Source organism: Candidatus Pelagibacter communis (assembly GCF_001180185.1).
GTDB lineage: Bacteria > Pseudomonadota > Alphaproteobacteria > Pelagibacterales > Pelagibacteraceae > Pelagibacter > Pelagibacter ubique_F.
Window position 1 is genome coordinate 113,543 of record NZ_CVSS01000051.1, and the last position, 43,669, is coordinate 157,211.

Sequence of the window (43,669 nt, forward strand, 5' to 3'; positions counted from 1 at the left end):
AGTCTTATTTTAGACACACCTAATTTTGAAAAAACTTTAGCTAAACGTTTTATTTCATCTAAATGAAGAAATTTTCTATTATCACTTTTGTCAACTTGATAACCGTCGGGCAAACAATATCCACACTTAAAATTACAGACATCGGTTATTGACAACCTTATATAAGGAAAGGTTCTTCCAAAAGAGTCTTTTAGTTTTTGCATTATCAAAAGATAACACATTAAACTTTAACAATCATCAACTATGAATTACCTCCAGTCCGCAGCTGGAAGTTTTCACATAAACTCTTTAATTATTGACCTGGTGCTTTATAACCGATTTTACTTGCTTTAGACGTAGCTTTACTAAAATCAATTGCCTCTAAAATTGTTAGGTTTTCAACAGCACCTGATGCTTCCACAACTAATTTAATTGCAGCAAAGTCATCAAAACTTGGTACGTCAGTAACAACTATAAAATCATAAGACCCTCTTACAATATCCATGCTGTGCATTGTACCACCCATAGCTTTTGTTAGTTGTTCTACTACAGCTTTTCTGTCACTCGTAGGATCTTTAAGAAATCCTTGAAAAGCTTTTGCAGTATAATTTCCCATTATATATGCTTTCATAATTAATCTCTCCTTTTTTAAAAAAAAATTATAACAAATTTAATTGTGACGAGATATGTATTTTGGGAATTCCTAGTATGATTAATAAATTAATTACTAGCAATTCTATCCATTTCTTTTAATTCAACTTCTAGTTTATTTAATTCTTCACCACCAGCCATCATACTTAGAAGTTTTTCTCTTGAAATATCATCTTTTTTAAATGTACCCATGCTTCTACCTCTATTTAAAACCGTAAAACTATTTCCAACTGGATAAGCATGATGAACATTATGTGTAATTAATATTACAGCTAAACCTTGAGATGCTGCTTTAACTATATATTTTAAAACCATAGAGGCTTGATGAACTCCTAGTGCAGAAGTTGGTTCATCTAAAACTAAAACTTTTGCGCCAAAATATATTGCTCTTGAAATTGCCAAGCATTGTCTTTCACCGCCAGACATTGTCCCAACTGCTTGAGAAGGATCTCTAACATCAATACCAATTTGACCCATTCTTTCAGCAGCAATTTTATTAGCTTTTTCAATATCAAATGTTTTAAAGAATGGTAAACCTTTTTGAGGTTCTCTTCCCATAAAAAAATTTCTAGTAACACTCATCAATGAAACTAAAGCTAAATCTTGATACACTGTACCTATACCAATATCCAATGCATCTCTTGGTGAGTCAAAAATAATTTTTTTATCTTCAAAAATAATCTCACCTTCATCAGGTTTATGAACACCAGCTAATGTTTTGATTAGAGTTGATTTTCCAGCACCATTATCTCCTAAAAGACACATGATTTCTCCTTTTTTTAATTTCATAGTAACGTCTTTTAAAGCGATTACTTTTCCAAAAAATTTACTGATATTATTAAATTGGACTAAATACTCGGACATTATTTAGTCTCCGTAACTTTTTTTCTGATATAATTGTTAAATACAACAGCAATTAACATCATTGCTCCTAAAAATACTTTAAACCAATCTGTGTCTACATCTGTATAGAATATACCCATAGAAACTGTACCAAAAATTATTGCGCCTAATGCAGCTCCTATAGCTGACCCATACCCTCCAGTTAATAAACATCCACCTACCACTGCAGCAGCTATTGCTTCCAATTCTTTTAATGTCCCTCTCATAGTGTCGGCAGAGCCAGCATCTAGAACTTGAATACACGCAAATATAGTTGAAGCAACTGCAGTTCCTATAAATAAACTTATTTTAACTCTTCCAACAGGCACTCCAACATTTGTTGCACCTACTTTGTCTCCGCCTGAAGCAAAGATCCAATTTCCATATCTTGTTTTCATAAGTATCCAAGTTGCAAATAAAGTTAGAGCTATAAACCATATTACCGATGGTGGGATACCAGTTGCTAAAGGAGTTCCATCAGTTCTTAATTCAATTAGCTTCATTGATCCAAGCCAGGTGAAGAGCCATTGAAAAGTATCAGTGGCAAATATCCATGCTATTGGATCATCTTCAATTAATACTCGTAATCCTGGGACTTGAGTTCTACCTGTTATCAATCTTGTAATTGCTAAAGTAGCACCTCTTAAGATAAACAACATTGCAAGCGTAACTATAAAAGATGGAAGTCCAGACTTTACAACCATTATTCCATTAAAATATCCAATCAATACTGCCATCGCAAAAGCAAAAATAATACTAGTCCACAATGGCCAACCCCAATAAATTGCTGGAATAGCTATACATATCCCAGCGAACCCAATCATAGATCCGATTGAAAGATCAAATTCTCCTCCAATCATTAACATAGCAGCTGCAATCGCAATGATACCTAAGTTTGCTGACACATCTAAAAAATTTAGTGTACCATAAGCACTAAACATTCCTGTGTCACCAGCAACTATCCCAAAAAATATAAATACTAATATTGCTCCACCTAAAGCTCCAAGCTCAGGTCTATTCAATAATACTCTTAGTGGAGAAATTTTTTTAAGTCTTTCATCTTTTCCAGTTTCTTTCTTAGATTCGATACTTTGAGATTTTACAGACATAAAAAACTATAATTTAAAAAACGCCAAAAAAAAAGGCCTGACTGATATTCAGTCAGGCCTTTAAATTATCTTTTATCTATAACCTTGAGCTGCCCACTTTATAACTTTAGACGCATTGTCAGGAGTTACAAATCCAGGTCCAGTCATTACTATACCAGCTGGCATTGTTCCCCATCTCATGTATTGTCCAAAGATAGCAATAGGTAGGTAACCTTGTAGGTATTGTTGTTGGTCAATTAAAAACTCTACTTTTCCTGCAGCAGCAGCCTTTAACATATTTGGAGACATATCAAATGTTCCAAGTCTTACTTTACCAACTTTTCCAGAAGCTTCTAAAGCTTTTAGAGCTGCTTCACCAGATAAACCAGCACCTAAAGTTAGGATAGTGTCATATCCACCACCTAATTTAGCAGCAACGGCTTTTTGAATTTCTGTTGGGTCATTTGATGTACCTAAAATATCTACTGATCCACCAAATCCTTTTTTGAAACCTGCACATCTTCTATCTAGTGCAACGTTACCAACTTCATGGTTAACACATAATGCTTTTTTTCCACCGGCAGCTTTCATTTTTTGTCCACCACCTACACCAGCTTCAAACTCAGTTTGACCAACATGTGCACTTATTCCTAAAGATGCATAGTCATCAGAACCAGAGTTCATTGAAATAACTGGGATACCAGCAGCAATTGCAGCTTTAACAGATTTTCCTAAAGCAGCAGCATCTGGTAATGTAATCACGATACCTTTCGGTTTTTGCGATACAGCATTGTCAATTAGTTTTGCCATTTCCACCATGTCAAAAGTAGCAGGTGCAGTATATTTACAAGATACTCCCATATCTTTACATCCAGCATCTACTCCGTTTTTAGCAACAGACCAAAAAGGGTCATTAGCTTGACCGTGAGAAACTACAATTATATCTACAGCTAAAGCAGACACAGACATCATAGCCCATGCAACTAAAGCTAAAATAAAGTTTTTAATTGTTTTCATTGTTCCCCTTTAATTAAAGTTAAGTTTTAAAAACAAAATCTAATCAAAATATTATTTGGTTGTAAAGATGATAGGTTGTGTTCTAGTGTTAGTTGATTCAATTAGAAAGTAAGTTTTTCAAACTTTTTAGAACCGAGAGATTTTTTCGCAGCATTTGCCATTATTAAAGCACGTCTACCCTCCTCAAATTCTGCAAGTGGGCGAATATTTTTATTAATAAATTTTGAAAAATCATTCAATTGTTTTTTATATGCATCTTTATATCTCTCAATAAAAAAATTTAGCAAAGGAGATTTGTTTGAAGTTGAATTTGATGAATAAAATGATGTTTCGTTCTCTCTTATGTTTTCGGATATAATCATTCCTTTAGATCCAAATATTTCAACACGCTGATCATATCCGAAACTACAATGCCTTGAGTTTGTAATTATGCACTGAACACCATTTTTAGATTGAATCATACACGATGCCAACTCAAAGTCTCTGATTTTATCAAATCTTTTATCTGAGATGTTGCTACCTGATGCAATTAATTTTAAGGGTTCATCTTTTCCAAGATAGAAACGTACTAAATCAAAATCATGTATCATCATATCTCTAAATATTCCACCTGACTCTTTTAAATATCTAATTGAAGGTGGTGCAGGATCTCTACTTGTAATAATAATTTTTTCTAATTTTCCGATCTTACCATTCAATAATTGTTTTTTAAGGTTGTTATGACCTGGATCATATCTTCTGTTGAAACCAAGCTGAATCTTTGGATTTAAGTTTTTAATTTTTTTTTTACATTCATTTATTTTTTCTATACTTAAATCTAATGGTTTTTCACAAAAGATTATTTTTTTATTTTTAACTCCCTCTAAAATAAATTTAATATGAGTATTTGTTGTTGATGCTATAAAGACAGCCCTAATTTTTTTATCTTTAAATATTATATTTGGATTATCAACACTCTCTGCTTTGAGTATTTTTGAATACTTGTTTGTTAAATTTTTATCGATATCATAAACATATTTTAGATTAAAATCTTTATTACGCATCAAATTCTTGCCATGCATAATACCAATTCTTCCAAGACCAAATAAAGCTATATCAATCATTTAAAATTTGTATTAAAAGATATTTTAACTAAAAACAATTATTATGTCAGTAAAATTAGGAGTAGCACCAATTGCATGGAGTAACGATGACATGCCAGAACTAGGTGGCGACACATCATTAGAACAATGTTTAGATGAAGCAAGTCAAGCAGGATACATTGGAATTGAGTCTGGTGGAAAATTTCCGAAAAAATCATCAGAATTACTTCCAAAATTAAGTCAATTTAATCTTCAACTTTGCTCAGGTTGGTATGGAGCAAATTTAAGAAAAAATACAGTAGAGGAAGAAAAAAAACTAATCCAAGAACAATTAAAATTATTTAAAGAGTGTAATTCACCCTGCATAGTATTTGCAGAAGTATCTGGATCAATTCAAGGAGATCCTAATCGAAAATTATCAACAAGACCTCAAATGGAAAAAGATGAATGGGACGGATTTTGCAATAAAATTTCAGAAATGGGAAAATATCTTGAAGATCAAGGAATGCCATTAGCATATCATCATCACATGGGCACCATTATTGAGACACAAAGAGATACAGAAAGACTTTTAGATAATACACATGATAGCGTTAAATTAACTCTGGATACAGGTCATATGCTCTTTGCAAAAGGGGACTCTAAATCGATATTAGAGAATTATAATGAGAGACTTTTTCATGTTCATTGTAAAGATATAAGAAAAGATGTTCTTGAAAAATCTTTAAAAGAAAATTTGAGTTTTAGAGCAGCTTTTCTTGAAGGTGCATTTACTGTTCCAGGTGATGGTTGTATCGATTACGAACCATTATTTGAAGTTTTAAAAAAGAATAATTATTCAGGTTGGTTGGTAGTAGAAGCTGAACAAGATCCAGCAAAAGCTAATCCATTTGAGTATGCAAAGATAGGTTATAAATATTTAACTGAGACTTTGAGTAAATCTAAAATTGAAGTTTTCAAAAATTAATTATCTATAAAGCGAAGTTAATTCGTTGTTACCTGCTGCAACACATGGGGATTTAAAACATGTTCCCACAACCCATTCAGAACCAGGTTCAGATAAAAAATTTGATGACATAACAAAAATTACTCCCATCTCTACTGATTGTCCTGCTTTTCCTTCGGCTTTAATTCTTGGATCTGGATCAGTTTTTACTTTTGAGTCTGTTGAAAAAGGATTTTCAATATTTAAATTATTATTTATATAGTTTACTATTTTTGATGAAATCCATTCTTCATTGCAGGCATCACCCCAAATAGTTTTCTTATCCTCATCATTATTTCCACAATTATTTATTTCGCCATTTATAAAATCTACTACTTTTTGATGATTTTCTTTTACCAGATTTGCTTTTGCCTCAACCGCAGGTCTGGTACTTGCTGTCCATATAAGCATTCCAACAACATAGATGACTGACATAGTTACTAAAGCTTCCAAAAGACCAAAATTTTTAAAATTTATTCGCATAATTAAAGTTTAATTATTTTAGATTTGTCTAATTTTTTTTCAAAAAAATCAATAATATTTTGTATTGTTTCTTTTCCCATTCTTATCATGCATTCTTCAGTGAATGCTGCAGTGTGAGGACTTAAAAAAACTTTATCATTTTTAAGTAATGGGTTATCAGACTTAGGTGGTTCTGTCTCAAATACATCTAAACCTGCACCGAAGATTAGATTTTCTCTTAATGCTTTATCTAAATCAACTTCATTAATAATTCCACCTCTAGCTGCATTAACAACAATACAATTTGTTTTCATAGATCTTAAAAGATCATAGTTTACAATATTTTTTGTCTCATCGTTAAGAGGCATATGTAAAGAGATAGCATCCATCTCTTTAACTGCTTCTTTTAAATCATTTACTTTTTTTCCACCCAAAGATTTTATTTTTTCATCATTTATATAAGGGTCATAAACAAAAACATTCATTTCAAAACCCAAACATCTTTTTATCAATGCTTGTCCAATTCTACCAAAACCAGCAATTAAAATATTTTTTCCCCAGAGTTCAATTGTTTTTGGTAATTTATTTCTGTCATTAAATTTTCCTAATTTTACTGATTGATCGTACATATCTTTTCTTTTTGAAATATTTAAAAGCATAAACATCACATGCTCTGCTACCGCAACAGCATTAGCAGTTGCTGTTATAGTTAAGGTTGCTCCAATTTCCTTTGTGCTTTTAAGATCAATATTATCGTAACCAACGCCGTGTCTTGAAATAACCTGAAGTTTTTTAGCAGAGCTAATTATTTCATTGGGTAATTTTGCTGTTCTTATTGAGATTGCATCGCAATCAACTATTTTTTGTTTCAAGTCCTCATTAATTTCATCAAAGATCTCAAATTCATAACTGGAATTACCTTTGAGCAAATTTATACCTTCTTGATGAATGTTTTGAATTACAAGAATTTTCTTTTTTTCTGGCACTTTTTAATATGCTTTTGACTCTTCTTTTTTATTTGATGAGCCTTTCATTTTATCAACTATTGCTTTAGCACCAGTACTCATAGCTCTTTGATCTGCTCCAATAGTTACAAAATTAAATCCTTTATCAATCATTTTTAAAGCATATTCAGGTGTACCATTATGAATACCCGCAAAAATTTTATTTTTTTTAGCATGCTCTAAAATTTTTAGAATTTGAGAATATGCTTTTGAATTTTCCGGTTTATCAAATCCTGGTTCTTCACCAATAGCTAAACTTAGGTCCGCTGGCCCAATATAAATACCGTCTAAACCTTTTACAGACATTATTTCATCAAGCTTGTCTAAAGATTCTTTAGTTTCTATCATTGCAAACTTAAGCATTTCTTGATCTGCATGTTTAGCATAATCAGATCCCCCGTAAATAAGCCCTCTTACTGGTCCAAAACTTCTATATCCATTAGGTGGATACATACAAGCTTGTACAAATTTTTCAGCCTCTTCTTTGTTACTGACCATTGGACAAATAATTCCATAACAACCTGCATCTAATATTTTCATTATTTGACCTGGTTCATTCCAATTAACTCTTGCTAATGGAGTTACATTTGTAGATGAAATAGTTTGCAACATTGGAAGAGCATTTGAATAATCAACTAAACCATGTTGCATATCTATAGTTAAAGAGTCCCAACCCTGATGAGCCATTGCCTCTGCAGACACGGTGCTTGGTATTTGAAGCCAACCATTGATGACTGGTTTACCCTCATTCATCATCTTTTTTATTTTATTTTCTCTCATTTAATTTTTAAGACCGAGATGAGTATATTTAATATTTAAATAATCTTTAATTGCCATTGATCCACCTTCACGACCATAACCAGTCTGTTTAATTCCTCCAAAAGGTGCTTCAGCAACTGCTACAGCGGCTGTATTAACTGCAACACATCCAGTTTCCATTAACTCAGAAGCCTTGTGAGCTTGCTCCATTGAGTTTGTATAAACATAACTACATAAACCTAAATCATTATCATTAGCTCTCTCAATTACCTCATCGAAAGTTTTGAATGACAGCATAGGAACTAGTGGTCCAAAAGGCTCTTGTTTCATGATTGTAAAATCATCTTTTACATTATCAAACACAGTAGGCTCATAAAAATAACCTTTATTAAAACCAGATGGTCTTTTTCCACCTAGTAAAACTTTAGCACCTTCTTTTTTTGTTTTTTCAACAAGCTCCTCAATTTCACTAAGTCTTTTTGCTGTTGTCATTGGTCCAAGCTGAACACCTTCATCTAAACCATTTCCTATTTTAAGCTTTTTAGTTTTTTCTATAAATTTATTTATAAACTCATCTTTTTTACTCTCTTGAATATAAAATCGATTAGGAGATATACAAACTTGACCATTATTTCTAAATTTTGCTGTAATCGCCATGTCAGCTACAGTATCTATATTTGAGTCCTCAAAAACAATAAAAGGCGAATGACCACTTAATTCCATGGTAACTCTTTGAACTTTATCTGCAGCTTTTTTCAAAATTAGTTTTCCAACTCTAGTAGAACCAGTAATAGAAACTTTTTTAACAATATCCGAATCTATAAGTTGTTCCGAAACAGATGCTGGATCACCAGAAAGCAAGTTTACGACCCCTTCAGGTACTCCACTTTCCTTACAAATATCAACCAATTCCATTACGGTTCCAGGTGTAATTACATCTGGTTTACAAATCACTGAACAACCTGCAGCAAGAGCAGTTGATATTTTTCTTGATGCTAATATTAATGGAAAATTCCATGGTACTAATGCAGCAACTACACCAACTGGTTGATAATAAACATGGACTCTAGTATTTGGAAATCGACTTTCTACAGTTTGGCCATATATTCTTTTTGTTTCTTCAGCATTCCATTCAAATATATCAGCAGCTCCTCCAGCTTCACCTACACCCTCTGCTAAAGGCTTTCCAACTTCTAAAGTTAACCATTTTGCGAGAACGTTTTGCTTTTCCCTTATCTTGTCTGCTATTTTTCTTATTATATAAGATCTTTGCCATGGGGCTGTGTTTCTCCAAACTTTTAATCCTTTTTCTGCAGATTTAAGAGCCTTTTCAACATCAGATCTTCCAGCTTTAGACGCTTTACCAATTATTTCCTCAGTTGCAGGGTTGATTACTTCGTAACTTTCATTTTTCTCAGATTTTTGCCACTTCCCATCAATGAATTGCCCAAATTTTTCGTACATAAAAATATTTCTAAGTTTTTTAGTGAAATTAATTTATAATTTTGTTTTATATACTCAATTATGAGAAAATTAAAGCTTACATGTGCTCATGCAATAGTTAAGCACTTGATTGCTCAAAAAATATTAATTGATGGTAAAAAACAACCACTTTTTCCTGGAGTGTTTGGTATCTTTGGTCATGGAAATGTTGCTTGTCTAGGTCAAGCTTTAGAGGAAAATAAAGATAAACTTCCGACTTATAGAGGCCATCACGAGCAGAATATGGCTTTGACTGGAGTAGCATACTCAAGAGCCAAAAGAAGAAAACAAATTTTTATCGCTACAAGTTCAGTTGGACCGGGATCTACAAATTTGCTTACAGCAGCAGCCGTTGCTATGAGTAATAGAATACCAATATTATTTTTACCTGGTGATACATATGCAAATAGAATGCCGGATCCTGTTCTTCAACAAGTTGAACATTTTAATAATCCAGGAATAACTGCAAATGATGCTTTTAAATCAGTTACGAGATATTTTGATAGAATTACAAGACCAGAACAAATTTTGCAATCTTTACCACAAGCTATTCAATTAATGATAGATCCTGCTGATGCTGGTCCAGCTTGTTTATCTTTATGTCAAGATACTCAAGGTGAAACGTTTGATTATCCAGAAGAGTTTTTTAAAGAGAGAGTTCACAACATTAGAAGACCAAAACCAGATGATTTTGAAATTAAGAAAGCAGCAGAGAAAATTAAAAGTTGCAAAAATCCAATAATAATTTCTGGTGGGGGCGTTTTTTATTCAGATGCTATGGAAGAATTAGGAAACTTTGCAATTAAACATAATATACCTGTTACTCAAACAGTGATGGGGTATTCTACTATGAAAAGAGATCATTCACATTTTCTTGGACCTATTGGAGGTTTAGGCGGTAAAGCGGCAAATAATTTTGCAAAAAAAACTGATCTTGCAATAGCCGTTGGAACTAAATTAGCTGATTTTACAACAGGCTCGTGGGCAAATTTTGAAAATCCGGATTTTGGATTAGTTTCATTAAATATAACAAGACATGATGCAAATAAACATTTAGCTCAAGCCGTGGTTGGAGATGCAAAAGTTTCATTAATCGAACTTTCAAATGCTTTAGGAAGTTGGAAAGCAAATGATGATTGGTATAAAAAGTCTAGAGATGAATTAAAATCCTGGAATGAATACGTTGATAAAGAAAGTGGTCCAACAAATCAAAAATTACCAAGCTATGCCCATGCAGTTGGTGCAATTTATAGAAATTCAGATCCCTCGGATATTGCTGTGACAGCAGCAGGTGGTTTGGTTGGAGAAGTGGTTCAAGTTTGGAGACCAAGAGAATTAAATACTCATGAAACCGAGTGGGGATTTAGTTGTATGAGTTATGAAATTTCTGGAGCTCTCGGGATTAAAATGGCCAATCCAAATAAAGATGTAATTGCATTCGTTGGAGACGGTTCATACTTATTATATAATTCTGATATTTATTCATCGGTTATAACAAATAATAAATTAATCATCATCGTCTGTGACAATGGTGGTCACGCTGTAATTAATAGACTTCAACTCTTTAAAGGTGGAAAAGAATATAATTGTTTACTAGAAAGTTCTAATACACCAAATCTAGTTGGTGTTGATTTTGCTAAACATGCAGAAAGCATGGGAGCTAAATCTGAGCAAGTAAACTCTATTTCTGAATTAGAAGAAGCATTTAAAAGAGCAAAAAAATCTGATGTGACCTATGTTATTTCAATTAAAACTCATTCATATCAATGGCTAGAGGGATCAGCTTACTGGGAAAGTCCAACATTAGAAATTCCAAACACCAAAGAAAATGAAGAGGCTTTAAAATTACATAAAGAGGGAAAAGCTAAACAAAGACAAGGTGTATAAATCAACTAAATGAATAAAGTTTTTAAAGTTGGATTGATAGGTTGTGGTCATATAGCTGAAACTTATTTTAGAGCCCATAAGTATTTTAATAACTTCAAAATTATCAAATGTGCAGATGTAAAGAGTGAAGCAGCAAAAAAGTGTGCTAAGACCTATAGAATCCAAGCTGTGCCTGTAAATGAATTATTAAAGGATAAAAGAGTAGAGATCATTTTAAATTTAACACCACCAAAAGTTCATTATCAAATTGCAAAAAAATCTTTATTAAATGGAAAACATGTTTATTCGGAAAAACCTTTGGCTATTAATCTCAAAGATGGAAAAGAATTACTAAAAATTTCAAAAAGAAAAAAATTATATTTAGGAAATGCTCCAGATACATTTTTAGGTGGTGGTAATCAAAAATCTAAAGAATTGTTAGAAAATAAGAACATTGGAAAGGTAAATTTAGGAAATGCAATTTTTGCCTTTCCCGGTGTTCAATCTTATCACCCTAATCCTGAGCCATGGTTTGCTAAAAAAGAAGGGGGACCAGTTATTGATATGGGTCCATATTATCTTACTGCTTTAGTAAATTTACTTGGACCAGCTAAAGAAGTTAAAGCCGCAAGTTTAATGAGAGGAGCTAGTTTTAGAACAATTGGCATTGGACCAAAAAAAGGAAAAAAAATTAAAGTAGAGTGTCCGACAACATATTTCACAACTATAATCTTTAAAAATGGAAGTATTATTAGATTAACTCTTTCTTTTGACGTTATTGCCCATCAAAGAAATCATATAGAACTTTATGGCACTAAAGGATCAATGATCGTCCCTGATCCAAATATGTTTGGTGGATCAGTTTTTGTTTGTAAAAAATTAGGTAATCCTTGGAAAGAATTTAAAACAAATCATATGAAATTAGGAAGAATAAATATCAGAACTCAAAGTTCTAGAGCAAATGAGTCTCCAACTAACGCTAATTATAGAGGAGTAGGGCTAGCAGAAATGGCTTATTGTATTGATAAAAAAAAAATTCACCGATGTAACGGTGAAGTATCTTTACATGTTCTTGATTTAATTCAATCAACTATGAACTCTGCAAAAACTAATAAGGCAGTTAAATTAACTACTTCATGCAAAATACCAAAATTGTTTACCTATAAAGAAATTCAAAAAATAATGAGATAATTTATGCAAATAGGGATTGATCTTGGAGCCAGTAAAATAGAATATGTTTTGTTAGACGATAGCGGTAATGAACATCACAGAGAAAGAATAGAGGTTCCTAAAGATTATAAAAATACTTTAGCAATTATAAAAAAAATAGTAATTGATTTAGAAAAAAAAGCTGGAAAAGAGTTACCTGTAGGTGTTTGTCATCCAGGTATTCATTCTATTCAAACTGGATTAGTTAAAAATGCGCCAAACTCTTTTTGGATTAACGGTAAACCTCTACAGAGAGATTTAAGAGCAGAAATTGGTAAAGAAATTTATTGTGAAAATGACGCTAATTGTTTTGCTCTATCTGAGGCAATCGATGGATCTGGAAAACATTATAAGATTGTTTTTGGAGTAATTTTAGGCTCTGGCGTTGGTGGTGGATTAGTTATTGATAAAAGAATAGTAAATGGACCAAATGGGATAACTGGAGAGTGGGGACATAATCAAATTCCAAGTGTTTGTATTGATGGAATTCAAATAAAAAAAACAAACTTAAGAGCTGGGGAAATTGAAAATTATGTTGCTGGTTTAGGAATTTCTAGAGCATTTAAAGATAAATTTAAAAAAGATTTACCTGCTCAGAAAATTTTTGAAATGCACAGAAAACTTGATTTAGATGCAGAAAAACTAATTGATAATTATAAAGATCAACTAGCGATGTCGTTAGCAACTGTTGTAAATATCATAGACCCAGATGTATTTGTTTTTGGAGGTGGTGTTTCAAATGAAATTGATTTTTTAGATGAGATTAAACAAAAAATGAAAAAATTTGTCGCTGGAAGCGAATTCGAGGGAACATTTTTAAAACCAAAATTTGGAGATGCTAGTGGTGTCAGAGGTGCAGCGAGATTAGCAAGAACAACAAATTACTAAATAAGTTTATTATTTGTATATCATCAAGTTGAAATAATAAATGATTTATCCTATTATTAAATTGAAGGAGTAAAAATCAATGAAATTATGTAGAATTGGTAATATTGGAAATGAAAAACCAGCATTAATCGATAATGAAAATAATTACAGAGATTTATCATCTGTAATAGATGATTTAAATCCAGAGACATTAAATTTTGATACAATTGAAAAAATTAAGAATACTGAAATTTCAGCTTTGCCAAAGTTAGACCCTAATTTAAGAATTGGACCTTGTGTATCTAATCCTTCAAAATTTATTGGTATAGGGCTTAATTTTAAAGACCATGCAGAAGAACAAAATTTACCAATTCCAACTGAACCAATTATTTTTTCAAAATTTACTAGTTGTATTACTGGACCTAACGACCCAATAGAGGTACCTAAAGGTTCAAACCATACTGATTGGGAAGTTGAATTAGGTTTTGTAATAGGAAAAAAAGGAAAAAATATAAGTATTAATAATGCTTTGGAACATGTTCTGGGTTTTTTTCTCGTAAATGATGTAAGTGAGAGAGATTTTCAAAAAAATAGAGGTTTAACTTGGGACAAAGGTAAAGGCTTTGACACTTTTGGTCCTATAGGACCTTATATTCTAACAAAAGATGAACTTCCTGATTTTCAAAAACTAAATATGTTTTTAGACGTTGATGGTAAAAGAATGCAAACTGGAAATACTGAAAAAATGATATTTGATGTCAAAACATTAGTTTCTTACATGAGCTCGTGCATGACTTTACTTCCAGGAGATATTTGTTGTACAGGAACACCACCAGGAGTTGGTGAAAATATGTCTCCCCCACACTTTTTAAAAGGCGGAGAAGAAGTTGTATTAGGAGTTGATAAACTTGGTCAACAAAAACATAAAGTCATACCTTTTAAGGGGTAATGCAAAAAAGAGATTTATATTATGAGAGAATTCCTACAAAACTTCTTAGAGAAGATGTTAAATATTTAGGCAACATATTAGGAAAAGTAATTAAAGAACAAGAAGGAAATAAATTTTTTAAATTAGTTGAAAAAATTAGAAAATTATCAAAAGCTAATAAGAAAAGTTCAAATTTCAATCAATCAAATAAAAAAGTTATCAAATCAATAAAAGCTCTTAGTCCTAAAAATACTTTCAAAGTAACAAGGGCCTTTACTCATTTTATGAATTTTATTAATTTAGCTGAATTAATTGATGCATCCAGGAGTTTAAATGAGTATGAAAATAATAAAAAGAAAATAGCAAATAATAATCTGTTTATAGAGGAAATTTTTGAGAATCTATTTAGAAAAAAAAATATCAAAAAAAACAAAATTTATGATACAGCAAAAAATCTAAATATCGGTATAGTTTTAACTGCACACCCAACTGAAGTTAAAAGAAGAACTATAATACAAAAATACCACACAATTATTGAAATTCTCGAAAAAAGGAATCTTTTCAAAAATTCTCCATCAAAATTAAAGATACTTGATAAAAAATTGTATGATGAACTAACAATAATTTGGAATACAGATGATCTTAAAAGATCGAAACCCTCACCTTACGATGAGGCAAGATGGGGATTGGCAATTATAGAGGAGAGCCTATGGGACACAATTCCAAAGGTATATAGAAAGTTAAATTCTATTTTTGTAAAAAATACAAAAAAAGGTCTTCCTAAAAATTTTAACCCAATAGAATTCGGATCATGGATGGGTGGAGATAGAGATGGAAATCCAAATGTTACAGCATCAGTCACAAAGGAAGTGATATTATTATCTAGATGGGAAGCTGCAAAATTATACGAGAAATCTTTAACAAAAATAATTAGATCTTATTCAATGCAGAAATGTTCAAAAAAAATTCTAAAAAAAGTTGGTAAATCATTCGAACCCTACAGAGTCTTTTTAAGACCATTAAGAGACAAAATGAGAATTACTCATCGCTCTATTGAGCAACATTTAGTTAATAAAAAACATTTAAATTTTAAAGAATTATTAAATTCAAGAGAAGAAATATTAAAACCTTTAAGAGTTGTAAGAGAATCGCTAGAGCAAAATCAAAATGAAAATTTAGCTAGTGGTGAATTATTAGATTTAATGAGGCGAGCTAAATGTTTTGGCATAAATCTGGCCAGGCTTGATATAAGACAAGAGTCTTCAAGACATAGTCAATTAATTTCAGAATTGGTTAAAAAGAAATTTAAAAAAGATTATTTAAAAATGAAAGAAAGTGAAAAAATTCAATTTTTAAAATCAGGATTACTTTCAAAAAAAAATAAAATAAATAATTTTCAATTCAAAAATAAAGAAAATAAAGAAGTTTGGTCAACATTTAAGATTTTAGCTGATGAGCCCTCTGAATGTTTAGGAGCTTATGTTATTTCTATGACAAATTCAGCATCGGATATTTTATCAGTTTCCTTTTTACAAAAAGAAGCAAACATAAAACAAAAACTTAGAGTAGTTCCGTTATTTGAAACTCTAGAAGATTTGATCAACGCTAAGGAGATAATGAAAAGTTTGTTTTCTCAAACTTGGTACAGAAAATTAATAAATTATAAACAAGAAGTAATGATTGGATATTCTGACTCAAGTAAAGATGCTGGAAAAATTTGTGCTAGTTGGCATCAATATAAAGCACAAGAGGAAATAATTAAATTAGGAAAAAGATTTGGTATCAAGATAACTTTTTTTCATGGTAGAGGAGGCTCTGCTGGGCGAGGTGGTGGACCTATTCAAGCAACTTTAAGATCTCAACCTCCAAACTCTGTTAACGGAAAGATAAGAATTACAGACCAAGGAGAGGTAATTCAACAAAAGTATGGTTATGAACCATTAGCTAATTATAATTTGTGTAGTTATATAAGTGCTGTAACTGAGGCTACTTTAAATCCACCTCCAAATCCAAAGATTAGTTGGAGATTATTAATTGAAAAAATGTCTGAGATTTCAAAAAGCTCATACAGAAAAAATATAAATCAAAGTTCAGATTTTATTAAATATTTTAAAACTGTCACACCTCATAGAGCGTTAGGAAAGCTTTCAATAGGTTCCAGACCTTCTAGAAGAAAGAATATTGATAATATCAAAAGTTTAAGAGCTATCCCATGGGTTTTTGCTTGGACACAAATTAGATTGATGTTGCCAGCTTGGCTCGGTAGCGCTGAGGCATTAAGATACTCTCACATAAAGAAATTCAGAAAAACTTTATACGACATGGAAAGAAACTGGCCATTTTTTAATTCAATGCTTGATATGCTAGACATGGTTATTTCTAAAGCAGATCCGGAAATATCTAAAATCTATGAAGAATATTTGGCTGATGAGAATTTAAAAAGAGTGGGTAAAAAATTAAGATTTCAATTTAAAGTAATCAAAGATTTAAATAAAAAAATCACTCCAAAGGAAATCTTAAATTCAAGAAAACAATTTAGAGCAACTGTATTTGTAAGAAATATATACTCTGAGGTTCTAAATATAATTCAGCCAATAGTTATCAAGAAATTAAAGGATAATAAGAATATGAAAAATAAAAAATATTTGAATGATGCGTTATTAACCTCTATAGCAGGTATATCTGCTGCAATGAAAAATACAGGATAAATGATAGAATTTGTGATTGCATTTGGTGCAGGACTTATAAGTTTTTTATCCCCCTGTGTTTTGCCACTAATACCTGGTTATATTTCATATATATCTGGTCAGTCTCTCCAGGAAGTAATTAATTCAAAAAAAATAAATTTTTTTCCATTAATTTTATTTTGTCTTGGCTTTTCAACAGTGTTTATTATTTTAGGTGCCTCAGCATCATTTATAGGACAAGTCCTTTTACAAAATTCAGAAATTTTAAGAATTGTTGCGGGTATAATTATTGTCATTTTTTCTCTTCAATTGATAGGTATAATTAATATTTCTTATCTAAATTTTGAAAAAAGATTCGACGCAAAGGAGTCTAGAAATATCTTATTTCCTTATGTAATAGGTCTTGCCTTTGGATTTGGATGGACACCGTGTATTGGTCCTATTTTAGGATCAATTTTAACTTTAGCTGCAATTGAAGAAACATTAATTAAAGCTGTCTTTTTACTATTAATTTACTCAATTGGTCTTGCGATACCATTTGTAATTTCAGGAGTATTGATACAAAAATTTGTTATTTTTTCAAAAAATTTCAAAAAAAACATTAACTTAGTATCTAAGATTGGTGGAATTATCTTATTAGTGACAGGTATTTTAATACTTACCAATCAACTTCAAATATTAGGATTTTATTTACTTGAATTTTTTCCTTTTTTTCAAAATATAGGCTAATTTGTATAAATGAAAATTTATCAAATAGATTCAAGCGCAAGAAAAGATGGATCGACCTCTAGAGCATTAGCAAAAAAAGTTTTAGAAAAAATTAAAAAACCTGGAGATGAAGTAATTTATAGAGATTTAAATGATGAGATGGTTTTTGTAAGTGGTTTGACTGAGTCTGGAATGAATATTGATCAAAAAGATCAAAATGATAATCATAAAAAAATGTTCAAATTATCTGATCAATTAGTCAAAGAACTTAAAGAAAGTGATGTAATTATTATTTCTGCACCAATTTATAATTATGGTCCTCCTGCTACTTTAAAAGCTTGGTCAGATTTAGCTGCAAGAGTGGGAGAAACTTTTAGGTTTAAACAAAATGGTAGAAGAGAAGGTTTATTAAAAAATAAAAGAGCTTATCTTGTTATTACATCTGGGGGCACAAAACTTAATAGCAGTGAGGATTTTTTGACACCTTGGCTGAAATTTATTCTTAATTTTTTCGGAATTGAAAAAATTGATATTATTTGTGCTGACCAAATGGCATTGGACTACAAGAAATCAATTAAAGAAGCTGAAAAACAAATACAAAATATTTCTTAAAGATTAAATTTTCTCTTTAGATGTTTTAGTTTACCTTCTGTACTATCATAATCTATATAACATCCTTGTAAAAAACGATTACCTTCGTTTGCATCATAAGTAGTTCTACCATGAAGAAGTCGATAATTATCCATCATTAATAAATCACCAGGTTGAAGTTTAAATTCAATTCTATAATCATCAGAATTATAGAGTTCAGATATTTTTTTTCTTGCCGAGTAGTATAATTCTAATTTTTCTTTATCCATAAGAGGCACAAAATCTAATCTTGGACTAAATCTTACTTGCTTAAATTCACCAAACTCATCTAATTGAATCATCTCTGCCCAATTTTCTAATACCACACTTTGATCTATGAATTGAAACCTTACTTTGATTTCACTTAAAATTTTAAAATATTTTGGAAAATCTTTTTTTAATTGTTCTGTAACTGTGAAACCATCAACTAAAGTAGAGTACCCTCCACTAACTTCATTCTCGATACAGTGTAAAATTTGAATACATGGAACAGGATTTCGATAAGGATTGTCTGTATGGGGAGCCAATGGAAGTGAAGTGTAAGCTAAATCATTTGGATTCGGTTTAGATTTAACATTAAAAAATTCTCCAAAGTTGGTTCTTCTAATACTACCTATCGAATTAGCAAAATTTACAATAAAATTATTTTGAGTAGGAACTTTTTTAAATATTACAAAACCATATTGGTAAAAACTCATTAGAGCTTTATACATCTCTTCCTCTTCAAAAAAATTATCGTTAAATTCAAAATTATTAAAATCTTTTAAAGAAGAGTCCCATTTAATTTTGCTTATATATTTTATGTCACTCATATTTGAAAATTCTTTGAGAATATTTTGGATCGCTAATTTTGTTTGTACTCCATCATCAAAAGTTATTTCCAAAAAATCATTGGACAGATTCATTGAATTAATTTGAATATTTTCTTTAAGTTTTGTGGGATCAAATAATCTTTGTTTTGTAGCTTTATCAACAAAACTGTCTCCATTAACTCTTTCTCTTAACCAAAAAGGATGAATTTCTTTTTTTAATCCATTATATTCAAAAAATAGCTTGTTATTTTTTAATTCAATTTTCATAAATTATCTAAATCATTATTTAAAATTTAGCTTTAATCAATAGGAATAAAATAGTATTAGTCCTTTGTACCAATGTTAAAATCTTCAGATTATAAAGCTTATTCAAAATTCATTGAAAGTTTAGCTAAAAAATTAACTAAATTTTATTATACAAAATTAAATAAATCTTTCAAAGTATCTAATAAATTGCAAGGAAGAGGTTATGACCCTGTTACAACTGCTGATAAAGCATTTGAAAAGTTTATAAGAAAAGAAATTAAAAAAAGATTTCCTAATCACCAAGTTATAGGTGAGGAATTTGGTCACAAGAAATCTAAAAGTGAATATTTATGGGTAATTGACCCAATAGATGGAACTAGATCATTTGTTGTAGGTAATCCAACTTGGAGTAACTTGATTTCTCTAAATTATAAAGGAAATCCTATTTTGGGTCTTGCTAATTTTCCGATACTAAAAAAATATTATTTCAATACTTCTTTAACTTCAGCATATGTTTCGGAAAATGGAAAAAAAAGAAGAATTAAAGTTAATAGTAAAGCTACTTTTTCAAATATGAAATTATCAGCAGCTTTTCACGGGAGTTTAACTTTAAACCAACAAAAAAAGATACCACAAATACTTAAGCGAATGCAATTTCCATGTTCAGATGCTTTAAGTTACTCTCATTTTGCAGAAGGTAAAATTGATATTGTTATTCAATGTGGAAATAAGATTTGGGATATTCATGCTTTAATTCCTATAATTAGATCTGCTGGAGGGATAGTTACTACTTGGAAAAATTTTGATGCGAAAAAAGCTGGAAATATAATTTGTTCAGCCAATAAAAGTCTTCACAATAGAATGCTTAAAATTTTAAAACCTGTTTCTAGGTAGTTTTACCAAGTGTGTTGAGCAAAATTACACCAATAACAATTAATGATATTCCAATAACTCCATACAAGTTTGGTATTTGGTTATATTTAAACACTCCAAATAAAGTTACTGCAGTAATAGTTAAACCACCATATGTAGCGTAAGTAAAACCAACTGGAATAATATTCATCGCTTTTGATAAACAAAAAATACATGCTACTATTGAAATTGCACAAAAAATTGTTGGTCCAAGAATTGTAAATCCGTTGGTTGATTTTAAAAAACCATTAGAAGCTATTCCAAGAGTGATAGCTAAAAAAAGAAAAATATATCCTGATAAATTTGTCATGTTTTTATCCTGTTTTACCGAGTAGGTTTACTATCAAAACTCCTGAGATAATCAAAGCTAAACCAATGATAGTAGCAATATCTGGAATTTGATTAAATTTATATATTCCTACAAGTGTAGTAGCAATAATGCATAGACCTGCAAATGAAGCATAAGTTACACTAACTGGAATAGTTTTCATAACTATAGATAATGTAAACATACAGCCAACTATTGTTATTGCTGTTAACAAGCTTGGTATAAATAATGTGAAACCATTTGCACCTTTAGCAAAACCGTTTGCTGCAGTACCTAAAATAACTGCCATTATAAGAACTATATATGCAATTATGTTACTCACTAATTAAAGAATAATATTATTTAGTAATTTTATCTACTAATTTCTTTATTGGCGGTCCAAGAACAAGGGCAGCTATTATTGCTATAGGTAAACTTACTGACCATGCTTTTAAAAATCTATTAATATATTCATTATCCATACCTGTATTTATATATGTAATTATAAGTGTCATGAGTAAACTCATGCCAAAACCCATAATCAAAATGAATATGAAATCAAAATATTTTTTTGGAAACATTATTTAGACATTGGAGTAGCACCAGTTTCTAAACTAGTAATCTTTCCATCTTTATATCTATAAACTGCCATTACAGCTTCTACATTTCCATCATTAAAAGTTACGATTGAATGATGTACTCCAACTTCATCATTTTCATATACTATGCGAGCTTTATCTTGATTTATATCTCCACTCATTGCCCATTTGATTACGTCAGCTTTTCCAAGAGAATTTCCAGATTTATGCATTGTGAATTTAAAATCATCATGTAAAAGCTCATTCATAGTTGCTTCGTCTTTTTTATCTATTGCATCAGTATATCTTTTTAATATCGACATCTTAAACTCATTATGTGTATATCTTATCAGCTAAACCGTAGCATAAAATTGCACTCATAACTGTAAATACAAATGGCGCAATGATACCTTCGTTTGTAGTTTTTTCGTTAACTCCTGTTTTATTTATTTTGATAGAATAAAAATTACATAAAAAAATACATAGATTATTTATAAAAACTAAATTTAAGAATCCCCATGTATTTTCCAAACCTCCAGGTCTTATAAAACCTACGTAGATTGACATTAAAAATACAGCAAGCATAAATGCTCCTGCCATTCTAATCATTATTGCTCCACTTGGATCTATACCAAATCTTTCCATGAAGCTTTTAGTGCCAAAAATAGTTTGAAATGCGTAAACACCAACTCCAATAAAATGAACTAAGTAAATTATTAAATAAAATATCCCATTAAATTTTTCTATCATTTTGTCTCCTTAATCGTTGAATACCATTCTCATTTCGTCTTGTATTGTACCTTCTTTAAAAACACCCTTCATTTTTTTTTGAAGTTCAATAAATTTAGGATCAGCAGACATATTCTGATCATTTTCAAAAGCTTTGTCAGTAAATTGTTCTCCAACTAAAGTTTCTCTAACTGTTCTAGGATTTCCACCAATTTGAAAAGAAAAATAAACTTCATGATCAGGATAATGTTTTTTTCTAACTTCAGCTAAACCTTTAGAGATTTCCATGGCCTCACCAAGTTTATCATCATAAACTCCGATAGTTCTCGTATAGATTGCTTTCATTTTTAATCCTTTTTTTAATAAGAGTCTGACTCTTCACATATTACAATTGTACTTTTTGGATCAGTAGCTTTTCTTCTTTGAACGACAATTTTCTGATGTTCATCTGAATTATACCAGCCTAAAGCTTTATCTTTATTTGGAAATTCAATTACTACTGTAAGGGTAGTTTCTTCTCCTTCTTTGACTAATTTCTCGGGAGTTCTAACTAAAAATTTTCCATCAAAAGGCTTTAAAGTGTCTGCAACTTTACTTGCATATTCTTTTGCAAACATATCTGGGTTTGTAACTGTTGGAACTGCCACTAAATATGCTTTTTTCATTGTCTATTCCTATTATGCGTTATAATCCATTACTTGGTCAGTACACTCAGTAAATTTATGAGGCTCAAAGAAATCATTCATTTGACCTAATTGATTATTGATATCCGCTTCACTGTTAGCTTTCCACCAGCAAAACATTTGCATTGTATCACCTGGGGTGTTCCACGTCATTTGGCATGCTGCCTTATCACTTGTCATTGATTTAACAATATCTTCCATTTTCATTGAAGCTACTGTTTCATTAAATTTTGATTTCATTTCTTTCGATTTGAAAGTGTGAGTTACCATATAGTTTTTCATTTTCTCTCCTTAATATAAAGTTTGAACTACTTTTTTTACTCTTTCAGCTCCATTAGGAACTAAAGCTTCAACAAACGTATGACATTTGTCAGTTTTAGTTTTGTCGTATTTTGAGCCGTAATGTTTATCAACTGCTTTGTTTACTCCAGCATCCCAATCTTTTTCTGGAATACCTATTTCAAGCGCATAGGTTTTTAAAACTTTCACAGTTGAAATTGATTTTTCTTTCATTCCGTACTCAAATTTTTCACCTGATGGAAGAAAGTAGTTGGCCATATAAATACCAACACAATCCCATGCTTTTGATTTATCTTTACCACTCATTTCTGCATTAGCAGATGTAAAGATGAAAAAAGATAAAAATATAATAATTTTTTTCATAATCTCCTGACGTTAAATAATATTAATATAAAAATGTAACTGTAAATAATATTAATATAAAAATGTAACTGTTTTGTTACATGCCTGGTATGCGTTATTATAACCAGCTAGGAATAGGGAGGTTTTTTTCCTTTAAAAAAGATTTATTAAACATCTTTGAGTTGTATTTATCTGATCTATCACAAAGAATTGTGACTATCGTTTTTCCTGGGCCTAGCTCTTTTCCTAATCTAATTGCACCTGCAATATTTACTCCACAACTAGTTCCTAAACTTAACCCCTCATGCTGTATTAAATCATAAAGCACGGGTAATGACTCTTGATCACTGATTGAAAAAGCACCATCAATTTCAGCTTCTGCAAAATTTTTAGTTATTCTACTTGAACCAATTCCTTCTGTAATTGATCCTCCTTCAGCTTTTAACTCACCATTAGCAATATAGTTATATAAAGCAGAGCCAGTTGGATCAGATAAAAAAATTTTAATATCTTTATTTTTTTCTTTTAAATATTTACTTACTCCACCGATGGTTCCCCCTGTTCCAGAAGCACAAACAAAACCATCTACTTTACCATCTGTTTGCTCCCAAATTTCTGGACCTGTGGTTTCGTAGTGTCCCTTAGCATTAGCAGTATTGTCAAATTGATTAGCCCAAACTACACCATTGTTATTTGTACTTTTTAATTCTTCAGCAAGACGGCCTGCAACTTTAACATAATTACCATCATCTTTATATGGCTTAGGTGGAACTAATCTTAAATCTGCACCAATATTTTTTAAAGTATCTTTTTTTTCTTGAGTTTGATTATCGTTCATTACAATTATAGTTTTGTAACCTAAAGAGTTTCCAAGGAGACATAATCCTATACCTGTGTTACCAGCAGTTCCTTCAACAACTATTCCACCTTCAGATATTAACTTTTTTTCTTGAGCATCTTTTATTAATGCGAGTGCCGCTCTATCTTTAACTGATCCACCAGGATTTAAATACTCAGCTTTGCCATAAATATTGCATCCAGTAATTTCTGAGGCTGCTTTTAATTTTATTAAAGGTGTATTCCCGATGGACTCAATAAAATTGTTCTTAATCTGTGTCATTGATCTTTATCTTTATTAGTAACTGCATAAGGCTGAAATCCTTTTGTAGCATCACCAACTCTTGTTGCTGGAATTCCTACCATTATAGATTTCTCTGGTACATTTTTAGTAACCACTGCATTTGCACCAATTAAAGAATTTTTTCCGATAGTTATTGGCCCCAAAATCTGAGCTCCAGATCCAACTACAACGTTATCTTCTAACGTTGGATGTCTTTTAGTATTTCGTTGCTCATTTGTATTTATACTTGGTGTAATTCCACCTAAAGTAACATTATGATAAATAGTAACGTTATTTCCAATTTCAGATGTCTCACCAATGACAACCCCCATACCATGATCTATAAATAAATTTTTACCAATATTTGCTGTTGGATGAATTTCAATTCCTGTTAAGAATCTAGAAAATTGTGAAATAATTCTTGCAATTAAATTAAATTTTGCAGTTGCAAAAAAATTTGCGATTTTATGAAAAAAAATTGCTTTTACACCTGGATAAGTAAGTATTAAACTTATCTTAGATTTTGCCGCAGGATCTCGGTCAATTATAGATTGTAAAAATTCATTCATATTTTTTGAGTTTTCTAACAGTTGATTAAAAAAAGTATATACTTTATATAAGAGACATATTCGTAATTTAAAGAGGGTTAAAATGTACAAAAATACAAATTGTTTTCACTTAGCTATTCCTTGTGGAGACTTAGAAACTGCTAAGAAATTTTATAGTGAAACTCTTGGCTGCAGACTTGATAACGCCGCTCAAGAATGGGCAGATGTTGACTTCTGGGGAAATGAATTAACACTTCATGCCAGTGAACATAAATTAGATAATGAGAGACACGATGTTGATATGGGTAATGTTTCTGTACCTCATTTTGGAATTCATCTATCAAGAAAAGACTTTGATGCTCTTAAAAAAAGGTTAAAAGAAAAGGGTGCAAAATACTACGATGAACCTTATTTAAGATTTAAAGGTACAAAGTATGAGCAAGAGACCTTTTTTGTTAAAGATCCAAACGAAAATATATTAGAGATTAAAACCTTAACGGCTAACGCAGATTAATTAAGCGTTAGATGGAATACCTTGTACTGGGGTTTTTTATTGGGCTTAGTTTGATCTTGGCTATAGGTGCACAGAATATCTTTGTTATTGAACAAGGTTTAAAAAAACAACATATTTTTCTAGTTTGTTTTGTCTGTTCAATATCAGACCTTTTTTTAATATTTCTCGGTATATTTCTTTTTCATCACTTTACTCAGTATTTCAACTCTTCAGTTCAATTAATATTTAATATTCTTTTGGTGATATTTCTTGTTTATTTTATTTACTCTAAAATTAGATCATTAACATCTAAAGCTAATCTTAATAATGAAATTGAGAATATTTCTAAATTTAATATTTTTTTAAAAACTCTTGGTTTTACATATTTAAATCCTCATGTTTATTCAGATACAGTATTTTTTTTAGGAAATTTTTCAAAAAATCTTATCTTAAATCAAAAAATATATTTTGGATTAGGTGCTTCAGTTGCATCTTTCATATTTTTTTTTGTTGTTGGATATCTATCGAAATTTTTATCTCAATATGCTCAAAGTGAAAAAGTTTGGAAAACTATAAATATATTAATAATTAGTTTTATGAGTTTACTTACAATGTTTATTGTTTTGGAAATAGTTAATTAGAGTATCCATATTTCCTTAATCTAACATCACCAGTTCTAGCATGAGCTTCCATACCTTCGTATCTAGAAATTCTTGCTGCTGCAGCACCAACTAACTCTGTAGATTCTTTCGTCATTCTCTGAAAACTTAAAGTTTTTATAAATTTTCCAACAAATAAACCACCTGTATATCTCCCAGCACCTTTTGTAGGGAGTATATGATTTGTTCCAGAGCATTTATCTCCATAGGCTACTGTTGTTTCTTCACCTACAAATAAAGATCCATAATTAGTTAATTTTTCATGAAACCATTTTAAATTTTCTGTTTGTACTTCTAAGTGTTCAGGTGCATATTGATCACTGATTTTAACTAACTCCTCGTTAGTGTCACAAAGAATAACTTCACCATAATCTTTCCATGCAGCTGCAGCATTTGTTCTTGGTACCTCTGGGAGTTCAGCAATTAATTCTGGAACTCTTTTCATCACTCTATCTGCTAGTTCTTTACTTGTTGTGTATAACCAGCATGGAGAATTATAACCATGTTCAGCTTGGCCAACTAAATCAACAGCAACTATTTCAGGATCTGCTTTTGCATCAGCAATGATCCCAATTTCAGTTGGTCCTGCAAATAAATCTATACCAACTTTTCCAAAAAGAATTCTTTTCGCTTCAGCTACAAACTGATTTCCAGGACCTACAATTATATCTGCAGGTGGATTTTTAAATAACCCATTAGTCATAGCGGCAATAGCAGGTACACCACCTAAATTTAAAATCACATCAGCACCACAAAGATTAGCTGTATAAACAATTGTGGGATGAGCACCAACACCTTCTTTAGGAGGACTGCAAGCAATAATATTTTTTACTCCAGCCACTTTAGCTGTTGTTACACTCATTACTGCCGAAGCAATGTGAGCATATCTTCCACCTGGTATATAACAACCAGCGGTATTTACTGGAACTAATTTTTGACCAGCATACAAACCTTCAGACAACTCAACTTCAAAGTCTTGTCCATAATTTTTTAATTGAGCTTCAGCAAATTTTTTTACTCTTTCATAAGAAAACTGGATATCATCTTTAGTTTTTTGATCTAAAGTTTTTTTAATTTCCTCAATTCTTTCTTTTGATACGATAATTTCACCATCATATTTATCAAATTTTTTTGTTAAATCGATACATCCTTGTTCTTTAGTGTTTTCTATATCTTTTAATAAATCTTGAACAATACCAGTTGTTTTTGTGTCATCAGTTGATGATGTTTTTGGAGATTTTTTTAAATATGTGATTGGCATTATATTCTTTGTTTAATGATCATTTATTTAAGGCAATTTCGATTTTATTGCAATCAAACAATTAATCTAATGCTACGACTGCTGCTGCAATCGATGCTAACCTTGCTTGAGCTTCATCAGAACGACTTGTAATTACAACTGGCACTTTACCACCTACAACAACACCAGCAGCACAAGCACCACAAAAATAAATTAACATTTTAACTAATCCATTACCCGTTTCTACACTTGGTACCAACAAAACATCAGCTAATCCAGCTACATCATTCTTAATCCCTTTAATAGCTGCAGATTTTTTTGAAATACTGTTGTCGAATGCTAATGGACCAAAAACATCAGCTTTTAAATTTTCTTTTTTTGCTAGTTTTGTAATTTCCTCAGCTTCTTGAGAACTTGGAACACTATCTAATACTTCTTCAGTAGCTGACAAAACTGCAACTTTGGGTTTTTCAATTCCAATCCTATTAGAAAAGTTGATAACATTTTTTAAAATATGCATCTTAGTTTTTACATTTGGTAAAACATTTAATGCACCGTCAGTGATGATTAGTGGTTTATCTGCTTTGTCTAAAGTCATATGCCAAATATGACTTAATCTAGTTTTTCCTAATAAATTATACTCTCTTTTCAGAACTTCTTTCATCAAAACATCAGTATGAATGTGTCCTTTAACAATAATTTTAATCTTTTCCTCACTCGCAAGTTTTGCAGCAATCGCTGCAGTATTATTTTCAACAGGCTCATGAATAATTTCATATTTTGAAATATCCCATTTTAAGTCTTCAGCACATTTTAAAATCTCTTTTTCATTTCCAATAAATATTGGCTCTATTAAACTTTCATTTACTGCATCTTGAACAGATATCATTGGTAATGGCTTGCCTGCATTTACAATACCTGCTTTGACACCTTTTTTCTTATATGCTGCGTTTAGTAAATTATTCGGTACAACAATCTCTTTATTAGATAGCATATTATTTTTTCAGAATTGTAAAATCTTTTTTAGTCATACTTGATATCTTAATTTCTTTTTTTGAATTTTTTTTAAACCTTTTATATTTATTTTGACCAGGATACATTATTTCTTTTACTCCTTTTATTTTAGGTAATCTTTTTATTCTATAAATATTTTCTTTTATTCTTTTATTATAATTTTTTACAAATAAATTTGTTTTAAATGTGATAAATAGATGTCCTATATTTTGAGGACCAGAAAAATCATCAAAAGGATCCTTTACCTTTCCTGAATGATTACCACCAGTGAATACACCACTTAAAATATCGACCATCCAAGCTAACCCCGAACCTCTGAACCCTGCTATTGGTAATTGAACTCCTTGAAGCGCTTTTTTAGCATCGGTGGTAGGTTTACCAAATTTATCTAAAGCTACGCCAAAAGGTATTTTTTGATTATTTCTTGATGCAACTCTAATTTTACCTCTATTAATCATTGAGATAGAAGTGTCCAATATAAAGGGTATCTTCGATCCAGTTGGTGTTCCAAAACAAATTGGGTTTGTTCCAAATAAACTTTTTATGGCTCCATGAGGAGCAACTGCTGGAGGAGCATTAGTATAAATCATTGTTATTAAATTTTTTTTAACGGCTTGTTCAGCGTAATACCCCGACAAACCATAATGACCACTATTTTTTACAGCTACTAAACCTATTCCAGTTTTTTTTGCATTTATGATCGCCCTTTTTATTGCAATATCAGCAGCAACAAAACCAATACTATCATTTGCATCAATGTATGAGATTGATTGAGATATTTTTTTAATTTTTATTTTAGGTTTTGGATTAATTACTTTTTTAGAAATTCGATCACAGTACATTTTTAGACGTGATAAACCATGTCCATATGCACCAACTAATTCAGCATTAATTAGTGCATTAGCTGATATTAATGCATGATTATTACTTAAACCATACTTCTTAAATATTTTTATTACTTCTTTCTTGAGATTTTGAGTTTTCAAACTAGCCTTTTCCACGCCATGGAATTGTTTTGTCAATTATTTTTCTCAGAGTTACATCAAACAACAATCCAAGCATTCCCATAATGAATATAGTTATCCAAATAACCTCGTATTGAAAATATTTCTTAGCAACATTTTCAACAAAACCAATACCTGTTGTTCCTGCTAAAAATTCTGCAGCCACCAAGGTTCCCCAACACATACCGACTGCTACTCTTATACCAGTAAGTATTTCTGGTAATGAATTTGGAAAAATTACATATCTTAATATTTGTTTTTTAGATGCCCCCAAAGAGTGAGCTGCATGAATTTTTGATAGTTGTGTTCCTGAAGCTCCTGCTCGAGCTGAAATTATCATTATCGATAAAGAAACCATAAATAATAAAAATACTTTTCCAGTATTATCAATTCCTAAAACTGAAATAATAAGAGGAGCCCATGCAAGAGGTGGAACTGGTCTATAAAGTTCAATTAAAGGATCAAAAAAACCTTTTGCAAATCTATTTAATCCCATAAACAAACCAAGTGGTACACCAATTAGTATTCCAAAAACTAAACCAAGAAAAACTCTTAAAAAAGAGTCCCAAATATGACCATAAGGAACAGGCACTTTTAATAACTTAAAGTCACCTGTTACAATTTTAAGAACTCCACCTTTAAAGTTTTGTTTAACTATTCCATCTTTAGTGTGTACAGGATATTCCCCTGGTAAAATATCTGCAATCCAGTCTGGTAAAATGAAGCCTATCATTTTACTTACATCAACCATTTGTATCCACAAAAGAGGAATATCTTTATAACCTACACTAGGTTTTGACATTAATATAAATTTATTGAAAGTATCAGATGGTTTAGGCAACCATCTACCCGAACCTTGTTCTGAACAACTTGGACCACTTGCAACTATTGTTCCAGCTGGGAATAGAAATATATCAATAAATCTAAGTCCTCCCTGAGCATCTTTTTGTGCATTATCAAATTTAATAATTGCTGCTTGCATCTTATCAAGAGTATTTGGAGGATAGATACTCGCAAATTCTATTCTTCTAGCAATTTTAACAATATTCTTTGCGTATGTTGAAGCTAGTTCCTCATTATCATTTAATTCTTTTCTATAAGATTTAATTTCATCTTTTAGTTCTTTAATCTTACTTTTAAATTGAGGATTATGATTTCTTAACTTAAAAAATTCCTCACTTATTAAATTTAGTTCTTGGGCTGCAGTATGAAATTTTAAACCTCTAAACGTTGCAGGCACTAAAGGTACCTCTAAAGTATTTTCAATAGAACCTGAACCCGCATCAACTTTAGTAATACCCCAACCACCTTCTTCAGCTACAGCCTTTAGCCTTTTATTGAGTTCTTGTTCAGTTTCGAATGGATAATCAGGTTTTTGAAAATCCTCAGTTAAAAGATTAATTTTTCCAGTAATATCGTTTATTTTTTGTTTAGTTTCATTTTCTAGCAAATCTTCATTTGTAAGCAATGGGATAAGTTGATTAGTTTTAATAATATAACTAATTAGTATTGTTTTTTGCTGACTATTAAGATCTTCAGAATTTTGAATTTCATTTTGAATTATTTTTAGATTTTTATTTTCTTTTTTTATTTGAGAAGTGCTTTTGAACTCTCTTTCCTCTATTGGAAATTGATATTTTAATCCAAGCAAAGAATCATTAACTTTTGCAACTTGACATAGCTCATTAGCAGATTTTGGGTAAAATCCTTTAGCAATATCCCATGAATAATATAGCCAGATTAAAAGTAAAAAACTACTTCCAACAATTACCCAGTGAGTACCACCTAAAGCCCTCTCAGGATTTCCAAATACTGCATCAACTTTTTCAGTCTTAATCAATCTTCTTCCATAAAGAATACAACCGACTACAGCAAAAAATATTAAAAAAGTTATAATTTGAGTTAACATTTAATTTTCTTTTCCCATAATTTCCTCTTCCATATTCCAAATCATTTCAAGAATTTCCTCTCGTTTCTGGGAAAATTCTTTATTTTTTTTGATTTCTCGAAGATCTTCTTTTAATCCCATCGAGGCAAAAGGAAGATTATATTCTTTATGTATTCTTCCGGGTCTTGGAGCCATAACATATAGTCTTTCGCCTAGTAAAAGAGCTTCTTCAACAGAATGAGTAATTAAGATAATTGTCTTACCAGTTTCTTTCCAAATTTTTAAAACTAAAGACTGCATTTTTTCTCTAGTAAGGGCATCGAGAGCACCTAAAGGTTCATCCATTAATATAAGATCTGGATCATTAATTAAACATCTTGCTAAGGCAACCCTTTGCTGCATTCCTCCAGATAATTGATAAGTAGGAGTATTTCCAAATCCTTTTAAACCAACAATCTCTAACCATTCATCAACTTTTTTTTGAGTTTGAATTGGATCCTCTTTTTTCATTCTTAATCCAAAGTTTACATTTTCAGCAACAGTCAACCACTCAAATAAAGCGCCTTGTTGGAAAACCATTCCTCTTTCAACTCCAGGTCCATCTATTTCTTTATTATTTAAAGTAATACTTCCAGAAGTTGGTCTGATAAAACCTGCTGTAATATTGAGTAATGTAGTCTTTCCACACCCTGATGGTCCAAGTACAGTTAAAAGCTCTCCTTTTTTCAGAGTGAAATTTAGATCTTTTAAAGCATGAACAGTTTCTCCTTTAGGAGTTTTAAAAATCATGTTTAGATTTTGTGAAATCAAATCACTCATAAAGAAGCTTTATATTTGAATTTTTAATAAAAAAATAGGCACCAATTTATTACAATTGGCGCCTATTAAAATTTAAATTACCCTTAGATTATAAAGGTAAGAAACTAGTATCTACGTTTCCTCTTGGTGTCCCCATTCCTTTTAAGAATGCATCAAGATTTCCACTTTCCATAGACTGCTTAGTTTCCTCAGGTGTTAGAAATTTAAAGCCACTTAAAGTTTCTTTCATATCAGCAACTTTCATTTCTGAAGCTTTAGACATTGAGTTCATGTCACTTTTACCATTTCTATATCTTTCATTAGCTTCATGAGTTACTTCAATAAAAGTTCTTAACATACCTGGATTTTCCTTCATAAACTTTGTAGTTACTGAAGTGATATCAATACCAAGGATACCAGCATCTCTAGCTTCTTGAACTGTAAGTAATCTAGATCCAACTGCTGTTGCAGCTTTAATAGAATTACCACCAAATAAACATGCCATAACAACATCACCACTGACTAAAGCAGCAGCACCTTCTTCAGGGTCCATTTGAATAATATCCATTTTTTTTCTATCAGCACCAACAACTTTCATACTTTCATCAAAAACGTATTCAGCCATTGTTCCTAGTGGAACAGCAACTTTCTTACCTTCTAATTCAGTTGCATTTGCTTTTGTAATACCAGAGGCATTAGACGTTACACAAGTTGTACCACCCATTCCGTATTCCATAGCAATATCTACAAGTTTGATAGGAGCCTTAGATTTTACAGCATTAATGAAAGGAACTAAACCTTGTGAGTAAGAGATATCAATATCTCCTGCTAACATGGCATCCGTCATAGCACCACCGTTAGTAAAATTTGTCCACTTAACCGGAACTCCTAGAGCTTTAGCGAAGTTTTTCTTCATCATGTCCTCTAGATTTGGACTTGGCCATTCTAGAAAGTATGCAACTCTAACTTCATTCGCAGCTGAATTAGCAACTGAAATTGAAAGATTAAGAGCTACAAAACATCCAAGAATAAAACTAATTATTTTTTTCATTTATTCCTCTTTGTTGATTATTTATATGTTCTAAGTTTAAGATTAATTTAGTGTAGATGTAAAACAAAAAAGTGTTAAATTTAGATACAACTTTTAGTTGTGACATTATTTTGGTGGTTAATTATACTCATTTAGTCTAAGAATTCTTAACACTTAAAAATTTAAAAATTATGAGCTCAGAAAAAAGAACATCAGTACCTAATTCACTTAATGAACATTGGATGCCATTTACATCTAATAAGGATTTTAAAGAAAATCCAAAATTAATTGTTGAGGCAAAAGGTGTTTATTTAAAAAACCATCATGGCAAAACACAAATTGATGCTAGCTCAGGATTATTTTGTAATCCGTTAGGACATGGAAGAAAAGAGATTATAGACGCAATAACAAATCAATTAAATACTCTTGATTATTGCCAGCCATTTCAACAAGGTTTTGGTGGATCATTTGAATTGGCAACAAGAATTTCTAAACATACACCAGGAAACTTAAATAAAATTTTTTACACGATATGTGGATCTACAGCAGTTGAGACGGCAATTAAAATTAGTATTGCTTACCACAAAGCGAGAGGTGAGGGGCAAAGATTTAGATTTGTTGGAAGAGAACGTGCTTATCACGGTATGAATATTGGAGCAACATCAGTAGGTGGTATGATCAATAATGTTAAAGCATATGCGAGTGTATTAATGCCAGGTGTCGTTCACATGAGACATACGCACTTAGATGAACATAAATATATTTCTGGACAACCTGAGACAGGAGCAGAAATTGCAAATGATTTAGAGAGAATTTGTAATAATTTTGGATCTGAAAATATTGCAGCTTGTATTGTAGAACCTATTGCTGGTTCAACAGGAACTTTAGTGCCACCAGTTGGATATTTACAAAGACTAAGAGAACTTTGTGACAAACATAAAATTCTTTTAATTTTTGATGAAGTTATTACTGGTTGGGGAAGAACTGGTTCAGCTTTTGGAGCTCAAGAGTTTGGTGTTACACCTGACATAATGACAATGGCAAAAGCAACAACCAATGGAATAGTTCCATTTGGAGTAGTTGCCTGTAAAGAGGAAATTTATGATGCTGTGATGGATAATTCGCCAAAAGGTGCAATAGAATTATTTCATGGATATACTTATTCTGGTATTCCAGTTTCAGTAGCGGCAGCGTTAGCAGTTCAGGATATATTTGAAAAAGAGGATATTTTTAACAGAGCAAAAGAGCTTGCTCCTTATTTCCAAGAAGGTCTATTTTCTCTTAAAGATATAGATGTTGTTGATAATATAAGAGGTTATGGAATGATGGGGGGCATAGATATCAAAACTGATGGAAGACCAGGTAAAGCAGGTTTAGCTACTTTTAAACATTGTTACGATGCAGGTGTAAATTTCAAAGCTACTGGTGATTGTTTAATAATTGCGCCAATGTTTATTTGTGAGAAGAAACATATTGATGAAATTATTGAAAAACTTCGGACTGGAATAACTAATTACGCTAAAAGTAAAAAAAATTAATTCGTTGATGAGAATTGGCGTACCTAAAGAAATAAAACCTCAAGAAAATAGAATCGGCCTTACACCAGATAGTGTAAAAACTCTTGTTTCAGAGGGTCATGAAGTTTTAATTGAAAATAATGGAGGTTATGAAGCAGGTTTTGACAATGATCAATACAAAAATGCTGGAGCAAAAATTATAGAAAAAGCATCAGATATTTTTAATGATGCTGAAATAATTGTAAAAGTTAAAGAACCTCAAAAAGTTGAGGTTGAAATGATTAGAGAAAATCAAATTGTTTATACCTATTTACATCTAGCTGCTGCAAAAGAATTAACAGAGGGTTTGGTAAAATCAAAAAGTATTAATATTGCCTATGAAACCATTACGGATGACAATGGACGACTTCCTTTACTGGCACCTATGAGTGCTGTAGCTGGACGTATGTCAGTTCAAGCAGGAGCACATTGTTTAGAAAAAAACCAAAAAGGTAGAGGTGTATTGTTAGGAGGAGCACCTGGAGGTGAGCCTGCAAATGTATTAATTTTAGGTGGAGGTGTTGTAGGTGAAAATGCTGCAACTATAGCAACTGGTATGAAGGCGAAAGTTCATGTTGTAGATAAATCAGAGGCAAGATTAAATCAATTAGTTGAAATGTTTGGAGATAAAATTATTCCAGAACAGAGTGACAAAATAGATTTAAAAAAGTTAGTAGCTGAAGCAGATTTAATAGTAGGTGGAGTTTTAATTCCTGGAGCAGAAGCTCCAAAATTAGTTACTAAAGATATGTTAAAATTAATGAAAAGAGGTTCAGTAATTGTTGATGTTGCAATTGATCAAGGTGGATGTGTAGAAACAAGTAAACCAACGACTTTTAATGATCCAACTTTTATAGTAGATAATGTCGTTCATTATTGTGTAGCCAATATGCCAGGCGGAGTTCCAAGAACCTCTACAATAGCATTAAATAAAGCAACACTTCCTTATTTGGTAAAATTAGCTAATAGAGGTTATCAAAAGGCTCTTGGAGAAGATAAAAATTTTCTAGCTGGATTAAATATTCATAAAGGACATGTGACCTATAAAGCTGTTGCTGATGCTTTTGGACATGAATTCGTAGAGCCTTTATCTATAATAAAATAAAAATGAAAAATATCTATCATTCAGATATTTATAAATTTGAAAAACCAGTAAATAGTTATTGGGAAGATACAACAAAAGAAAATTTTAATTTAAATAAATTAACTAAAGATATTAATTCTGAAGTAGCAATTATTGGTGGAGGTTATACAGGTTTATTATGTGCTATAAATTTAATTGAAAATTATAATTTAGATGTAGTTTTACTTGAAGCAGGAAAAGTAGGATGGGGTGCTTCATCACGTAATGGAGGTTTTTGTGCATTTCCACCTACAAAAACAAATTTTAAAAATCTACAGAAAATTTATGGAAAAGATGAAACAAAAAAATTTTTTAAAAATTCTGTTGAGGGATCAAATTATACTAAGAATATAATTAAAGATTATAATATTGATTGTGACGTTACCGGCGACTCCAATTTTATTTTGGCTCACCACCCAAATAAATTTAAACAAATTAAGGAGCAAGCTGAAATATATCAAAGTGTATTTGGTATTGAAACTGAACTTTATTCTAAAGAAGAGTTTGATAAAATTGGTCACACAGGAACCGAGCAATATGGAGCCCTTTCATATAAACCTGGTTTTGCAATAAATCCCTTAAAATTTGTAAATGGAATCGCGAGGTATGCCTTATCTAAAAAATTGAAAATATATGATCATTCTTTAGTAATTAAAATTCAAAAAAATAACAACTCTTATACTTTGAGAACCAGTGAGGGATCTGTTAATACAAAAAAAATTGTAGTTGCAACCAATGGATTTTATCAAGAAGGCTTAGTGCCCCAAATGAATTCAAGAATTTTGCCAGTAATTTCAAATATTATAGTAACTAGAAAATTATCAAAAGATGAAATTGATTTACATAATTTTAAAACTTATTCACCGATAATGAATACTAAAAATCTTTTATATTATTATAGAAAGTTACCTGATAATCGTATTTTATTTGGCACAAGAGGTGATTTTATTGGAAGTGACCAATCTAATTTTAATAGATCAAAAAAAATGGAAAAATTTTTTAAAAATATTTTTCCAAATTGGTCTAAAATCTCAATTGATTATAGTTGGCGAGGATTTATCGCCATGTCGCAAAAATTAAGTCCTTCTATAGGAAAGATTGATAATGAAGAAATATATTATGGATTTGGATATCATGGTGTAGGAGTAAGTTCAGCCCCATGGACTGGTAAGCAACTTTCAAAATTAGTTTTTTCTTCTAACAGCAAAGATCTTAATATTTCAAAAATTTATAAAGGTTTACCTAAAAAGTTTATTTTTCCAAGGTTAAGAGTATTCTATTTCAGACTAGCTGTTTTATTTTATAATATTAAAGATAAATTAAATATTTAAATAATTTTTTGTTTAATCAAATATGGCAAATAATTTTGATAATGCTCTACCTAATATTAAAAAACACTTTTTAGAAATTTTTAAAGTCTGTGATAAAAAATTCGTTAATGGATGTGGTTCATATTTATTTGATGGCAAAACATATGAGTATTTAATTGATAATTATGAAAAACAAAAATTATTGTTTGATAAATCAATAGATAAACAAGAGGTTCTTGAAATTGGTACATATATGGGCCACTCGGCATTAATAATGCTTTCAGCAAATCCAAAATTAAATTTAACGACAATTGATATAGATGATAGTTTTTCTAGAATTTCGATTGAATATTTAAAAAAGGTTTTTCCAAATTCTAATATTCAATTTTTACATGGTGACAGCATTTCTATTTTAAAAAGATTAGATAAAAAATTTGATTTTTTTCACATAGATGGCTCTCATAAGAACAAGACAATTACTAAAGAATTTAATTTTTGTAAAAAATTTGTAAGTTCTAGGGATTTTCAAATTGTTTTTGATGATGATATTACATGTAAAACTTTAATTTCAAATATCATATCCTCATACAATATTGTTGAAAAAAAATCAAAAGGACATGGCTGGGTTACAAACTTATATCTTAAAATTGATTTACCAAATAATAAATTAAAGTTAATTTTTATAAATATAAAATTTAACTTAAAAAATTATGTAAAGTATATTATTTCAAAAATAAATAAAATTATTAGTTTTAAAAAAATATAGATTAAATCTTATAATAAGAACGATACCAATTAATAAATTTTTTAATTCCTACTTTATAATTAGTTTTTGGATTATACCCCGTAATTTTTTTTAACAGAGAGCAATCAGAAAAAGTAGAGTGAACATCACCCTTTTGCATAGGTAAATAATTACGTTTAATTTTTTTATTTAATTCCTTTTGGAGTGTATTAATAAAACTTAGAAGATATATTTTTTTTGTATTGCCAATATTTAAAATTCTAAAAGGAGCTACAGGGGACAAGCTATCATTCTTGAATTTTTTTTTTGAGCTTAATGAGGGTGGTTTATTTAATAATCTGTAAATCCCATCTACAATATCATCAATATATGTGTAATCTCTGTACATTTTACCTTTATTATAAATATCGATTTTTTGACCTGCTAAAATATTTTTTGTAAACTTAAAGTAAGCCATATCTGGTCTTCCATAAGGCCCATATACAGTAAAAAATCTTAACATAGTTATGGGCAGTTCCCATAAGCTAGAATAGCAATGAGCTAAATTTTCCACAGATTTTTTGGTCGCTGCATAAAAACTAATTTGATGATCTGTTTTATCTTTTTCTTGAAAGGGAAATTTTTTATTTGATCCATAAACTGAGGAGCTCGAACTTATTATTAAATGATTAATTTTAATTTTGCTCGCTATTTTCAAAATATTAAAAGTACCTACAATATTAGAATTTAAGGTAGTCTCAGGTTTTTTAATGCTGTACCTTACTCCAGCTTGAGCTGCTAAGTGGAGAATAATTTGAGGATTAAATTTTTTAACACTTTTAAGCAAAGTTTGCTCATTTTCAATTTTACCTTTAGTAAAAGAAAAATTTCTATATTTTCTTAATATATTCAATCGAGATTTTTTTAAATTCACATCGTAATAATTATTCATAGAGTCAAAACCATGAACCTTAATTCCTTTGTCTAAAAATTTTTTTGCTGTGTGAAAACCAATAAATCCTGAAGATCCAGTTATAAATATTTTAGATTTCATTTAATTATTTCTTTATTATAACATCCATGTGAATAAAGAAATTCCAAAAAGTAAAAAGTTATAATAATAATTAAGATCTATATTTAAGGAAAAATACAAATAGAACAGAAGTCATCATCATAATCAGAGCATAAGCTGCGGTTGGCACCATATAAATCATGTTTTGACCAAACAATTGAGTTCCAACAAATACAGCTAAAGTTCCATTTTGCAATCCACATTCAAGAGAAATACACCTTCGTTGAGCAACATTTGAAGCAAAAATTTTTGCAATATAAAATCCTATAATCATCATGGAAATGTTAAGAATTAAAGCAATAGTACCTGCAGTAGTTAAGAACATAATTATACTATCCCATTCTTGAATATAGATGGCAATAAAAACAATTGAAAATAATCCAATTGATATTTTTTCAATAATTTTAATATTTCTCTCAATGAAATCACTAAATAATTTTCTCAAAATCATTCCAATAATTACTGGGACTGTTACTACAAAAAACATTTTTAATGATATACCTAGCATTGAGACTTCTTTTTCAACATAATTAATATCAAATAAATCTATTGACAAAAAAACTATATATGGAACGGAAACAATACTTATTAAACTAGTAAAAGCCGTAAGAGATATAGAAAGTGCAACATCTCCATCTGCAAATTTAGTTAGGACATTTGAAGTTACACCTCCAGGTGCAGCTGCAATTAACATAACTCCCAAAGCTAACTCTATTGGGGTTCTTAAAATAATTATTAAAAGATATCCTATAATTGGAAGAACAATCAATTGACAAATTAAACCAACAAAAAATTCTTTTGGATGTTGAAAAACTCTTGTAAAATCTTTCACCGTCAAAGACGCACCAAGCCCCAACATTATAATTGCTAGTGCAAACGGTGCTATTGTTGTTACTATACCCATGACCCCCATTGTATATTGCAACGTGTATAATCTAATTTAGATTTATGAAATTACAAGAAGATTTAAGATTTTTCGAATAAATTTAGCTTTGTATCTAAAAATTTCTGTCTGATAGGGTAAAATTTTTCTAAAATTCATAGATGTCAAAACATACTGTTTTTTTTCATTCATCTTAATTAGGTCCTCTTTAATCAAATACTTACATTTTCTGATTATTGTTGCTCGAGGAATTTCTGTCATATCAGAAATTGACATTGCACTTATACCTGAATTTGTTCCTAGATTTTCTATTAGGATGTTATTGGTAGTAAAATAATCTAGTGAAGGTTTTTGATTATCTGTAGACAATTGTTTTTTAACATTTAAAGCTTGATTCATGCAAATTGTTCCCCAAATATGAAATGTAACTAAATCTTGAAAAAATTTGTGATATCCAATAATCAATGGTATTTGCATTCTATAAAACCATCTCCATGATAATGTAAATCTTTTTTTGATAATATTTTCAATTGTTTTTTGATCAAGTTTTTTTGAATAAATTTTCTCTTTATTTAAAATTTTATAAACTAAGTAAATATATTTTGATGATAATTTAATTTGACTCACAGGCTTAACAAAAGGAAATGCTTTTCTATCAATAAGGATTTTTTTTTTACTACGAGTTATTACCCCTTCTTTTTCAAGCTCTAAAATTTTTCTTCTTACAGTTTCCTTAGGTAAATCTAATTTTTCACAAAGCTCAGTAATACTAAATTTTTCAATCTGCAGGTATGTTTTTGCGTAATATTCATCATAACTATATTGAACATTCATTTGATCATAAAATTGAAGAGTTTTTTCAATTAAAGAAATTACAATCATATATTTGTAGTGATCATGGAATGACGCATAAACACTATTCATCCAATTCCATTGATGAAATATCCAATCCTTACTCAGATCTGAGTAATTAGACATTATCGAGTCGTATACTTGGTCATCGGTGAGGGTCTTAGAAAAATCTATCTCTTGAATATTCATAAAAATTAATTTCTATTAATAGAAACCCAATTTGGACAGTTGTCAAATAATAAGTGACCCAATCTGAACTATAGGTGTTTTGTCTCCTAATCAATACTGTGATTAGTTAGACTATGACTAAAAAAGGCTTTGATGCGGAAATATCTTTAGATAACACCCCCAATTTTAAAGAAATTGCTGATAAGCCTTTAGAAATTGAGGAAAATCAAATCAAAAAAGTTGATATCAACGTTTTAAAAGCAAGAGCTCAAGCAATTAAAGATAAAGAAAACAGAAAAAATATTTCCATATTTGTTTTTTTTCTGATTGTCATAGGTGCTGCTGGTATTTATTTATCAATTTAAAATTTGAAAAATTCTAACTTTAATGATCTAATAGATTTGTGAAAAATACATTCTCATCAATTACAGACAAACTCGTCGCTAAATATAAAGAGCCTGTAGGTGATGAAAATATTAAATCTACAAATATAAATGTTTTATTGAATAGAGTAAAACAAGATCGAAAAAAAGAGGGTAGAAAAAAATTATTGTTTACTGCCGCAACTTCATTAGGTGTTGTTTTATTTGGTATTTTAGTATTTTAATTTAATACAATCTTTGAAATAATCATAAACTCATTTGCAACACTTTTTAAAAGTAGTATAAACCGTTAATTGAGTTGGCGGGGTAGCTCAGTTGGTTAGAGCGCGGGACTCATAAGCCCGAGGTCAGTGGTTCGATCCCACTTCCCGCTACCATAAATTTTATAAAATTTTTTTTAATTTATCTAGACTCATATCTTGTCTTAAGGGATATTTGTTTGTTTTCTTTATAACAACTTTCTCAATTTTTTGATTGTATGATTTTGCAAAATTATATATTGACTGAGGTTTTCCACCAATATTTAATATTCCTTTTTGATTGATTATTTTTGGTAGAATTTCAACTAAATCTTCATGAAACATATAATTGGAAATAAGGTTAGAAAAAGCTTTTTTGTGTATAAAAGGTTTTTCAGTCATAGTTATTCTTAAAATAAGTGAATTTTTATACATTAAAACTGAACACTCCCCTCCAAGTTTTGATAAACCATAATTGTTAAAAGGTTTAACTGGATCTGTTTCTTTATAATTCCCTTTTACTCCTTCGTATACATATCCTGTAGAGAAATAAATCATCTTAATATTTGACTCACTACAAACTTTAACTAAGTTCGCAGTTCCAATTATATTCAAATCGATACTTTTTTTTATATTAATCTCATGAGATTTCATCGGTCTCGATAAACCAGCGGTATGTAAAATAATATCTGGTTTAATCTTTTTAATAATCTTTTTTATATTTTCAATTTTGAGAATATTACATTCTTTTTTAGATACAAAAAAAAGATTTAATTTTCTATTTTTTTCTTTTAATATTCTAGCAAATCTTCCATCACCACCTGTAACTAAAATTTTTTTTTTAGACATATTTTTACGAGATAAGATTATTTAAATATTTAGAATAATCACATTTACCATAAAATTTGATTGATTCTTTAATTTGTTTTTTACTTATCCATCTTTTATTTAATGAAATTTCCTCTAAACAAGCAATTTTAAATCCTTGTCTATTCTCAATTGATGATACAAAATTTGAAGTCTTGTAAAAATCATCAATGGAACCTGTATCTAACCAAGCACCTCCTCTTCCAATTAAATCAGCTGATAGTTGATTTTTCCTTTTATAAATATTTAATAAATCGACAATTTCTAATTCACCTCTTTTGGAAGGTTTTAATTTTTTTGCATATTCAACTACTTTATTATCAAAAAAATAAAGTCCTGTGATTGCAAGGTCTGAAATAAATGTTTTTGGTTTTTCCTTAATTTGAATTATCTTATTTCTTTTATTTGTTTTTGCTACACCAAAAGACTCTGGTTTCAGAACCTTGTATAAAACTACTTTTGCCCCCTTTTTAAGTTGGGTATTTTGTATTAAACTTTTCGTAAGATTTTGACCATAAAAAAAGTTATCACCTAAAATCATTGCAACATTTTTTTTTTCAATAAATTTTTCACCCAGTATGAACGCATCAGGTAATCCTTTAGGCTTACTTTGTTCTTTATAAGTTATTTTAATCCCAAGATTATCTCCATTAGGTAAAATTTTTTTATATTGGCTCAATTCCCCTTTATTAACAATAATAAGGATGTCCTTAATATTTGCTAACATTAATATTGATAAAGGATAAAAAATTAGAGGCTTATCATAAATTGGCAATAACTGTTTATTTACAGCTTTTGTTAAAGGGCTCATACGCGTCCCTTTACCTCCAGCTAATATAATACCTTTTTTAATCATTTATTACCTAATCTTTTTATAATATCTCTTTTAGAAAATGATTTATAGTAAGACTTATTATTTAAATACCAATCAAATGTTAATTTAATACCTTTTTTAAAACTTGTTTTGGGAACCCAACCTAATTTTTTTTTGATTTTATTACTGTTCAAGGCATATCTTATATCGTGTCCAGGTCTATCTTTAATAAAATTAATCTTAATTTTATTTCCCAATTCAATTATTTTTTTGGCATTTTTTAACAGTTCATATGTCACTTCTAAATTACTTAAATTTTTATTAGAGCCAATATTATAAAATTCACCAGATTTACCCTTCAAAAAAACTTTTATTAATGCTTCACAATGATCTTTAACATAAATCCACTCTCTTGAATTTCTTCCTTTTCCATAAATTGGTAATGGTTTGTTATGAATAATATTGTAAATTAATTTTGGTATGAGTTTTTCAGGATGTTGTTTAGGCCCAAAATTATTTGAGCAATTTGTAACTATTGCTTGTAAATTATAAGTTCTAACATATGAGCTAATTAAATGATCTGATGCTGCTTTACTAGCAGCATAAGGAGAACTTGGATTGTAAGAATATTTTTCATCTGATCTACCAGTTAATACATCGCCATATACTTCATCAGTAGATATATGAAT

Annotated in this window: 51 protein-coding genes and 1 tRNA gene (1 of these 52 only partly in view); 18 read left to right on the forward strand and 34 right to left on the reverse strand. The window is 30.1% G+C overall.

What is annotated here, in order from left to right:
* The 6 genes from moaA to iolG form a co-directional block, all read right to left on the reverse strand.
* On the reverse strand, positions 1–203 hold the 5' end (the start) of the coding sequence (gene moaA / locus AMN95_RS04860; RefSeq protein WP_075522836.1) for a GTP 3',8-cyclase MoaA. Its footprint begins 790 nt before the window's first position; only the first 203 of its 993 coding nucleotides appear in the window; the start codon lies at positions 201–203; its stop codon lies off the left edge, out of view.
* Between the two features lie 89 nt (positions 204–292).
* Positions 293–610, reverse strand: a complete 318-nt coding sequence (locus AMN95_RS04865) for a GYD domain-containing protein (protein ID WP_075522837.1) — start codon at positions 608–610, stop codon at positions 293–295.
* Between the two features lie 89 nt (positions 611–699).
* Complete coding sequence (locus AMN95_RS04870) at positions 700–1,494, reverse strand: ATP-binding cassette domain-containing protein (protein ID WP_075522838.1); 795 nt, start codon at positions 1,492–1,494, stop codon at positions 700–702.
* The gene (locus AMN95_RS04875) at positions 1,494–2,621 is read right to left on the reverse strand and encodes an ABC transporter permease (protein WP_075522839.1); all 1,128 of its coding nucleotides are present in this window, start codon (positions 2,619–2,621) and stop codon (positions 1,494–1,496) included. The genes AMN95_RS04870 and AMN95_RS04875 overlap by 1 nt, the downstream gene beginning before the upstream one ends.
* A 72-nt stretch (positions 2,622–2,693) precedes the next feature.
* Complete coding sequence (locus tag AMN95_RS04880; RefSeq protein ID WP_075522840.1) at positions 2,694–3,617, reverse strand: sugar ABC transporter substrate-binding protein; 924 nt, start codon at positions 3,615–3,617, stop codon at positions 2,694–2,696.
* A 101-nt stretch (positions 3,618–3,718) separates the two neighbouring features.
* Positions 3,719–4,720 (reverse strand): inositol 2-dehydrogenase, encoded by a 1,002-nt coding sequence (gene iolG, locus AMN95_RS04885; RefSeq protein WP_075522841.1) that lies wholly within the window; start codon positions 4,718–4,720, stop codon positions 3,719–3,721.
* Positions 4,721–4,763: 43 nt separating this feature from the next.
* Here iolG and iolE point away from each other — a divergent pair, with 43 nt between their 5' ends.
* Entirely contained in the window at positions 4,764–5,666 is a 903-nt protein-coding gene (gene iolE, locus AMN95_RS04890) for a myo-inosose-2 dehydratase (protein ID WP_075522842.1), read from the forward strand.
* On the opposite strand, the gene AMN95_RS04895 is transcribed toward iolE, so the two are convergent.
* From AMN95_RS04895 to AMN95_RS04910, 4 genes are read right to left on the reverse strand one after another with little or no spacing between them, the layout of a single operon-like run.
* The gene (locus AMN95_RS04895) at positions 5,667–6,167 is read right to left on the reverse strand and encodes a hypothetical protein (protein WP_075522843.1); all 501 of its coding nucleotides are present in this window, start codon (positions 6,165–6,167) and stop codon (positions 5,667–5,669) included. It abuts the gene before it with no gap.
* A gap of 2 nt (positions 6,168–6,169) precedes the next feature.
* On the reverse strand, positions 6,170–7,132 hold the full coding sequence (locus tag AMN95_RS04900) for a hydroxyacid dehydrogenase (protein WP_075522844.1): 963 nt from the start codon (positions 7,130–7,132) through the stop codon (positions 6,170–6,172).
* Positions 7,133–7,135: 3 nt separating this feature from the next.
* The gene (locus AMN95_RS04905) at positions 7,136–7,930 is read right to left on the reverse strand and encodes an HpcH/HpaI aldolase family protein (protein ID WP_075522845.1); all 795 of its coding nucleotides are present in this window, start codon (positions 7,928–7,930) and stop codon (positions 7,136–7,138) included.
* The gene (locus tag AMN95_RS04910; RefSeq protein ID WP_075522846.1) at positions 7,931–9,373 is read right to left on the reverse strand and encodes an NAD-dependent succinate-semialdehyde dehydrogenase; all 1,443 of its coding nucleotides are present in this window, start codon (positions 9,371–9,373) and stop codon (positions 7,931–7,933) included.
* Positions 9,374–9,433: 60 nt separating this feature from the next.
* Between AMN95_RS04910 and iolD the strand changes: the two genes are divergently transcribed.
* From iolD to AMN95_RS04945, 7 genes are all read left to right on the forward strand, one after another.
* A complete protein-coding gene (gene iolD, locus AMN95_RS04915) occupies positions 9,434–11,278 on the forward strand; it encodes a 3D-(3,5/4)-trihydroxycyclohexane-1,2-dione acylhydrolase (decyclizing) (protein WP_075522847.1) in 1,845 nt (614 codons plus the stop codon).
* A 9-nt stretch (positions 11,279–11,287) separates the two neighbouring features.
* Complete coding sequence (locus AMN95_RS04920; RefSeq protein ID WP_075522848.1) at positions 11,288–12,448, forward strand: Gfo/Idh/MocA family protein; 1,161 nt, start codon at positions 11,288–11,290, stop codon at positions 12,446–12,448.
* 3 nt (positions 12,449–12,451) lie between these two features.
* Positions 12,452–13,354: an ROK family protein gene (locus tag AMN95_RS04925; RefSeq protein WP_075522849.1), complete on the forward strand. Its 903-nt coding sequence runs from the start codon at positions 12,452–12,454 to the stop codon at positions 13,352–13,354.
* 79 nt (positions 13,355–13,433) lie between these two features.
* Complete coding sequence (locus AMN95_RS04930) at positions 13,434–14,282, forward strand: fumarylacetoacetate hydrolase family protein (protein ID WP_075522850.1); 849 nt, start codon at positions 13,434–13,436, stop codon at positions 14,280–14,282.
* Entirely contained in the window at positions 14,282–16,969 is a 2,688-nt protein-coding gene (gene ppc / locus AMN95_RS04935) for a phosphoenolpyruvate carboxylase (protein WP_075522851.1), read from the forward strand. Before AMN95_RS04930 ends, ppc begins: the two co-directional genes overlap by 1 nt.
* On the forward strand, positions 16,970–17,677 hold the full coding sequence (locus AMN95_RS04940) for a cytochrome c biogenesis CcdA family protein (RefSeq protein ID WP_075522852.1): 708 nt from the start codon (positions 16,970–16,972) through the stop codon (positions 17,675–17,677).
* A 9-nt stretch (positions 17,678–17,686) separates the two neighbouring features.
* A complete protein-coding gene (locus tag AMN95_RS04945) occupies positions 17,687–18,268 on the forward strand; it encodes an FMN-dependent NADH-azoreductase (RefSeq protein ID WP_075522853.1) in 582 nt (193 codons plus the stop codon).
* On the opposite strand, the gene AMN95_RS04950 is transcribed toward AMN95_RS04945, so the two are convergent.
* Entirely contained in the window at positions 18,265–19,365 is a 1,101-nt protein-coding gene (locus AMN95_RS04950; protein WP_075522854.1) for a TauD/TfdA family dioxygenase, read from the reverse strand. The two genes, AMN95_RS04945 and AMN95_RS04950, sit on opposite strands and share 4 nt — an antisense overlap.
* A gap of 72 nt (positions 19,366–19,437) precedes the next feature.
* On the opposite strand from AMN95_RS04950, the gene AMN95_RS04955 reads away from it, so the two are divergent.
* Positions 19,438–20,238, forward strand: a complete 801-nt coding sequence (locus AMN95_RS04955; RefSeq protein ID WP_075522855.1) for an inositol monophosphatase family protein — start codon at positions 19,438–19,440, stop codon at positions 20,236–20,238.
* Here the strand turns inward: AMN95_RS04955 and AMN95_RS04960 are convergent.
* The 11 genes from AMN95_RS04960 to epsC form a co-directional block, all read right to left on the reverse strand.
* Positions 20,231–20,566, reverse strand: a complete 336-nt coding sequence (locus AMN95_RS04960) for a DMT family transporter (RefSeq protein ID WP_075522856.1) — start codon at positions 20,564–20,566, stop codon at positions 20,231–20,233. The two genes, AMN95_RS04955 and AMN95_RS04960, sit on opposite strands and share 8 nt — an antisense overlap.
* Before the next feature lie 4 nt (positions 20,567–20,570).
* Complete coding sequence (locus tag AMN95_RS04965; RefSeq protein ID WP_075522857.1) at positions 20,571–20,906, reverse strand: DMT family transporter; 336 nt, start codon at positions 20,904–20,906, stop codon at positions 20,571–20,573.
* A gap of 16 nt (positions 20,907–20,922) precedes the next feature.
* Positions 20,923–21,144, reverse strand: coding sequence for a DUF2798 domain-containing protein (locus AMN95_RS04970; protein WP_075522858.1), 222 nt, complete (start codon positions 21,142–21,144; stop codon positions 20,923–20,925).
* Positions 21,144–21,464, reverse strand: coding sequence for a nuclear transport factor 2 family protein (locus AMN95_RS04975; RefSeq protein ID WP_075522859.1), 321 nt, complete (start codon positions 21,462–21,464; stop codon positions 21,144–21,146). Before AMN95_RS04975 ends, AMN95_RS04970 begins: the two co-directional genes overlap by 1 nt.
* A 10-nt stretch (positions 21,465–21,474) precedes the next feature.
* The gene (locus AMN95_RS04980) at positions 21,475–21,891 is read right to left on the reverse strand and encodes a hypothetical protein (protein WP_075522860.1); all 417 of its coding nucleotides are present in this window, start codon (positions 21,889–21,891) and stop codon (positions 21,475–21,477) included.
* Between the two features lie 9 nt (positions 21,892–21,900).
* Positions 21,901–22,215, reverse strand: coding sequence for a hypothetical protein (locus AMN95_RS04985; protein WP_075522861.1), 315 nt, complete (start codon positions 22,213–22,215; stop codon positions 21,901–21,903).
* Between the two features lie 14 nt (positions 22,216–22,229).
* Complete coding sequence (locus tag AMN95_RS04990; RefSeq protein ID WP_075522862.1) at positions 22,230–22,535, reverse strand: DUF1330 domain-containing protein; 306 nt, start codon at positions 22,533–22,535, stop codon at positions 22,230–22,232.
* A gap of 12 nt (positions 22,536–22,547) precedes the next feature.
* Positions 22,548–22,835, reverse strand: a complete 288-nt coding sequence (locus AMN95_RS04995; protein WP_075522863.1) for a hypothetical protein — start codon at positions 22,833–22,835, stop codon at positions 22,548–22,550.
* Between the two features lie 9 nt (positions 22,836–22,844).
* The gene (locus AMN95_RS05000; RefSeq protein WP_075522864.1) at positions 22,845–23,216 is read right to left on the reverse strand and encodes a hypothetical protein; all 372 of its coding nucleotides are present in this window, start codon (positions 23,214–23,216) and stop codon (positions 22,845–22,847) included.
* A 97-nt stretch (positions 23,217–23,313) separates the two neighbouring features.
* A complete protein-coding gene (locus tag AMN95_RS05005) occupies positions 23,314–24,315 on the reverse strand; it encodes a cysteine synthase A (protein WP_075522865.1) in 1,002 nt (333 codons plus the stop codon).
* On the reverse strand, positions 24,312–24,884 hold the full coding sequence (gene epsC / locus AMN95_RS05010) for a serine O-acetyltransferase EpsC (RefSeq protein ID WP_075522866.1): 573 nt from the start codon (positions 24,882–24,884) through the stop codon (positions 24,312–24,314). Before epsC ends, AMN95_RS05005 begins: the two co-directional genes overlap by 4 nt.
* 82 nt (positions 24,885–24,966) lie before the next feature.
* Here epsC and AMN95_RS05015 point away from each other — a divergent pair, with 82 nt between their 5' ends.
* Both AMN95_RS05015 and AMN95_RS05020 read left to right on the forward strand, forming a co-directional pair.
* Entirely contained in the window at positions 24,967–25,377 is a 411-nt protein-coding gene (locus AMN95_RS05015; protein ID WP_075522867.1) for a VOC family protein, read from the forward strand.
* Positions 25,378–25,388: 11 nt separating this feature from the next.
* Positions 25,389–25,997 (forward strand): LysE/ArgO family amino acid transporter, encoded by a 609-nt coding sequence (locus tag AMN95_RS05020; RefSeq protein WP_075522868.1) that lies wholly within the window; start codon positions 25,389–25,391, stop codon positions 25,995–25,997.
* Here AMN95_RS05020 and hisD read toward each other — a convergent pair.
* From hisD to AMN95_RS05050, 6 genes are all read right to left on the reverse strand, one after another.
* Positions 25,990–27,276: a histidinol dehydrogenase gene (gene hisD / locus AMN95_RS05025; protein ID WP_075522869.1), complete on the reverse strand. Its 1,287-nt coding sequence runs from the start codon at positions 27,274–27,276 to the stop codon at positions 25,990–25,992. The genes AMN95_RS05020 and hisD overlap by 8 nt on opposite strands.
* A gap of 61 nt (positions 27,277–27,337) precedes the next feature.
* A complete protein-coding gene (locus tag AMN95_RS05030; protein ID WP_075522870.1) occupies positions 27,338–28,249 on the reverse strand; it encodes a bifunctional enoyl-CoA hydratase/phosphate acetyltransferase in 912 nt (303 codons plus the stop codon).
* A gap of 1 nt (position 28,250) precedes the next feature.
* Positions 28,251–29,255 carry an Ldh family oxidoreductase gene (locus tag AMN95_RS05035; protein WP_075522871.1) on the reverse strand — a complete coding sequence of 335 codons (1,005 nt, stop codon included), beginning with the start codon at positions 29,253–29,255 and terminating at the stop codon, positions 28,251–28,253.
* 1 nt (position 29,256) lies between these two features.
* Positions 29,257–31,182, reverse strand: coding sequence for an ABC transporter permease subunit (locus AMN95_RS05040; RefSeq protein ID WP_075522872.1), 1,926 nt, complete (start codon positions 31,180–31,182; stop codon positions 29,257–29,259).
* Positions 31,183–31,980, reverse strand: coding sequence for a taurine ABC transporter ATP-binding protein (locus tag AMN95_RS05045; protein ID WP_075522873.1), 798 nt, complete (start codon positions 31,978–31,980; stop codon positions 31,183–31,185).
* 88 nt (positions 31,981–32,068) lie between these two features.
* Positions 32,069–33,010, reverse strand: coding sequence for an ABC transporter substrate-binding protein (locus AMN95_RS05050; RefSeq protein ID WP_075522874.1), 942 nt, complete (start codon positions 33,008–33,010; stop codon positions 32,069–32,071).
* 170 nt (positions 33,011–33,180) lie between these two features.
* On the opposite strand from AMN95_RS05050, the gene AMN95_RS05055 reads away from it, so the two are divergent.
* The 4 genes from AMN95_RS05055 to AMN95_RS05070 are packed head-to-tail and all read left to right on the forward strand — an operon-like array spanning position 33,181 to position 37,744.
* Positions 33,181–34,527: an omega-aminotransferase AptA gene (locus AMN95_RS05055; RefSeq protein WP_075522875.1), complete on the forward strand. Its 1,347-nt coding sequence runs from the start codon at positions 33,181–33,183 to the stop codon at positions 34,525–34,527.
* Positions 34,528–34,534: 7 nt separating this feature from the next.
* The gene (gene ald, locus AMN95_RS05060; RefSeq protein WP_075522876.1) at positions 34,535–35,650 is read left to right on the forward strand and encodes an alanine dehydrogenase; all 1,116 of its coding nucleotides are present in this window, start codon (positions 34,535–34,537) and stop codon (positions 35,648–35,650) included.
* A 2-nt stretch (positions 35,651–35,652) separates the two neighbouring features.
* Positions 35,653–36,999, forward strand: a complete 1,347-nt coding sequence (locus AMN95_RS05065; protein WP_075522877.1) for an NAD(P)/FAD-dependent oxidoreductase — start codon at positions 35,653–35,655, stop codon at positions 36,997–36,999.
* Between the two features lie 22 nt (positions 37,000–37,021).
* Positions 37,022–37,744, forward strand: a complete 723-nt coding sequence (locus AMN95_RS05070) for an O-methyltransferase (protein ID WP_075522878.1) — start codon at positions 37,022–37,024, stop codon at positions 37,742–37,744.
* Between the two features lies 1 nt (position 37,745).
* Here AMN95_RS05070 and AMN95_RS05075 read toward each other — a convergent pair whose 3' ends face one another.
* From AMN95_RS05075 to AMN95_RS05085, 3 genes are all read right to left on the reverse strand, one after another.
* Positions 37,746–38,756: a GDP-mannose 4,6-dehydratase gene (locus AMN95_RS05075; RefSeq protein WP_075522879.1), complete on the reverse strand. Its 1,011-nt coding sequence runs from the start codon at positions 38,754–38,756 to the stop codon at positions 37,746–37,748.
* Between the two features lie 70 nt (positions 38,757–38,826).
* The gene (locus AMN95_RS05080) at positions 38,827–39,678 is read right to left on the reverse strand and encodes a bile acid:sodium symporter family protein (RefSeq protein ID WP_075522880.1); all 852 of its coding nucleotides are present in this window, start codon (positions 39,676–39,678) and stop codon (positions 38,827–38,829) included.
* A 42-nt stretch (positions 39,679–39,720) separates the two neighbouring features.
* Positions 39,721–40,698, reverse strand: coding sequence for a DeoR family transcriptional regulator (locus AMN95_RS05085; RefSeq protein WP_082256673.1), 978 nt, complete (start codon positions 40,696–40,698; stop codon positions 39,721–39,723).
* A gap of 113 nt (positions 40,699–40,811) precedes the next feature.
* Here AMN95_RS05085 and AMN95_RS05090 point away from each other — a divergent pair, with 113 nt between their 5' ends.
* The 3 genes from AMN95_RS05090 (at position 40,812) to AMN95_RS05100 (ending at position 41,437) form a co-directional block, all read left to right on the forward strand.
* Positions 40,812–41,042, forward strand: coding sequence for a hypothetical protein (locus tag AMN95_RS05090; RefSeq protein ID WP_075522882.1), 231 nt, complete (start codon positions 40,812–40,814; stop codon positions 41,040–41,042).
* A 38-nt stretch (positions 41,043–41,080) separates the two neighbouring features.
* Positions 41,081–41,284 (forward strand): hypothetical protein, encoded by a 204-nt coding sequence (locus AMN95_RS05095; protein ID WP_075522883.1) that lies wholly within the window; start codon positions 41,081–41,083, stop codon positions 41,282–41,284.
* Between the two features lie 76 nt (positions 41,285–41,360).
* A tRNA-Met gene (locus tag AMN95_RS05100) sits at positions 41,361–41,437 on the forward strand.
* A gap of 6 nt (positions 41,438–41,443) precedes the next feature.
* Here the strand turns inward: AMN95_RS05100 and AMN95_RS05105 are convergent.
* The 3 genes from AMN95_RS05105 to AMN95_RS05115 form a co-directional block, all read right to left on the reverse strand.
* A complete protein-coding gene (locus AMN95_RS05105; RefSeq protein WP_075522884.1) occupies positions 41,444–42,148 on the reverse strand; it encodes a sugar nucleotide-binding protein in 705 nt (234 codons plus the stop codon).
* Between the two features lie 4 nt (positions 42,149–42,152).
* The gene (gene rfbA, locus AMN95_RS05110) at positions 42,153–43,022 is read right to left on the reverse strand and encodes a glucose-1-phosphate thymidylyltransferase RfbA (protein ID WP_075522885.1); all 870 of its coding nucleotides are present in this window, start codon (positions 43,020–43,022) and stop codon (positions 42,153–42,155) included.
* Positions 43,019–43,669: dTDP-glucose 4,6-dehydratase (locus AMN95_RS05115; protein WP_143323769.1), on the reverse strand; the 651-nt coding region annotated here is incomplete at its 5' end. The genes AMN95_RS05115 and rfbA, both read right to left, overlap by 4 nt.

Bases quoted from the DNA above. Each gene is read 5' to 3' on its own strand.
- AMN95_RS04865 (WP_075522837.1), bottom strand. From the start codon at position 610: ATGAAAGCATATATAATGGGAAATTATACTGCAAAAGCTTTTCAAGGA.
- AMN95_RS04870 (WP_075522838.1), bottom strand. From the start codon at position 1,494: ATGTCCGAGTATTTAGTCCAATTTAATAATATCAGTAAATTTTTTGGA.
- AMN95_RS04875 (WP_075522839.1), bottom strand. From the start codon at position 2,621: ATGTCTGTAAAATCTCAAAGTATCGAATCTAAGAAAGAAACTGGAAAA.
- AMN95_RS04880 (WP_075522840.1), bottom strand. From the start codon at position 3,617: ATGAAAACAATTAAAAACTTTATTTTAGCTTTAGTTGCATGGGCTATG.
- iolG (WP_075522841.1), bottom strand. From the start codon at position 4,720: ATGATTGATATAGCTTTATTTGGTCTTGGAAGAATTGGTATTATGCAT.
- iolE (WP_075522842.1), top strand. From the start codon at position 4,764: ATGTCAGTAAAATTAGGAGTAGCACCAATTGCATGGAGTAACGATGAC.
- AMN95_RS04895 (WP_075522843.1), bottom strand. From the start codon at position 6,167: ATGCGAATAAATTTTAAAAATTTTGGTCTTTTGGAAGCTTTAGTAACT.
- AMN95_RS04905 (WP_075522845.1), bottom strand. From the start codon at position 7,930: ATGAGAGAAAATAAAATAAAAAAGATGATGAATGAGGGTAAACCAGTC.
- AMN95_RS04910 (WP_075522846.1), bottom strand. From the start codon at position 9,373: ATGTACGAAAAATTTGGGCAATTCATTGATGGGAAGTGGCAAAAATCT.
- iolD (WP_075522847.1), top strand. From the start codon at position 9,434: ATGAGAAAATTAAAGCTTACATGTGCTCATGCAATAGTTAAGCACTTG.
- AMN95_RS04920 (WP_075522848.1), top strand. From the start codon at position 11,288: ATGAATAAAGTTTTTAAAGTTGGATTGATAGGTTGTGGTCATATAGCT.
- AMN95_RS04925 (WP_075522849.1), top strand. From the start codon at position 12,452: ATGCAAATAGGGATTGATCTTGGAGCCAGTAAAATAGAATATGTTTTG.
- AMN95_RS04930 (WP_075522850.1), top strand. From the start codon at position 13,434: ATGAAATTATGTAGAATTGGTAATATTGGAAATGAAAAACCAGCATTA.
- ppc (WP_075522851.1), top strand. From the start codon at position 14,282: ATGCAAAAAAGAGATTTATATTATGAGAGAATTCCTACAAAACTTCTT.
- AMN95_RS04940 (WP_075522852.1), top strand. From the start codon at position 16,970: ATGATAGAATTTGTGATTGCATTTGGTGCAGGACTTATAAGTTTTTTA.
- AMN95_RS04945 (WP_075522853.1), top strand. From the start codon at position 17,687: ATGAAAATTTATCAAATAGATTCAAGCGCAAGAAAAGATGGATCGACC.
- AMN95_RS04950 (WP_075522854.1), bottom strand. From the start codon at position 19,365: ATGAAAATTGAATTAAAAAATAACAAGCTATTTTTTGAATATAATGGA.
- AMN95_RS04955 (WP_075522855.1), top strand. From the start codon at position 19,438: ATGTTAAAATCTTCAGATTATAAAGCTTATTCAAAATTCATTGAAAGT.
- AMN95_RS04960 (WP_075522856.1), bottom strand. From the start codon at position 20,566: ATGACAAATTTATCAGGATATATTTTTCTTTTTTTAGCTATCACTCTT.
- AMN95_RS04970 (WP_075522858.1), bottom strand. From the start codon at position 21,144: ATGTTTCCAAAAAAATATTTTGATTTCATATTCATTTTGATTATGGGT.
- AMN95_RS04975 (WP_075522859.1), bottom strand. From the start codon at position 21,464: ATGTCGATATTAAAAAGATATACTGATGCAATAGATAAAAAAGACGAA.
- AMN95_RS04980 (WP_075522860.1), bottom strand. From the start codon at position 21,891: ATGATAGAAAAATTTAATGGGATATTTTATTTAATAATTTACTTAGTT.
- AMN95_RS04985 (WP_075522861.1), bottom strand. From the start codon at position 22,215: ATGAAAGCAATCTATACGAGAACTATCGGAGTTTATGATGATAAACTT.
- AMN95_RS04990 (WP_075522862.1), bottom strand. From the start codon at position 22,535: ATGAAAAAAGCATATTTAGTGGCAGTTCCAACAGTTACAAACCCAGAT.
- AMN95_RS04995 (WP_075522863.1), bottom strand. From the start codon at position 22,835: ATGAAAAACTATATGGTAACTCACACTTTCAAATCGAAAGAAATGAAA.
- AMN95_RS05000 (WP_075522864.1), bottom strand. From the start codon at position 23,216: ATGAAAAAAATTATTATATTTTTATCTTTTTTCATCTTTACATCTGCT.
- AMN95_RS05005 (WP_075522865.1), bottom strand. From the start codon at position 24,315: ATGACACAGATTAAGAACAATTTTATTGAGTCCATCGGGAATACACCT.
- epsC (WP_075522866.1), bottom strand. From the start codon at position 24,884: ATGAATGAATTTTTACAATCTATAATTGACCGAGATCCTGCGGCAAAA.
- AMN95_RS05015 (WP_075522867.1), top strand. From the start codon at position 24,967: ATGTACAAAAATACAAATTGTTTTCACTTAGCTATTCCTTGTGGAGAC.
- AMN95_RS05020 (WP_075522868.1), top strand. From the start codon at position 25,389: ATGGAATACCTTGTACTGGGGTTTTTTATTGGGCTTAGTTTGATCTTG.
- hisD (WP_075522869.1), bottom strand. From the start codon at position 27,276: ATGCCAATCACATATTTAAAAAAATCTCCAAAAACATCATCAACTGAT.
- AMN95_RS05030 (WP_075522870.1), bottom strand. From the start codon at position 28,249: ATGCTATCTAATAAAGAGATTGTTGTACCGAATAATTTACTAAACGCA.
- AMN95_RS05040 (WP_075522872.1), bottom strand. From the start codon at position 31,182: ATGTTAACTCAAATTATAACTTTTTTAATATTTTTTGCTGTAGTCGGT.
- AMN95_RS05045 (WP_075522873.1), bottom strand. From the start codon at position 31,980: ATGAGTGATTTGATTTCACAAAATCTAAACATGATTTTTAAAACTCCT.
- AMN95_RS05050 (WP_075522874.1), bottom strand. From the start codon at position 33,010: ATGAAAAAAATAATTAGTTTTATTCTTGGATGTTTTGTAGCTCTTAAT.
- AMN95_RS05055 (WP_075522875.1), top strand. From the start codon at position 33,181: ATGAGCTCAGAAAAAAGAACATCAGTACCTAATTCACTTAATGAACAT.
- ald (WP_075522876.1), top strand. From the start codon at position 34,535: ATGAGAATTGGCGTACCTAAAGAAATAAAACCTCAAGAAAATAGAATC.
- AMN95_RS05065 (WP_075522877.1), top strand. From the start codon at position 35,653: ATGAAAAATATCTATCATTCAGATATTTATAAATTTGAAAAACCAGTA.
- AMN95_RS05070 (WP_075522878.1), top strand. From the start codon at position 37,022: ATGGCAAATAATTTTGATAATGCTCTACCTAATATTAAAAAACACTTT.
- AMN95_RS05075 (WP_075522879.1), bottom strand. From the start codon at position 38,756: ATGAAATCTAAAATATTTATAACTGGATCTTCAGGATTTATTGGTTTT.
- AMN95_RS05080 (WP_075522880.1), bottom strand. From the start codon at position 39,678: ATGGGTATAGTAACAACAATAGCACCGTTTGCACTAGCAATTATAATG.
- AMN95_RS05085 (WP_082256673.1), bottom strand. From the start codon at position 40,698: ATGAATATTCAAGAGATAGATTTTTCTAAGACCCTCACCGATGACCAA.
- AMN95_RS05090 (WP_075522882.1), top strand. From the start codon at position 40,812: ATGACTAAAAAAGGCTTTGATGCGGAAATATCTTTAGATAACACCCCC.
- AMN95_RS05105 (WP_075522884.1), bottom strand. From the start codon at position 42,148: ATGTCTAAAAAAAAAATTTTAGTTACAGGTGGTGATGGAAGATTTGCT.
- rfbA (WP_075522885.1), bottom strand. From the start codon at position 43,022: ATGATTAAAAAAGGTATTATATTAGCTGGAGGTAAAGGGACGCGTATG.